The sequence below is a fragment of the Streptomyces sp. S4.7 genome (assembly GCF_010384365.1).
Taxonomy (GTDB): domain Bacteria; phylum Actinomycetota; class Actinomycetes; order Streptomycetales; family Streptomycetaceae; genus Streptomyces.
The window spans coordinates 2176763-2234269 of the sequence record NZ_CP048397.1; the positions used below are offsets into that span (position 1 = coordinate 2176763).

The 57507-nt window shown below is 71.2% G+C and carries 51 protein-coding genes and 2 tRNA genes (2 of these 53 only partly in view); 10 read left to right on the plus strand and 43 right to left on the minus strand.

The features are described 5' to 3' along the window. The 3 genes in view from era to SSPS47_RS09620 are tightly spaced (at most 60 nt apart) and all read right to left on the minus strand, a layout consistent with a single transcriptional unit that may run on beyond the window. Positions 1-119, minus strand: the 5' portion of a protein-coding gene (era, locus tag SSPS47_RS09610) for a GTPase Era (protein WP_187279989.1). The gene continues 844 nt to the left of window position 1, outside the view; the window shows 119 of its 963 coding nt (coding positions 1-119); the start codon lies at positions 117-119; the stop codon falls past the left edge of the window. A gap of 60 nt (positions 120-179) precedes the next feature. Then, complete coding sequence (locus tag SSPS47_RS09615) at positions 180-533, minus strand: cytidine deaminase (protein WP_164250251.1); 354 nt, start codon at positions 531-533, stop codon at positions 180-182. A 47-nt stretch (positions 534-580) separates the two neighbouring features. After that, positions 581-949: a VOC family protein gene (locus SSPS47_RS09620; RefSeq protein WP_147872978.1), complete on the minus strand. Its 369-nt coding sequence runs from the start codon at positions 947-949 to the stop codon at positions 581-583. Positions 950-1278: 329 nt separating this feature from the next. Here SSPS47_RS09620 and SSPS47_RS09625 point away from each other — a divergent pair, with 329 nt between their 5' ends. Then, positions 1279-2685, plus strand: coding sequence for a polysaccharide pyruvyl transferase family protein (locus tag SSPS47_RS09625; protein ID WP_164250253.1), 1407 nt, complete (start codon positions 1279-1281; stop codon positions 2683-2685). A 13-nt stretch (positions 2686-2698) separates the two neighbouring features. Here SSPS47_RS09625 and SSPS47_RS09630 read toward each other — a convergent pair whose 3' ends face one another. The 11 genes from SSPS47_RS09630 to hrcA all read right to left on the minus strand — a co-directional run bounded on the left by SSPS47_RS09630 (position 2699) and on the right by hrcA (position 13867). After that, on the minus strand, positions 2699-3052 hold the full coding sequence (locus SSPS47_RS09630; protein ID WP_164254476.1) for an MmcQ/YjbR family DNA-binding protein: 354 nt from the start codon (positions 3050-3052) through the stop codon (positions 2699-2701). A 23-nt stretch (positions 3053-3075) separates the two neighbouring features. Then, positions 3076-4362, minus strand: coding sequence for a hemolysin family protein (locus SSPS47_RS09635; RefSeq protein ID WP_164250255.1), 1287 nt, complete (start codon positions 4360-4362; stop codon positions 3076-3078). Continuing rightward, positions 4359-4856, minus strand: coding sequence for an rRNA maturation RNase YbeY (ybeY, locus tag SSPS47_RS09640; protein ID WP_147872981.1), 498 nt, complete (start codon positions 4854-4856; stop codon positions 4359-4361). The genes SSPS47_RS09635 and ybeY overlap by 4 nt, the downstream gene beginning before the upstream one ends. Positions 4857-4907: 51 nt before the next feature. Continuing rightward, positions 4908-7019, minus strand: a complete 2112-nt coding sequence (locus SSPS47_RS09645; protein ID WP_164250257.1) for a PhoH family protein — start codon at positions 7017-7019, stop codon at positions 4908-4910. A 161-nt stretch (positions 7020-7180) separates the two neighbouring features. Then, a complete protein-coding gene (locus SSPS47_RS09650) occupies positions 7181-8293 on the minus strand; it encodes a PfkB family carbohydrate kinase (RefSeq protein ID WP_239064827.1) in 1113 nt (370 codons plus the stop codon). 108 nt (positions 8294-8401) lie between these two features. Next, complete coding sequence (locus SSPS47_RS09655) at positions 8402-9310, minus strand: ribonuclease Z (RefSeq protein WP_164250259.1); 909 nt, start codon at positions 9308-9310, stop codon at positions 8402-8404. A 12-nt stretch (positions 9311-9322) separates the two neighbouring features. After that, a complete protein-coding gene (locus tag SSPS47_RS09660; protein WP_147872985.1) occupies positions 9323-9682 on the minus strand; it encodes a histidine triad nucleotide-binding protein in 360 nt (119 codons plus the stop codon). Positions 9683-9782: 100 nt separating this feature from the next. Continuing rightward, on the minus strand, positions 9783-10523 hold the full coding sequence (locus SSPS47_RS09665; RefSeq protein ID WP_164250260.1) for a 16S rRNA (uracil(1498)-N(3))-methyltransferase: 741 nt from the start codon (positions 10521-10523) through the stop codon (positions 9783-9785). After that, entirely contained in the window at positions 10520-11593 is a 1074-nt protein-coding gene (locus tag SSPS47_RS09670; RefSeq protein WP_164250262.1) for a nitronate monooxygenase, read from the minus strand. The genes SSPS47_RS09665 and SSPS47_RS09670 overlap by 4 nt, the downstream gene beginning before the upstream one ends. Positions 11594-11716: 123 nt before the next feature. Then, complete coding sequence (dnaJ, locus tag SSPS47_RS09675; protein WP_147872988.1) at positions 11717-12850, minus strand: molecular chaperone DnaJ; 1134 nt, start codon at positions 12848-12850, stop codon at positions 11717-11719. Further along, entirely contained in the window at positions 12851-13867 is a 1017-nt protein-coding gene (gene hrcA / locus SSPS47_RS09680) for a heat-inducible transcriptional repressor HrcA (protein ID WP_023541911.1), read from the minus strand. A 165-nt stretch (positions 13868-14032) separates the two neighbouring features. Between hrcA and SSPS47_RS09685 the strand changes: the two genes are divergently transcribed. Together SSPS47_RS09685 and SSPS47_RS09690 are read left to right on the plus strand one after the other, a co-directional pair. Further along, entirely contained in the window at positions 14033-14752 is a 720-nt protein-coding gene (locus SSPS47_RS09685; protein ID WP_164250264.1) for an MBL fold metallo-hydrolase, read from the plus strand. 56 nt (positions 14753-14808) lie between these two features. Next, complete coding sequence (locus SSPS47_RS09690; RefSeq protein ID WP_147872990.1) at positions 14809-15633, plus strand: DUF3097 domain-containing protein; 825 nt, start codon at positions 14809-14811, stop codon at positions 15631-15633. A 342-nt stretch (positions 15634-15975) separates the two neighbouring features. On the opposite strand, the gene hemW is transcribed toward SSPS47_RS09690, so the two are convergent. Continuing rightward, positions 15976-17208, minus strand: coding sequence for a radical SAM family heme chaperone HemW (hemW, locus tag SSPS47_RS09695; RefSeq protein WP_164250266.1), 1233 nt, complete (start codon positions 17206-17208; stop codon positions 15976-15978). Positions 17209-17248: 40 nt separating this feature from the next. Continuing rightward, positions 17249-19336 carry a SpoIIE family protein phosphatase gene (locus tag SSPS47_RS09700; protein ID WP_239065236.1) on the minus strand — a complete coding sequence of 696 codons (2088 nt, stop codon included), beginning with the start codon at positions 19334-19336 and terminating at the stop codon, positions 17249-17251. Positions 19337-19651: 315 nt separating this feature from the next. On the opposite strand from SSPS47_RS09700, the gene SSPS47_RS09705 reads away from it, so the two are divergent. After that, positions 19652-20323: a response regulator gene (locus SSPS47_RS09705; RefSeq protein ID WP_164250270.1), complete on the plus strand. Its 672-nt coding sequence runs from the start codon at positions 19652-19654 to the stop codon at positions 20321-20323. A 51-nt stretch (positions 20324-20374) separates the two neighbouring features. Here SSPS47_RS09705 and SSPS47_RS09710 read toward each other — a convergent pair whose 3' ends face one another. Together SSPS47_RS09710 and lepA are read right to left on the minus strand one after the other, a co-directional pair. Beyond that, positions 20375-22264 (minus strand): long-chain fatty acid--CoA ligase, encoded by a 1890-nt coding sequence (locus SSPS47_RS09710; RefSeq protein WP_164250271.1) that lies wholly within the window; start codon positions 22262-22264, stop codon positions 20375-20377. A gap of 279 nt (positions 22265-22543) precedes the next feature. Then, positions 22544-24409 (minus strand): translation elongation factor 4, encoded by a 1866-nt coding sequence (gene lepA / locus SSPS47_RS09715; protein ID WP_164250273.1) that lies wholly within the window; start codon positions 24407-24409, stop codon positions 22544-22546. A gap of 201 nt (positions 24410-24610) precedes the next feature. Between lepA and rpsT the strand changes: the two genes are divergently transcribed. Then, complete coding sequence (rpsT, locus tag SSPS47_RS09720; protein WP_147872996.1) at positions 24611-24877, plus strand: 30S ribosomal protein S20; 267 nt, start codon at positions 24611-24613, stop codon at positions 24875-24877. Between the two features lie 343 nt (positions 24878-25220). On the opposite strand, the gene SSPS47_RS09725 is transcribed toward rpsT, so the two are convergent. Both SSPS47_RS09725 and holA read right to left on the minus strand, forming a co-directional pair. Further along, entirely contained in the window at positions 25221-26429 is a 1209-nt protein-coding gene (locus SSPS47_RS09725; RefSeq protein ID WP_203558051.1) for an IS701 family transposase, read from the minus strand. A 129-nt stretch (positions 26430-26558) separates the two neighbouring features. Beyond that, entirely contained in the window at positions 26559-27554 is a 996-nt protein-coding gene (gene holA, locus SSPS47_RS09730) for a DNA polymerase III subunit delta (RefSeq protein WP_164250277.1), read from the minus strand. A gap of 57 nt (positions 27555-27611) precedes the next feature. Between holA and SSPS47_RS09735 the strand changes: the two genes are divergently transcribed. Continuing rightward, positions 27612-27866, plus strand: coding sequence for a hypothetical protein (locus tag SSPS47_RS09735; protein ID WP_147872998.1), 255 nt, complete (start codon positions 27612-27614; stop codon positions 27864-27866). A gap of 7 nt (positions 27867-27873) precedes the next feature. Here SSPS47_RS09735 and SSPS47_RS09740 read toward each other — a convergent pair whose 3' ends face one another. The 6 genes from SSPS47_RS09740 to leuS form a co-directional block, all read right to left on the minus strand. Further along, a complete protein-coding gene (locus tag SSPS47_RS09740; protein ID WP_164250279.1) occupies positions 27874-28719 on the minus strand; it encodes an arylamine N-acetyltransferase in 846 nt (281 codons plus the stop codon). 96 nt (positions 28720-28815) lie between these two features. Continuing rightward, entirely contained in the window at positions 28816-31332 is a 2517-nt protein-coding gene (locus SSPS47_RS09745) for a ComEC/Rec2 family competence protein (RefSeq protein WP_164250281.1), read from the minus strand. Beyond that, positions 31329-31991: a ComEA family DNA-binding protein gene (locus SSPS47_RS36170; protein ID WP_343234871.1), complete on the minus strand. Its 663-nt coding sequence runs from the start codon at positions 31989-31991 to the stop codon at positions 31329-31331. Before SSPS47_RS36170 ends, SSPS47_RS09745 begins: the two co-directional genes overlap by 4 nt. 581 nt (positions 31992-32572) lie before the next feature. Further along, on the minus strand, positions 32573-33418 hold the full coding sequence (locus SSPS47_RS09755; protein WP_164250285.1) for a DegV family protein: 846 nt from the start codon (positions 33416-33418) through the stop codon (positions 32573-32575). 234 nt (positions 33419-33652) lie between these two features. Next, on the minus strand, positions 33653-34468 hold the full coding sequence (locus SSPS47_RS09760) for a hypothetical protein (RefSeq protein WP_164254478.1): 816 nt from the start codon (positions 34466-34468) through the stop codon (positions 33653-33655). Between the two features lie 184 nt (positions 34469-34652). Next, positions 34653-37553, minus strand: coding sequence for a leucine--tRNA ligase (leuS, locus tag SSPS47_RS09765; protein ID WP_164250287.1), 2901 nt, complete (start codon positions 37551-37553; stop codon positions 34653-34655). 530 nt (positions 37554-38083) lie between these two features. Here leuS and SSPS47_RS09770 point away from each other — a divergent pair. Both SSPS47_RS09770 and SSPS47_RS09775 read left to right on the plus strand, forming a co-directional pair. Beyond that, a complete protein-coding gene (locus SSPS47_RS09770) occupies positions 38084-39691 on the plus strand; it encodes a ferric reductase-like transmembrane domain-containing protein (protein ID WP_164250289.1) in 1608 nt (535 codons plus the stop codon). Continuing rightward, complete coding sequence (locus SSPS47_RS09775) at positions 39688-41283, plus strand: NADH-quinone oxidoreductase subunit NuoF family protein (protein WP_164250291.1); 1596 nt, start codon at positions 39688-39690, stop codon at positions 41281-41283. Before SSPS47_RS09770 ends, SSPS47_RS09775 begins: the two co-directional genes overlap by 4 nt. A 46-nt stretch (positions 41284-41329) precedes the next feature. Here SSPS47_RS09775 and SSPS47_RS09780 read toward each other — a convergent pair whose 3' ends face one another. Both SSPS47_RS09780 and SSPS47_RS09785 read right to left on the minus strand, forming a co-directional pair. Beyond that, positions 41330-42229, minus strand: a complete 900-nt coding sequence (locus SSPS47_RS09780; protein WP_164250293.1) for a putative RNA methyltransferase — start codon at positions 42227-42229, stop codon at positions 41330-41332. 74 nt (positions 42230-42303) lie between these two features. Beyond that, positions 42304-42376: transfer RNA gene (locus SSPS47_RS09785), tRNA-Ala, on the minus strand. 137 nt (positions 42377-42513) lie between these two features. Between SSPS47_RS09785 and SSPS47_RS09790 the strand changes: the two genes are divergently transcribed. After that, complete coding sequence (locus SSPS47_RS09790; protein ID WP_239065237.1) at positions 42514-43725, plus strand: glycosyltransferase 87 family protein; 1212 nt, start codon at positions 42514-42516, stop codon at positions 43723-43725. Here the strand turns inward: SSPS47_RS09790 and SSPS47_RS09795 are convergent. The 8 genes from SSPS47_RS09795 to SSPS47_RS09825 all read right to left on the minus strand — a co-directional run bounded on the left by SSPS47_RS09795 (position 43704) and on the right by SSPS47_RS09825 (position 48255). Further along, positions 43704-43937 carry a hypothetical protein gene (locus SSPS47_RS09795; RefSeq protein WP_031231688.1) on the minus strand — a complete coding sequence of 78 codons (234 nt, stop codon included), beginning with the start codon at positions 43935-43937 and terminating at the stop codon, positions 43704-43706. The genes SSPS47_RS09790 and SSPS47_RS09795 overlap by 22 nt on opposite strands. Positions 43938-43940: 3 nt before the next feature. Further along, the gene (locus SSPS47_RS34785; protein ID WP_187279991.1) at positions 43941-44105 is read right to left on the minus strand and encodes a hypothetical protein; all 165 of its coding nucleotides are present in this window, start codon (positions 44103-44105) and stop codon (positions 43941-43943) included. A 189-nt stretch (positions 44106-44294) separates the two neighbouring features. Next, a tRNA-Ala gene (locus tag SSPS47_RS09800) sits at positions 44295-44367 on the minus strand. A 139-nt stretch (positions 44368-44506) separates the two neighbouring features. Next, entirely contained in the window at positions 44507-45160 is a 654-nt protein-coding gene (locus SSPS47_RS09805; protein WP_078077391.1) for a histidine phosphatase family protein, read from the minus strand. Next, the gene (gene rsfS / locus SSPS47_RS09810) at positions 45157-45588 is read right to left on the minus strand and encodes a ribosome silencing factor (protein WP_078077390.1); all 432 of its coding nucleotides are present in this window, start codon (positions 45586-45588) and stop codon (positions 45157-45159) included. Before rsfS ends, SSPS47_RS09805 begins: the two co-directional genes overlap by 4 nt. Before the next feature lie 75 nt (positions 45589-45663). Beyond that, positions 45664-47358 carry an LCP family protein gene (locus tag SSPS47_RS09815; protein WP_164250297.1) on the minus strand — a complete coding sequence of 565 codons (1695 nt, stop codon included), beginning with the start codon at positions 47356-47358 and terminating at the stop codon, positions 45664-45666. A gap of 19 nt (positions 47359-47377) precedes the next feature. Next, positions 47378-48007 carry a nicotinate-nucleotide adenylyltransferase gene (gene nadD / locus SSPS47_RS09820; RefSeq protein ID WP_164250299.1) on the minus strand — a complete coding sequence of 210 codons (630 nt, stop codon included), beginning with the start codon at positions 48005-48007 and terminating at the stop codon, positions 47378-47380. A 38-nt stretch (positions 48008-48045) separates the two neighbouring features. Further along, the gene (locus tag SSPS47_RS09825) at positions 48046-48255 is read right to left on the minus strand and encodes a hypothetical protein (protein WP_147873009.1); all 210 of its coding nucleotides are present in this window, start codon (positions 48253-48255) and stop codon (positions 48046-48048) included. 150 nt (positions 48256-48405) lie between these two features. Between SSPS47_RS09825 and SSPS47_RS09830 the strand changes: the two genes are divergently transcribed. Beyond that, positions 48406-49530 carry a M48 family metallopeptidase gene (locus tag SSPS47_RS09830; protein WP_164250301.1) on the plus strand — a complete coding sequence of 375 codons (1125 nt, stop codon included), beginning with the start codon at positions 48406-48408 and terminating at the stop codon, positions 49528-49530. Positions 49531-49560: 30 nt separating this feature from the next. Here the strand turns inward: SSPS47_RS09830 and SSPS47_RS09835 are convergent, their stop codons facing one another. From SSPS47_RS09835 to SSPS47_RS09865, 7 genes are all read right to left on the minus strand, one after another. Beyond that, positions 49561-50667 (minus strand): hypothetical protein, encoded by a 1107-nt coding sequence (locus tag SSPS47_RS09835; protein WP_164250303.1) that lies wholly within the window; start codon positions 50665-50667, stop codon positions 49561-49563. Between the two features lie 103 nt (positions 50668-50770). After that, the gene (locus SSPS47_RS09840) at positions 50771-51367 is read right to left on the minus strand and encodes a hypothetical protein (protein ID WP_164250305.1); all 597 of its coding nucleotides are present in this window, start codon (positions 51365-51367) and stop codon (positions 50771-50773) included. 71 nt (positions 51368-51438) lie between these two features. Further along, a complete protein-coding gene (locus SSPS47_RS09845) occupies positions 51439-52731 on the minus strand; it encodes a glutamate-5-semialdehyde dehydrogenase (RefSeq protein WP_147873013.1) in 1293 nt (430 codons plus the stop codon). A gap of 94 nt (positions 52732-52825) precedes the next feature. After that, positions 52826-53353, minus strand: a complete 528-nt coding sequence (locus SSPS47_RS09850; protein ID WP_147873014.1) for a hypothetical protein — start codon at positions 53351-53353, stop codon at positions 52826-52828. 145 nt (positions 53354-53498) lie between these two features. Continuing rightward, on the minus strand, positions 53499-54626 hold the full coding sequence (proB, locus tag SSPS47_RS09855; protein ID WP_239064828.1) for a glutamate 5-kinase: 1128 nt from the start codon (positions 54624-54626) through the stop codon (positions 53499-53501). Between the two features lie 144 nt (positions 54627-54770). Then, positions 54771-56915: a CDP-glycerol glycerophosphotransferase family protein gene (locus SSPS47_RS09860; RefSeq protein ID WP_239064829.1), complete on the minus strand. Its 2145-nt coding sequence runs from the start codon at positions 56913-56915 to the stop codon at positions 54771-54773. Between the two features lie 141 nt (positions 56916-57056). Continuing rightward, on the minus strand, positions 57057-57507 hold the end of the coding sequence (locus SSPS47_RS09865) for a bifunctional cytidylyltransferase/SDR family oxidoreductase (RefSeq protein ID WP_164250307.1). The gene runs 1052 nt beyond the window's last position; the window shows 451 of its 1503 coding nt (coding positions 1053-1503); its start codon lies off the right edge, out of view; the stop codon is at positions 57057-57059.

The following is a 57507-nucleotide window of genomic DNA, read 5'->3' on the forward strand; positions in this document are numbered from 1 at the left end:
GCGTTCGTGAGGGTGGACTTGCCCGCGTTGGGGCGACCGACGAAACAGGCGAAACCGGCCCGGTGGGGGGCTTCGGAAGTCTCGGGAGACGTAGGGGTACGAGCGCTCATGGCGCCCATTCTCCCCGATCGCCCCGCCCCCGCCGACCAGTCGGCCCGGAGACGGACCCTCCGGATGTCTCAGCCGGCGCTCACGCGTCGCCGCACGGTCCCGTCGGGAGCGGCCACCAGCACGGGCGTCGCGGGCCCGCCGAGATCGCGTACGGCGGCCCGGTCCTCCTCGCTCGGCGCCTCCGCGTCGGTGACGACGGCGGCGGCCTCCAGCGAGGTGGCGCCACTCGCGACGGCCATGGCGACGGCGGTCCGCAGCGCGCTGAGCGCAAGGGAGTCGAGAGCGACGGTCCCGGCGACATAGGTCCGCCCGGTGTCGTCCCGCACGGCCGCCCCCTCGGGCACCCCGTTGCGGGCACGGGCGCTGCGGGCCAGCGTGATGATCTTGCGGTCCTCGGGGTCGAGGTCGGTGCTCTGCGTCATGGCCCGAGCATAGAGAGCGGCCTCACCGGCGACACGGCCCGCCCTCGTCAGCCGAGAAGACAGAAGGGATGCCCCGCCGGATCGGCGAAGACCCGCCACCCGGCGGGGTCGACGGCGAGCAACGTCGCGCCGAGGCCGAGCACTTGCTCCTGGGCCCGGTCGATGTCCGCCACGTCGAGATCCAGATGGAACTGCTGCGGATACGCGGCGTCCGGCCACCGCGGCGCCCGGTACCCGGGCACCCGCTGAAAGGCGAACACGAGACCGTCCCCGGTATGGAGGGTGGCGAAGCCGTCGTCGACGGCCCAGCGGGGATCGGGCCGATCGACGTCGCCGCCGAGGAGCTCCTGGTAGAAATGTGCGAGTTCCCCCGCATCGGGGCAGTCCAGCACCACGCACTGCAGTTTGCCGATCACTGACGGGGTGTCCTTCCGACGACTGGGGGCCGCCGCGTGACGGGCGTCCCGGCGGACCGGCTCCACCGTCTGCCGAGCGCCGCCTCCACACGGAGCGCACAGCCCGCCTGACGCAGCGTTGAACCCCGCGATTCCGGCATCACGCACGAGCCGTAGATCACATGAACGTCATCCCAACAAAGCATGAAATACCCATGTCTTCTGGCTTTTGATCTCGGGTATCGTCCCGTTCCATGCGGCCCGGTCACTGACCAGGACCGGTGCCGGTGGGGGGAGAGCGCTTGCCGGGCTCCCGACCAGGTGTGTCTGAGCAAACGAGGAAGAAGGTTATGAAGCGCATACTCATACGCTCTGGTAAGAGCCCGTTCTACGTCGCCAGTCAGCAGGAGTTCATCCAGAAGGACCTGATCGGAACGAACTCCGGGAACCTGCTCTTCAGCGACGCCGCGCACAAGATCCTCCTCACCGAGCGCACCGAGATCACCTCCAACGGGCTCAGCACCGTCCCGACGGCCGAGCGGGCGCGGCAGATCAATGAGCAGTACGACGTCTTCGTCGTGCCTCTCGCCAATGCCTTCCGCCCCTCCTTCAAGGGCGCGTTGGACAAGCTCTCCACCCTCATCGAGCAGCTCACCATCCCCGTCGTGGTCGTGGGTGTGGGCGCGCAGGCGACTCATGACTACGACACCGCCAAGCTGGGGCCCATCGAGACCTCGGTCAAGCGGTTCGTCAGGGCCGTCCTGGACAGATCCGCCTCCATGGGCGTACGCGGTGAGCTGACCGCCGCCTACCTGGAGCGGCTCGGCTTCAAGAAGCACATCGAGGTCATCGGCTGTCCGTCGATGTTCCTCCACGGCGACACCTTCCCGACGCCCCGGGACCCGGGCACGATAGACGCCCGCTCCCGGATCGTGATCAACATGTCGCCGGGCGCGACGACCGTCGGCGACCTGGAAGGCCTGGCCCGCCACGCGCTGAGCCGCTTCCCGCACCTCAGGTACTACGCGCAGAACCTCGCCGACGCCGAGATCCTCTTCTGGGGCGACACTTCCGCCGTCACCGGCCCCAAGACACGCTTCCCCCGCCGGCTGACCCACCCGCTGTTCGAGGAGAACCGGGTCAGGGTCCCGCTGGACCCCAAGACATGGATGGACGAGCTGGCGACGTACGACTTCGTCTACGGCACCCGCATCCACGGCAACATCGCGCCCCTGCTCGCAGGCACCCCCAGCGTCGTGCTGGTCCACGACTCGCGGACCCTGGAGCTGTGCCGCTACTTCGGCATACCGCACCGGATGCTCAGCGTCACGCCCGCCGACATCCACCCGCAGGAGCTGTACGACCAGGCCGACTTCAGCGAGATGCTGAACGGGCACAAGGAGCGCTTCGACCGCTTCGTCGGCTTCCTCGACCGGAACGGTCTGGAGAACACCTTCACGCACGGCGACGGCGGCGCCGCCTTCGACCTGCGGCTCGGCGCCCTCGACCTCCCGCCGTCCCTCGGTGTGTGGGACGGCACGGACGACGGCTCGCTGCACTACCGGTTCAGCCGGCTGCACGAGCGTCACACCGTCACCGACCGCCGAATCGAGACGCTCACCAAGAAGAACAACGAACTCCAGAAGAAGCTCAACTCCATGGAGCGGCGTCTGGCCGATCTGGAGAACGGCTCGCCGCTGCGGATCGGTCCGGCGGTCCGGCGTCAGGTGCGCCGCAGGCTGCGGCCCAACAGCTGAGGCCGGGCCCCTGTCACGGCCGGTCCAGCCGGAGGCGCTCCGCCTTCGGCAGACCGGCCACCACCAGGTCGTAACTGTCCTCGACCAGCTCACGCACCGTCCCACCGGGCAGCCCGGCGACGGTGACCGTGTTCCAGTGCCGCTTGTTGAGGTGCCAGCCGGGGACGATCTGCGGATGAGCGGCACGCAGGCGGATCGCCTCGTCCGGGTCGCACTTGAGCGAGACCTTCAGCGGCTCGGCGTCCAGGGCGGTGAGCGCGAACACCTTCCCCACGACCTTGAAGACCGAGGTCTCCGGGTTGAAGGGGAACTCCTCCGTCACGGCGTTGAACTCCAGGCAGAACGCGCGCAGTTCGTCCCGCGACAGCGAGCCCTCCCGTGCCGCGCGGCTCATCGCGCCGCCGTCCGCTCGGCCGGCTCCGCGAGGACCGTCACGATCTTGTTCCGCCGGCCCGCCGGGGACTCCGCCGTCAGCCGCAGCGTGCGTCCGTCCGGCAGCTCCACCAGTGCGCTGGCCCCGGCGATCGGCACCCGGCCCAGCGCCTTCGCGAGCAGACCGCCGACCGTCTCCACATCCTCGTCGTCGAACTCGTCGAGCCCGTACAGCTCCCCGAGATCGCCGATGTCGAGCCGGGCGGTGACCCGGTAGGAGTCGGTGCCCGTCTCCTCGACGGGCGGCAGCTCACGGTCGTACTCGTCCGTGATCTCGCCGACGATCTCCTCCAGGATGTCCTCGATCGTCACGATGCCGGCCGTGCCGCCGTACTCGTCGATGACGACGGCGACGTGATTGCGCTCCTGCTGCATCTCCCGCAGCAGATCGCCCGCGTTCTTCGTGTCCGGTACGAACGCCGCCGGGCGCATCGCCGTGGAGACCAGATCGGCCTCGGAGTCACGGTTGATGTGCGTCTTCCTGACGAGGTCCTTGAGGTAGACGATGCCGACGATGTCGTCCTCGTTCTCCCCCGTGACCGGGATCCTGGAGAAGCCGGAGCGCAGCGCCAGCGTCAGGGCCTGCCTGATCGTCTTGTAACGCTCGATGCAGACCAGGTCCGTACGCGGCACCATGACCTCCCGCACCAGGGTGTCCCCGAGCTCGAAGACCGAGTGCACCATCCGGCGCTCGTCGTCCTCGATCAGCGACTCCTGCTCGGCGAGGTCGACCATCGCCCGCAGCTCGGCCTCGCTCGCGAACGGTCCCTTGCGGAAACCCTTGCCCGGCGTGAGGGCGTTGCCCAGGAGGATCAGCAGCTGCGGGACCGGCCCCATGATCCGGGCCAGCGGCAGCAGTACGTACGCCGCGGCGGTCGCCGTGTTCAGCGGGTGCTGGCGGCCGATGGTGCGCGGGGAGACGCCCACGGCGACATAGCTCACGAGGACCATCACGCCGATCGCGACGACCAGCGAGACCCAGGTGTCCTCGAACTCCTCCAGGCAGACGTACGTGACCAGCACGCCGGCCGCCATCTCGCAGGCGACCCGCACCAGCAGCGCCACGTTGAGATACCGCGTCGGGTCGGCGGCGATCTGCGCCAGCTTGTCGGCGCCGCGCCGCCCGGAGCGCTCCGCCTCGGCCGCGCGGAACGTGGAGACGCGGGCGAGCCCCGCCTCGGCGCAGGCCGCCAGCCAGGCGACGACGACCAGCGCGACGGCCCCGATGATCAGTTGCGTGATCACGAGACGGTCGGTGCGGGAGAGGGACCGGTGAGGCCCTGTTCGGCCCGCCAGCCGTCCACGATGGCCGCCTGGAGGCCGAACATCTCGGCCTTCTCGTCCGGCTCCTCGTGGTCGTACCCGAGGAGGTGCAGGACACCGTGGACGGTGAGGAGCTGAAGCTCCTCGTCCATGGAGTGCCGCGTCGGCGCTTCCTCGCCCTGGGTCTTCGCGACCTCCGGGCAGAGCACGACGTCACCGAGGAGCCCCTGGGGGGGCTCCTCGTCGTCCTTCACCGGTGGACGCAGCTCGTCCATCGGGAAGGACATGACGTCGGTCGGACCGGGGAGGTCCATCCACTGCATGTGCAGCTGCTCCATGGCGGCGGAGTCCACCACGATCACCGAGAGCTCGGAGAGGGGGTGGATACGCATCCGGGTGAGCGCGTAGCGGGCGGCCCCGAGGATCGCCTGCTCGTCGACCTCGGTGCCTGACTCGTTGTTGACGTCGATCGACATGGTGCGGTGTGACTCTCCCGGATAGGTGCCGCTGGGCCGCGGGGTGCCGGCTCAGCTGTGCTGTTCGTTGCCGTTGCGGCTGTCGTACTGCTCGTAGGCGTCGACGATACGGCCGACGAGCTTGTGCCGGACGACATCGTCCGATGTGAGCCGGGAGAAGTGCACGTCCTCGACGTCGTGCAGGATGTCCTGGACCTGGCGCAGGCCGCTCTTCGTGCCGCCGGGGAGGTCGACCTGGGTGACATCGCCGGTGATGACGATCTTCGAGTCGAAGCCGAGCCTCGTCAGGAACATCTTCATCTGCTGCGAGCTGGTGTTCTGCGCCTCGTCGAGGATGATGAAGGCGTCGTTCAGCGTGTTGTGCGTCAGCAGATAGTCCTCAGTGACGTACAGCGAGTCCTCGGCTGCCACCTGGATGCACACCGCCTCCTCCCGGCCCGCGGGATCGATCCGGTCGATGAATCGCATCGGCCGGCCCCCGCCGCCGCTCGCCAGATACTTCTCACGCTTGCGTGCGAGACGGAAGGGCTCGACGCCCTCCGGGAGGCGGATGTCGATCACGTGAGCGTCCCTGCGGTGCTCCACGTCCCGGCCGTTGACCCTGCCCGGCCGCCTGTCCGCTGCCGCCCTGCGACGTGAGTAGGCGACGCCGCCCAAGGACTGGACCAGGCTGATGACATCGTCGCGCAGCAGGATCGACGTCGTCGTGTACTGGATACGGCAGCTCCGGTCGGACTGCGCCACGGGGCCGCCGTCGGAATCCAGCAGTCCCTGAAGCAGGGCCAGCCGCACATCCGCGGAGTTGTACAGGTAGGCGTCGGGGACGAACTTGGAGCACGACCTGGTACCGAGGAGATCCAGTTCCCGAAGAACCTTCGTGACGGGACTCTCCAGAGTCATCACGTCACCCGGGGCCTTCACCCTGTTCAGGGTGTAGTCGACGCGGTCCTTCCACGTCACCGAGACACCGGGCAGCGCGGCCTCCAGCAGAGGGATCAGCTCGGCGTCGGCGGTGGCGAATGACGGCGTGGTGGAACCGGTCAGACACCCGTCACCGAGCAACAGCCCGAGAGCGTAGGCATCCATGGGTACCTCCCGCTCCGGGAAGCACACCGGCTGGGTGAGCATCGGCAGTTCGTACCTGCGCGCGTGCGCCGCACGGAGGTTGCCGATCATCTCCTTCGTCTCCAGGACCCGCCAGGGCTTGTCACGCCGTCGGTCCGACGCGGTCCTGACCGTCCAGAGATGGTCACCGCAGCAGAGGGTCGACGACCCGTCCTGTGCCGTGACCCGGTAGATGTCCTTCTCGCCCTGCGGATACACGCCGAGGACCGGTGTCGGCTCGCCGTTGGACCCGATGACCAGGTCGCCCACCGCCAGCTCACCGATGGGCCGGAAGCCGGACGGCGTCAGCACCTTGGTGAACACAGGCTGGGCCCTGCCGCGCATGTAAGCCAGGGGTGCGACCTCGATCGTGCCCGCCGCCATCAGGCGCGGGATCGAGTCGGGGTCGAGCATGTCGTGCAGCGCGTCGTAGAGCGGGCGCAGATACGGGTCGATCTTCTCGTACAGCGTGCCGGGCAGGAAGCCGAGCCGCTCCCCCGCCTCCACCGCGGGCCTGGTCAGGATGATCCTGGTGACCTGCTTGGACTGGAGGGCCTGCACGGCCTTGGCCATGGCGAGATAGGTCTTGCCGGTGCCCGCCGGGCCGATGCCGAAGACGATCGTGTGCTTGTCGATCGCGTCCACGTAACGCTTCTGGTTGAGCGTCTTGGGGCGGATCGTGCGGCCACGGCTGGAGACGATGTTCTGCGTGAGAACTTCGGCGGGGGTCTCGGGTCCGTCCGCGCCGCCGTTCTCGCTCGCCCTGAGCATGGCGATCGAGCGTTCCACTGCGTCCTCCGTCATCGGCTGACCGGTGCGGAGCACCAGCATCATCTCGTCGAACAGGCTCTGGATCAGCGCGACCTCGGCCGCGTCGCCCACGGCACTGATCTGATTGCCCCGGACATGGATGTCGGCGGCCGGGAACGCCTTCTCGATCACGCGCAACAGCGAGTCACCGGAACCCAGGATCGTCACCATCGGGTGCCTGGCCGGGATGGTGAAGTGGGCTCGCGCCTGACCGGGCGCGGGGGTAGGGACTGTGGGTGTCTGAGTCATGGGCCGGCACTGTGGCCTGCACATACCTCCCGTTGCGGGGTTCTCGCCGCTCGACAACCTCTGGGTACCAGCGTACGACTCCGCACTGACAAGCCCGTAGGGCTTTTCCGCGCGCCTTTCCGGCGGGCGGTCCGAAGAGCCGCCGCGAGGGCCCCGCCGCGTCAGCCCGAGCGGCCGAACCCGATCGTCGGCACGGCCCGGCGCAGCGGCCACGGCCTGCTCGGCGCGGGCAGGAGACCGGCCAGGAAGGCGTACCGCCGCAGGGCCGCCGGGTCCTGGTCCGACGACTCCTGGACATAGCTCCACCAGGCGGCGACCTCCGCCCAGCCGGGCGAGGACAGTGATCCGCCGAACTCCTGGACGGAAAGGGCCGCCGTGAGCCCGGAGAAGGCGAGCCGGTCGGCGAGCGGCCAGCCGGCGAGGGTGCCGGTGACGAACCCGGCGACGAACACGTCGCCCGCGCCCGTCGGGTCGAGCGCCTCCACGTCGATGGCCGGCACCTCGGCGGTGGCGCCGGTGGCGCTGTCGACCGCGTACGCGCCCTCCGCGCCCAGGGTCACGACCACCAGCGGCACCAGCTCGGCGAGCGCCCGCGCGGCGGCCTTGGGGCAGTCCGCCCGGGTGTAGCGCATCGCCTCCTGCGCGTTGGGCAGGAACGCCTCGCAGTGCGCGAGGTCGGGGAGCCCGGCGAGGTCCCAGCGGCCGGTGTCGTCCCACCCCACGTCGGCGAAGACGCGCGCGCCGTGCCCGGCGGCGCGGGCGATCCACCCCTCGCTGCGGCCCGGTGTGAGCGCGGCGACGGCGCCACGCGCGCGTGGCGGGCACTCGGGCAGGGTGCCCTCGGGCGGCGGCGCCTCGTGGCCGTGCGAGACCATCGTGCGCTCGCCCTCGTACGCCATGGAGACCGTGACCGGTGAGTGCCAGCCGGGGACGGTGCGTGAACGGGAGAGGTCGATGCCCTCGCCCTGCTCCAGCGCGTCCCAGCAGTACTCCCCGTAGTGGTCGTCGCCGAAGGCGGCCGACAGCGAGGTGCGCAGTCCCAGCCGGGCCAGCGCGCTGGCCATGTTGGCGATGCCGCCGGGGCTCGAACCCATGCCCCTGGCCCAGGACTCGGTGCCGCGCACGGGGGCGCTGTCGAGGCCGGTGAAGATGATGTCGAGGAAGACCGTGCCGGTGAGGTAGACGTCGCAGTCCGGGTCGTCGGGGGCGCGCAGGGCGCCCAGCGGGTCGACATCGGCGGTGTGTGCCTGCGGGGTTCCTTCACGTGGGGTCACGGTCGCGCTCCCGGATCGGCGTACGGATCCGGACAGTGTGCCCGATGGCACCGACAGTCGGCGTGACGGCGGGGCCGTGGGGGCCGCCGCCGGCCGACCGGGCGCGGGTCAGCCGGAGCGCTTGGGGAGCGGCACCCGTACGAGGTCCGCAGCGACGGTCAGCTCGCCGTCGTATCCGGCCGCCCTGGCCTGCCGCTCGAACTCCGCCGGGTCGCTGTAGCGCTGCGAGAAGTGCGTCAGTACGAGGTGCCGTACGCCGGCCTCCCGTGCCACCGCCCCCGCCTGGCCCGCCGTCAGATGACCGTGGTCTGCGGCCAGTTGGTGGTCCTCGTCGAGGAAGGTGGACTCGATGACCAGCATGTCGCAGCCGTCGGCCAGGGCGTGCACACCGTCGCAGAGCCGGGTGTCCATGACGAACGCGAAGCTCTGGCCCCTGCGCTCCTCGCTGACGTCGGCGAGCGTCACCCCGCGCAGTTCGCCGTCCCGCCGCAGGCGTCCCACGTCGGGACCTGCGATGCCGTGCGCGGCGAGGCGTTCGGGCAGCATCCTGCGGCCGTCGGGCTCGGTGATCCGGTAGCCGTAGGACTCGACGGGATGCGAGAGCTTGTGCGCCCGCAGGGTGTACGAGTCGGTCCGCGCGAGTACGCCGTCGGCCTCGACGGGTGCCTCGGTGATGTCGACGCTCTCGCGGTACGCCGTCGCGTAACGCAGCCTCCTGAAGAAGACGTGCCCGCTCGCCGGGTAGTGCGCGGTGACCTCGTGCGGGACGCCGTCCAGGTTGATGCGCTGGATCACTCCGGCGAGGCCGAGCGAGTGGTCGCCGTGGAAGTGCGTGACGCAGATCCGGTTGATGTCGTACGCGGCGACCGAGGCGCGCGCCATCTGGCGCTGGGTGCCGTCGCCCGGGTCGAAGAGGATGCCCTCGCCGTCCCAGCGCAGCAGATAGCCGTTGTGGTTGCGGTGCCGGGTGGGGACCTGGCTGGCGGTGCCGAGGACGACGAGCTCTCGTACGGACACGGTGTCGGCCGCCTACCCGGGGGGCCAGTTGAGGCCGCGTCCGCCCAGTACGTGTGCGTGGGCGTGGAAGACGGTCTGGCCGGCGCCGCTGCCGGTGTTGAAGACGATCCGGTAGCCGCTGCCGACGGTCTTGTCCTCGGCGGCGACCTCGGCGGACTCGCGCAGGATGTCGGCGGCGATCTGCGGCTCGGCGGCTGCGAGCGACGCCGCGTCCGGGTAGTGGACCTTGGGGATCACCAGCACATGGGTGGGGGCCTGCGGGTTAATGTCCCTGAAGGCCATGGTGGTGTCCGTCTCACGCACGACGGTGGCGGGCACCTCCCCGGCGACGATCTTGCAGAACAGGCAGTCGGCCTGTCGTTCTCCCGCCATGGTCCGGGTCTCCTCGCGTCGGTCGGCCGGTCGTGCCTGGTCGCTTCCGTACGGAGGCATGCTATCCGCCCGTCGGCGCCGGGAGGTGTCCGCCCGGCGATCAGGACCAGCGGCCGGTGCGGCCCAGGAGCAGCGCGCAGGCGGCCGTGCCGGCGGTGGAGGTGCGCAGTACGGTGCGGCCGAGCCGGTACGGGGCGGCCCCGGCGTTCGCGAACAGCGCCAACTCGTCCGGGGAGACGCCGCCCTCGGGTCCGACGACCAGCACGATGCTTCCGGCGTCCGGGAGTTCGGCGGTGGCCAGCGGTTCGCTGCCGTCCTCGTGCAGGACGGCGGCGAAGTCGGCGGCCCCGAGGAGGACCGCGACCTCTTTGGAGGACACCGCCTCCGCGACCTCGGGGAAGCGGAGCCTGCGGGACTGCTTGCCCGCCTCGCGGGCGGTGGCGCGCCACTTGGCCAGGGCCTTCGCGCCCCGCTCGCCCCTCCACTGGGTGATGCAGCGGGCGGCCTGCCAGGGCACGATCGCGTCGACGCCGGTCTCGGTCATCGTCTCGACGGACACCTCGCCCCGGTCGCCCTTGGGCAGGGCCTGCACGACGGTGATGCGCGGCGCGTGCCGGTCCTCGGTCCGTACGCCGGTGACGGCCACCTCCAGCCGGTCCTTGCCGTGGACGGCCGCGACCGTCCCGTGTGCGCCGGTCCCGGCGCCGTCGGTCAGGACGACCTCCTCACCGACGCGCAGCCTCCTTACGGAGACCGCGTGGCGGCCCTCGGGGCCGTCCAGCGTGACGGTGCCGGGCCGCAGGGTCTCGGCGGTGTCGACGACGAAGACAGGTGCGGTCATGAGGTGTTTCCCGGGGTCAACGAGGCGCGGGCGGCTTCGAGTTCGTCGGCGAGGACCTCGACGAGCCGCCCGGCGGGCAGATCGCGGGCCATCCGGTGGCCCTGGCCGGCCCACAGGGCCATGCCCTGGGGGTCGCCGACCTTGGCGGCGGCCTTGCGCAGCCCGGCGGTGAGGTGGTGCACCGCGGGGTACGCGGGCGGGGCGTAGGGGCCGTGTTCGCGCATGAAGCGGTTGACGAGACCCCGCGCGGGCCGGCCGGAGAAGGCGCGGGTGAGCTCGGTCCGGGTGAACAGCGGATCGGTCATGGCGCGCTTGTGGAGGGCGTGGGCACCGGACTCCGGGCAGACGAGGAAGGCGGTGCCGAACTGGGCGGCGTCGGCGCCCGCGGCGAGTACGGCGGCGATCTGGCCGCCGCGCATGAGCCCGCCGGCCGCGATGACCGGCAGCGTCACGGAGTCGCGTACCTGTGTGACGAGCGACAGCAGCCCGAGGCCCGCGCCGTCGGTCGCGGGGTCGTCGCGGTGCGTGCCCTGGTGGCCGCCTGCCTCGATGCCCTGGACGCAGACGACGTCGGCGCCGGACCACTCGGCGGTCTGGGCCTCCTCGGGCGTGGTCACCGTGACGACGGTGAGGGTGCCGACGCGGGTGAAGGCGTCGAGCGTGGTGGGCGTGGGGCAGCCGAAGGTGAACGACACCACAGGGACGGGGTCGTCGAGGAGTATCGCGAGCTTGGCCTCGTACCCGTCGTCACGGCCCGCCTCGGGGTCGCCGAGGGGCGTCTCGTACCAGGTCGCCTCACCGGCGAGCTGATCGCGGTAGACCTCCACGGCGGCGTGGTCGTCGTGGTGCGGCTGCGGCATGAACAGATTGATCCCGAAGGCGCTGCCGCTGAGTCCCCGGAGCTGTTTGACCTCCTGGTACATACCGTCGGCGGTCTTGTACCCGGCGGCGAGGAATCCGAGCCCTCCGGCGTCACCGACGGCCGCGACCAACCGCGGGCAGGACGCGCCGCCGGCCATGGGGGCCTGCACGATCGGATACCGGCAGATGTCGGTCAACACGGAGGACATGCACGCATCGTGCCATGCCGCCGGTGGGGTGCCGAATGCGGACCGCGATCGCCGGACGGACCGCATGCGCGGTCCGTCCGGCGATCGGGGGCGCAACGCCCGCCGATTCGGCCGGACCGGGCCCTAACGGCCGTTGAACGCGTCCTTCAGCCTTGAGAAAAGCCCCTGTTGACCCGGTTGAAACTGGCCGGTGGGCCGTTCCTCGCCCCTGAGCTTCGCCAGCTCGCGCAGCAACCGCTCCTGCTCCGGGTCGAGTTTCGACGGGGTCATGACCTCGACATGGACGATCAGGTCGCCCCGGCCGCCCCCGCGCAGATGCGTGATGCCGCGGCCGTGGAGCGGGATCGACTGGCCCGACTGGGTGCCCGGCCGGACGTCGATGTCCTCGACGCCGTCCAGTGTCTCCAGCGGACACTGGGTGCCCAGCGCCGCCGCCGTCATCGGGATGGTCACCGTGCAGTGCAGATCGTCGCCGCGACGCTGGAACACCGCGTGCGGCGATTCGTGGATCTCGACGTACAGATCGCCCGCCGGCCCGCCGCCGGGGCCGACCTCGCCCTCACCGGAGAGCTGGATGCGGGTGCCGTTGTCGACACCCGCCGGGATCTTGACCGTGAGCGTGCGGCGCGAGCGGATGCGGCCGTCGCCGGCGCACTCGGGGCAGGGGGTCGGCACGACCGTACCGAAGCCCTGGCACTGCGGACACGGCCGCGATGTCATGACCTGGCCCAGGAAGGACCGCGTGACCTGCGAGACCTCGCCGCGACCGCGGCACATGTCGCAGGTCTGCGCGGAGGTGCCGGGTGCGGCGCCCTCGCCCGAGCAGGTCGTACAGACGACCGCCGTGTCGACCTGGATGTCCTTGGTGGTGCCGAAGGCCGCCTCGTTGAGGTCGATCTCCAGCCGGATCATCGCGTCCTGGCCGCGCCGCGTCCGCGACCTCGGGCCACGCTGCTGCGACGTCCCGAAGAACGCGTCCATGATGTCGGAGAAGTTGCCGAAGCCACCGGCCCCGAATCCGCCCGCGCCGCCGCCCGCCTGCGAGAGCGGGTCGCCGCCGAGGTCGTAGACCTGCTTCTTCTGCGGGTCCGACAACACCTCGTAGGCGGCGTTGATCTCCTTGAAGCGCTCCTGCGTCTTGGGATCGGGATTGACATCCGGGTGCAGCTCGCGGGCGAGCCTGCGGAATGCCTTCTTGATCTCGTCCTGGGACGCGTCGCGGCGTACGCCGAGTACGGCGTAGTAGTCCGTGGCCACTTACGACTCCGCCAGGATCTGTCCGACGTAACGTGCCACTGCGCGTACCGCTCCCATCGTTCCGGGGTAGTCCATGCGGGTCGGTCCGACCACGCCGAGTTTGGCGACTGCCTCGTCGCCCGAACCGTAGCCGACCGCGACGACGGACGTGGAGTTGAGGCCCTCGTGGGCGTTCTCGTGCCCGATTCGTACGGTCATGCCCGAGTCCTCGGCCTCGCCGAGCAGCCTGAGGAGCACGACCTGCTCCTCAAGTGCCTCCAGCACCGGCCGGATCGTCAGGGGGAAGTCGTGCCCGAAGCGCGTCAGATTGGCGGTGCCGCCGATCATCAGCCGCTCCTCGGTCTCCTCGACCAGCGTCTCCAGCAGCGTCGCCAGGACCGTGGTCACCGTGCCCCGGTCCTCCAGGTCGAAGGACTCGGGCAGCTCCTGCACCAGCAGCGGCACGTCCGAGAACCGGCGGCCGACGACCCGGGCGTTGAGCCTGGCCCGCAGGTCCGCCAGCGACGTGTCCCCGAACGGCACCGGGCAGTCGATCATGCGCTGCTCGACCCGGCCGGTGTCGGTGATCAGGACCAGCATCAGCCGCGCGGGGGCCAGCGAGAGCAGCTCCACGTGCCGCACCGTCGAGCGCGTCAGCGAGGGGTACTGCACGACCGCGACCTGCCGGGTCAGCTGCGCGAGCAGCCGCACCGTACGGCCCACCACGTCGTCCAGATCGACGGCGCTGTCGAGAAAGTTCTGGATGGCCCTGCGCTCCGGCGCCGACAGGGGCTTGACGCCCGCCAGCCGGTCGACGAAGAGCCGGTAGCCCTTGTCCGTCGGAATACGCCCCGCACTCGTGTGGGGCTGGGCGATGAAGCCCTCGTCCTCCAGGACGGCCATGTCGTTACGGACAGTGGCCGGGGAGACACCGAGCTTGTGCCGCTCGGTCAGCGCCTTGGAGCCGACGGGCTCCTCAGTGCCGACATAGTCCTGGACGATGGCGCGCAGCACCTCAAGCCTGCGTTCGCTCAGCATCGCGCACACCTCCAGCTCTGGTTCCTCGGATCCGGCTTGGCACTCGGTGCGTTGGAGTGCCAGCATTCCCCGGGCCAGTGTACGGCCGTGAGGTACGCCCCTAGCAAGGCCGACCGGTCACGCTACCGCGCGCGGCACCGCCGTCCCCACCGATAGCGTCGTCGTATGAACGTCCGTTGGGAAGAGCACGGCTGGGAAGGCATCGCACCGGGAGTCGGCAGACGCAGGCTCCCTGGCTGGGATGCGACGGTCGGGCTGGTCGTGGGTGAGGACGCCGTACTCCTGTACGACACGGGCTCGACGCTCCGTGAGGGCGCCGAGATCCGCGCCCAGGCGCAGGCGCTGTGCGGTCGGCGCGTGACGCACATCGCGCTCAGCCATCCCCACTTCGACCATGTCCTGGGGACCGCGGCCTTCTCCGGTGCGCGGGTGTACGGCGCGGTCGGCCTGGCGGAGCTGCTCCCGCGCGACCGCGAGAGCCTGCGCGCCTCCGCCGTACGGCACGGGGTGGACGTCGCCGACGCCGCGGAGGCCGTGGACGTACTGGTCGCGCCGCAGCACGCGGTGTCCGGCGAGTCGACGCTCGATCTCGGCGGGCGGCAGGTACTTCTCGCCAATATCGGACCGGGGCACTCCGGCCACGATCTCGCGCTGCTCGTCCCCGGCGAACGCGAGGTCGTCTTCTGCGGTGACCTGGTCGAGGAGTCGGGCGAACCACAGGCCGGCGACGACGCGGTCCCGGCACGCTGGCCGGCCGCGCTGGACCGGCTGCTGGCGCTGGGCGGCGACGACGCGCTGTACGTTCCCGGCCACGGTGCCGCCGTCGACGCGGCGTTCGTGCGGGCGCAGCGCGACGAACTGGCGGCGCGTTTCGGCACGGCGTGACCGGTCGGCCGCGAGTTCCCGCACGGGGTGGCGCGGGGCCCCGATATCGTCGGCGGATGCGCAGTTACAGCCCCGATCTGACCCCGCCCTGGAAGCGTTCGAATCCGGTGCCCGAGGTGCCCGCCGAACCGGATCTGGTGGTCGAGGAGGTGTCGACGGGCTTCTGCGGCGCGGTGATCCGCTGCGAGAAGACCGCCGAGGGGCCGACGGTCACCCTGGAGGACCGCTTCGGCAAACACCGGGTGTTCCCGCTGGTGGAGCGCGGATTCATGCTCGAAGGCCGGGTCGTCACGCTGGTCCGCCCCACCGCCGGCGGCCCCGCCCGCCCCACCCGCACGGCCTCCGGCTCGGTCGCCGTCCCGGGGGCGCGCGCCCGGGTGGCCCGTGCGGGACGCATCTACGTCGAGGGGCGGCACGACGCGGAGCTGGTCGAGCGGGTCTGGGGCGACGACCTGCGGATCGAGGGCGTGGTGGTGGAGTACCTGGAGGGCATCGACGATCTCCCGGCGATCGTCGCGGAGTTCGGCCCGGCGGCGGACGCGCGCCTCGGTGTGCTGGTCGACCACCTGGTGCCCGGCTCGAAGGAGTCCCGCCTCGCGGAGCAGGTCACGGGGGACGACGTCCTGATCGTGGGCCACCCGTACATCGACGTCTGGCAGGCGGTGAAGCCGTCGTCGGTCGGCATCCCGGCGTGGCCGACGATCCCTCGGGGCCAGGACTGGAAGACGGGGGTGTGCCGCGAGCTGGGCTGGCCGGAAAACACCGGTGCGGCGTGGCAGCGGATCCTGGCCTCGGTGCGGTCGTACAGGGACCTGGAGCCGGCGTTGCTGGGGCGGGTGGAGGAACTGATCGACTTCGTCACGGAGCCGGGTGTGGGCTGACCGGGTCCGCGCGGTGCGGGCCGTTCTGGCCTCAATCGCCGGCCGGGCTCGGTTGGTGCGGGCCGGTGGCCGGGTGCCGCTCCGGGGTCATGCCCGGACGGCGTGATTTACGGCGCGCGCAAGGCTCGTTGGTCTCAGGGGAACCGGCATTCTCACGCGCCGTAAATCACGCCGTCCGGACATACCCCTCCGGAGACCCCGCCCCCCGACCGGGACCGACAACCGCAACCAAGACCCCGGACACCGCGCCCCGGAAGGGCCCCGCCCCCCGACCGCCACCGACAACCGCAACCATCAAGCCCGGCCGGCGACTGAGGACGAACCCGGCCCGCAGGGGCAACCTCAGTCCACCAGCCCCCGCACCACCGCATCCGCCAGCAACCGCCCCCGCAGCGTCAGCACCGCCCGCCCCTCCCCGTACGGGCCCGCCTCCAGCAGACCCTCGGACCGTGCCCGCCCCGCCGCCGCCAGACCGGCCGGCCGCAGCAGTGACAGCTCCACGCCGTCCGACAGCCGCAGTTCCAGCAGGATCCGCTCGACGCGCCGGTCCTCCGCCGTGAGGACCTCCCGGCCCGCCCCCGGAGACCGCCCCTCCGCCAGCGCCGCCGCGTACGCGCCGGGGTGCTTCACGTTCCACCACCGGACCCCGCCGACGTGGCTGTGGGCGCCCGGTCCCGCGCCCCACCAGTCCGCGCCGCGCCAGTACAGCTCGTTGTGCAGACAGCGCCCGGCGTCGGTGGTGGCCCAGTTGGACACCTCGTACCAGGAGAACCCGGCGGCCCCCAGTGTCTCGTCCGCGATCAGATAGCGGTCGGCGTGCTCGTCGTCGTCGGTCATGGGAACCTCGCCGCGCCGGATGCGCCGGGCCAGCCCCGTGCCCTCCTCGACGATCAGCGCGTACGCCGAGATGTGGTCGGGCCCGGCGCCCACCGCCGCCGCGAGCGAGGCGCGCCAGTCGTCGTCGCTCTCGCCGGGTGTGCCGTAGATCAGGTCGAGGTTCACATGGTCGAACCCGGCCGCGCGGGCCTCCGCCACGCACGCCTCGGGCCGCCCGGGGGTGTGCGTGCGGTCGAGCACCTTCAGGACGTGCTGCCGGGCGCTCTGCATGCCGAAGGAGACGCGGTTGAAGCCGCCTTCGCGCAGCTCCGCGAGGTACGCCGGGTCGACGGACTCCGGGTTCGCCTCGGTGGTGACCTCGGCGTCGTCGGCGAGCCCGAACTCCTCGCGTACGGCGCCCAGCATCCGCACGAGGTCGGACGCGGCCAGCAGCGTGGGCGTACCGCCGCCGACGAAGACCGTACGGACGGGCCTGGGGTCGTCGCCGAGGACCTTCCGGGCGAGCCGGACCTCGTCGGTCAGGGTGTCGGCGTAGTTGTCGCGCGAGGCCAGCACGCCGCCCGAGCCGCGCAGCTCGGTCGCCGTGTAGGTGTTGAAGTCGCAGTAGCCGCAGCGGGTGGCGCAGTACGGCACGTGGAGATAGAACCCGAGCGGCCGGTCGGCCGCGCCCTGAAGGGCGTGCGGGGGCAGCGCGCCGGAATCGGGCATGGGGTCACCGTCGGGCAGGGCGGAAGGCATGCCCCCAGTGTCCCGCACCTCGCGGGTGCGCCGGCGCGCCCTACACCGCGCGCAGCACCAGCATCGCCAGGTCGTCCGAGGGCGGGCTCGGGTCGAAGTCGTGCACGGCGCGTCTGATCCGCTCGGCGACACCCTGCGCGCTCAGTCCCGCGCAGCCCGCCAGGATCGCGGCGAGGCCGTCGTCGTCGTCCAGGAGCAGCCGCCCGGAGCGGCGCTCGGTGACGCCGTCGGTGACGCACAGGAGCGTGTCCCCCGACGCCAGGTCGAAGCTGAGGCTCTCGTAGGCGACGTGCTCGTCGACCCCGAGGAGCAGTTGCGGCTCGGCGGCGACCCGTACCGTCCCGTCGGGGCGCAGCAGCAGCGGCAGCGGGTGGCCGGCGCTCGCGAGTGTGCAGCGGGCGCCGCCGCCGGTGCCGGGGAGCGGCTCCAGCTGGCCGTAGAGCAGGGAGAGGAAGCGGGACTGGCCGCCGTCGGCGAGCCCGCCGCCCCGGCCGTCGTCGAGGCTCTTGATGTCGCGGATGTCACCGAGCGGGCCCAGGTCGCTGAGGCCGGGGAGACCGCTCTCGCCGCCGGAGAGGTCCTGGCCGCCGGCGACGGCGACCATCAGCGCGGCGGCCTCGGCGGCCTCCATCGCGTCGTCCAGCAGGAGCCGGTTGAGCCGGTCGAGGACTTCGCCGACGCCGTACCCCTCGCGGGCGAGGAGCCGCAGCCAGGGTCGGGCCAGTCCGGTGACGACGGCGGCCTCCGGGCCGCTGCCCTGGACGTCGCCGAGCATGAAGCACCAGCGACCGCCGGGCGGCGCGGGGAAGACGTCGTAGAAGTCGCCGCCGACCACTCCGTCGTCGGCGGGCTCGTACACGAGGTGGCTCTCGACGCCCGGGATCCGGGCGACCTGGCTGGGCAGCAGACCGCGCTGCAGGATCCGGCTGATGGTGGCCTGCCGGGTGTAGCGGCGGGCGGCGCCGATCGCGAGGCCGACCCGGCGGGCGAAGTCCTCGATGAGCGCGATCACTTCGTCGGGCATCCGGGCGAGCCGCCGCCGTCCGAGGACCAGGGTGCCGAGGTGGCGGTCGCCCGCGACGAGCCGGCAGGAGACCGCGGCGCCGTCGTGCGCGCCGGTCTGGCCCGAGCCGGGCCAGGGGACGGGTACAGGAACGTTCCGCCCAGGGCCCGAGCCCGTCGTGTCCTGGGTGTCGAGCAGCCGGGGCGGCTCCTTCTCCAGGAGGGCGCGCAGTATCTCGATGCGGGACTCGTCGGCGTGCCAGACGCGGGCCAGTCGCGGTGCTGCGCCCGCCCTGCCGTGGCCCTCGCCCTCGCCGTCGAGCCAGATCGCGCACCAGTCGGCGAGGCGGGGCACCAGCAGCTGACCGGCGAGGGCTGCGACCAGGTCCTCGTCGAGCTGTCCGGCCAGCAGGTCGGAGGCCTCGGCGAGGAAGGAGAGGGCGCCCCGGCTGATCCAGTCCGGGTCCTCGCGCGCCGTTCCGCGGGGTGCGGGGGCGAGGATCTCGGCGGCGCGCAGACCGCGCCGGAGGGCGGGTTCGCCGACGGCTCCGTTGACTCCCGCGGCTCCGTCGGCGCCACTGCCCGCCGGTTCCTCGGCGGTCGGCCCGTCGAGCGGGAGGCGGGCCCAGACGGTCTTGAGGCCGGTGCGGTAGGTGATGCCCCAGCGCTCCGTGAGGGCGGCGATGAGCTGGAGGCCCCGGCCGTAGTCGGGGGAGCCGCCGCCCGCCGGGCCGTGCGCGTCGCTGCGCACCGAGCGGGCGGGGTGGTGGTCGGACACCTCGATGACGAGCGCGGCGGGCTCCCGCTCGGCCGTACTCTCCTCGCCGGACCCGGCGCCCGGCCCGGACGCGTCCTCGGGTCTCTCGTCGTACAGCTCCCGCGGTGCTTCGAGGCGGCAGAGCAGTTCCACGTTGGTGCCCGCGTGCACGACCGCGTTGGTGACCAGTTCGTCGACGATCAGCACCGCGTCGTCGGCCAGCCCGTCGGTGCTGTGCCCGCCCGGCGGGCACGCCTCGTCGCCCTGGCACAGGGCGCAGGTGGCGAGCAGCCCGAGGCTGGTCCACTCGGCGAGCGCCGCGCGCACGAAACGGCGCGCGGCGGACGGGGCGAGCGGGTTCCCCGGCAGGCTGGTGCGTGCCGTGCGTCGCTCGTCGTTCCGGAACGCCCGGTTCCGAGCCGGATTCGATGCTTCCGGATCGTCCGCGTTCCAACAGTCCCCTATAGGCCCCACGTGCGGCTCCTGGTCGTTTCTTGCATTGCGCCGCTTACCACCCGGACAGAGTGACAGACTGAGCGTGCCCATAAGCGTCGAGTCATCGAAAACGGGCGAAGAAGTGAACGAAGAACGGAGCCCGGACGCACTTCCCGGCCGCCGCACCCCCAGCTCACACCCACCCGGATTCCCCGCACCCGGCCATCACGCACTCGGACGCCACCCACGATGAGCAACCCGATACCCACCGGACCGCCCGCCGACACACCGGTCACCGACCGCGCGGGCATCCTCCTCGTCGACGACATGGAGGAGAACCTCCTCGCCCTGGAAGCGGTGCTGGCATCGCTCAACGTGCCGCTGGTACGGGCCCGTTCGGGCGAGGAGGCGATACGGGCCCTGCGCCGCGAGCGGTTCGCCCTGGTCCTGCTGGACGTTCGGATGCCGGGCATGGACGGCTTCGACACCGCCGCCGGCATCAAGCGCCTCGATCAGGCCAAGGACGTCCCGATCATCTTCCTGACCGGGAGCGACCTCGACAGCGGCTTCACGTTCCGCGGCTACGCGAGGGGGGCCGCCGACTTCATCCCGAAGCCGTTCGATCCCTGGGTGCTGCGCGCCAAGGCGACCGTCTTCCTCGAACTGCACCGCAAGAACCGCCAGTTGGAGGCCCTGCTCGCGCGCGATCACGTACAGCTCGCGGAGATGGCCCACCGGCTCTCCGCGATCGGGTCCCTGCTCGGTGAACCCGGCGGCGACATCGCTGCGGACGGTGACGGCGACGGTGGTGACGCGAACACCCTGCGCGGGCCCGGCGAGTTGGCGGCGCTGCGCGGTCATGTGGCGGGACTGGACAACATACTGCGGGAATTACGACGCGGACGGAGCCCTCAGCCGTAGTCCCCGGCCGCCAACCCCGCCCGCGTACTCATGTACGACGCGTAGACGCCTCTACGCCTCCCGCGCTCCGGCGTACATCTCGTCCAGCAGGTACTTGTACTCGCGCTCCACGACGGGCCGCTTGAGCTTCAGGCTCGGCGTCAGCTCGCCGTGCTCGATGTCCAGGTCGCGCGGCAGCAGCCGGAACTTCCTGATCGTCTGCCAGCGCTGGAGCCCCTCGTTGAGCTGCGTCACATAGCCGTCGACGAGCTCCTGGGTCCGCGGTGAGGCGACGACGTCGGCGTACGACGCGCCCTCCATACCGTTCTCGGCCGCCCAGCCGAGCAGGGCGGCTTCGTCCAGCGAGATGAGCGCGGTGCAGAAGTTGCGGTCGGCGCCGTGCACCAGGATGTTCGAGACGTACGGACACACCGCCTTGAACTGGCCCTCGACCTCGGCCGGCGCGATGTACTTGCCGCCGGAGGTCTTGATCAGGTCCTTCTTGCGGTCGGTGATCCGCAGATAGCCGTCGACCGACAGCTCGCCGATGTCGCCGGTGTGGAACCAGCCGTCGGATTCGAGGACTTCGGCGGTCTTCTCGGGCAGCCCGTGGTAGCCGTCCATGATGCCGGGGCCGCGCAGCATGATCTCGCCGTCGTCGGCGATGCGGACCTCGGTGCCGGGCAGCGGCTTGCCGACGGTGCCGGTGCGGTACGCCTCGCCCGGGTTGACGAAGCTCGCCGCGCTCGACTCCGTCAGGCCGTAGCCCTCCAGGATGTGGATCCCGGCGCCGGCGAAGAAGAAGCCGATGTCGGGCGCGAGCGCGGCGGATCCGGAGATCGCGGCGCGCAGCTGTCCGCCGAACGCCTCGCGGAGCTTGGCGAAGACGAGCTTGTCGGCGACGGTGTGCTTGGCGCCGAGCGCGAAGGGCACCGAAGCGGTGCCGGTGTGGCGGAAGTTGTCCTGGCTGACCTTGGCGTACTCGCGCGAGACACCGGCGGCCCACTGGAAGATCTTGTACTTCGCGGCGCCGCCCGCACGCGCCTTGGCCGCGACGCCGTTGTAGACCTTCTCGAAGATGCGGGGCACCGCCGCCATGTAGCTGGGCCGCACCACCGGCAGATTCTCGATGATCTTGTCGACACGCCCGTCGACGGCGGTGACATGGCCGACCTCGATCTGGCCGGAGGTGAGCACCTTGCCGAAGACGTGCGCGAGCGGCAGCCAGAGGTACTGCACGTCGTCCTTGGTGATGAGCCCGGTGGCCGCGATCGCTTTCGCCATGTACGACCAGTTGTCGTGCGGCAGCCGCACACCCTTGGGACAGCCCGTGGTGCCGGAGGTGTAGATGAGGGTGGCGAGCTGTTCCGCCGTGATCGCGCCGACCCGCTCCTTGACGACCCCGGGGTGCTCCTCCAGATACTTCGTCCCGCGCTCCTCCAGCTCGGCGAGCGAGAGCACCCAGCCGTCCGGGTCGCCCTCGGCGGGCTTCGCGTCGGCCGTCTCGATCACCACGACGTGCGCGAGCTCGGGGAGCTCGGCCCGCCGCTCACGCGCCTTGGCGAGCTGGGCGGCGTCCTCGGCGATGAGGACGCGGCTCCCGGAGTCGGCGAGGATGTACGCGCACTCCTCGGCGTTCGTCGAGGGGTAGACCGTCGTGGTCGCGGCGCCCGCGCACATCACGCCGAGGTCGGCGAGGATCCACTCGACGCGGGTGGCGGCGGCGAGTGCGACGCGCTCCTCGGCCCGCACGCCGAGCGCGATCAGACCGGCCGCCATCGCGTACACGCGCACCGCGGCCTGGCCCCAGCTCAGGGACTCCCAGTCGTCGGGGCCCTCGCCCGAGGCGGGAGGAACGGGGTAGCGGTAGGCCTCGGCGTCCGGCGTCGCCGCCACGCGCTCAATGAAGAGGGCCGCCACCGACGGCGGCCGGTTCTCGATCAAGGTCTTTGTGTCGCTCACGACGTCCTCCGGGCCCCGCAAAGCTTGCGCGACTGGTTTGTTGTTTAACTGGTGAGTAACCATCGAGCAGTGATCAGACTAGAGTGCACCCGCCCGGTGCGTAAGAGGACGCGTGCAGCCGCTTCATAACGAACCGGACCCTTGGATGCCGGTCGGGCCCGGCGCCTGAGCGCACGGGCCCGACCGGCCTACTCGCGAGTCGCTTCTCGGTCACCGCTTACCGGTCACCGCCGAGTGTCACCGTGTCACCGCTGACGGGTCACGCCTTCGGTCCTTCGGTCACTTCTTCTTGCTCGACGACTCGTCGCTGGAGAGCACCGCGATGAACGCCTCCTGCGGGACCTCCACGCTGCCGACCATCTTCATCCGCTTCTTGCCCTCCTTCTGCTTCTCCAGCAGCTTGCGCTTCCGGGAGATGTCACCGCCGTAGCACTTGGCGAGGACGTCCTTACGGATGGCGCGGATCGTCTCGCGGGCGATGACCCGGGAGCCGATGGCCGCCTGGATGGGCACCTCGAAGGCCTGGCGCGGGATGAGCTCCCGGAGCTTGGCGACGAGCCGTACGCCGTACGCGTACGCCTGGTCCCGGTGCGTGATGGCGGAGAACGCGTCGACCTTGTCGCCGTGCAGCAGGATGTCGACCTTGACGAGCTGGGCGCTCTGCTCGCCGGTGGGCTCGTAGTCCAGCGACGCGTAACCGCGGGTCTTGGACTTCAGCTGGTCGAAGAAGTCGAAGACGATCTCGGCGAGCGGCAGCGTGTAGCGGATCTCGACCCGGTCGGCGGAGAGGTAGTCCATGCCGAGGAGCGTGCCGCGGCGGGTCTGGCACAGCTCCATGATCGAGCCGATGAACTCGCTGGGCGCCAGGATCGTGGCCCGCACGACGGGCTCGTGCACCGAGTCGATCTTCCCCTCGGGGAACTCGCTCGGGTTGGTGACGATGTGCTCCTTGCCGTCCTCCATCTCCACCCGGTAGACCACGTTCGGCGCGGTCGCGATCAGGTCGAGGTTGAACTCACGCTCCAGCCGCTCCCGGATCACGTCGAGGTGCAGCAGCCCGAGGAAGCCGACGCGGAAGCCGAAGCCGAGGGCCGCGGAGGTCTCCGGCTCGTAGACCAGCGCCGCGTCGTTGAGCTGGAGCTTGTCGAGGGCGTCGCGCAGCTCGGGGTAGTCCGAGCCGTCCAGCGGATAGAGACCGGAGAACACCATCGGCTTGGGGTCCTTGTAGCCGCCCAGCGGCTCGGTCGCGCCCTTGCTGAACGAGGTGATCGTGTCACCGACCTTGGACTGCCGGACGTCCTTCACCCCGGTGATGAGGTAGCCGACCTCGCCGACGCCGAGCCCGTCCGCCGGGGTCATCTCGGGCGAGGAGACGCCGATCTCCAGCAGTTCGTGGGTGGCGCCGGTCGACATCATCCGGATGCGCTCGCGCCTGTTGAGCTGGCCGTCGATGACACGGACGTACGTGACGACGCCCCGGTAGGAGTCGTACACCGAGTCGAAGATCATCGCGCGCGCCGGGGCGTCCGCGACTCCGACCGGCGGGGGCACGTCCTTGACGACCCGGTCGAGCAGCACGTCCACGCCGACACCGGTCTTCGCGGAGACCTTCAGGACGTCCTCGGGCTGGCAGCCGATCAGGTTCGCCAGCTCCTCGGAGAACTTCTCGGGCTGCGCGGCCGGCAGGTCGATCTTGTTGAGCACCGGGACGATGGTGAGGTCGTTCTCCATCGCCAGATAGAGGTTGGCGAGGGTCTGCGCCTCGATGCCCTGGGCGGCGTCCACCAGCAGGATCGTGCCCTCACAGGCGGCGAGCGAGCGGGAGACCTCGTAGGTGAAGTCCACGTGGCCCGGAGTGTCGATCATGTTCAGGACATGGGTCGTTCCCTGGTCCGGACCCTCGTTGGGAGCCCACGGCAGCCGGACCGCCTGGGACTTGATCGTGATGCCGCGCTCGCGCTCGATGTCCATCCGGTCGAGATACTGAGCACGCATCTGCCGCTGGTCGACCACTCCGGTCAGCTGGAGCATCCGGTCGGCGAGCGTCGACTTGCCGTGGTCGATGTGCGCGATGATGCAGAAATTACGGAGCAGCGCCGGGTCCGTACGGCTCGGCTCGGGCACGTTGGTAGGGGTCGCGGGCACGCAGGGTCCTGATTCTTGAGACGCGCGGCGTCTCGTCTCGGGTCGACATCGGATCGATACGTAGGCTCCATCGTCCCACGGGTACGGGGCTGCGCCCGGTTTGGGCCGGTCGGACGGTGACTGGTAGCGTGGGCGGCTGTGTCTGCTGCTGTCTCGGCACGGGCGCTCATTCAAAGATCATCGAACCTGAAAAGGCATTTCGTGGCGAACATCAAGTCCCAGATCAAGCGGAACAAGACCAACGAGAAGGCGCGCCTGCGCAACAAGGCCGTCAAGTCGTCGCTCAAGACCGCGATCCGCAAGGCCCGCGAGGCCGTCGTCGCCGGTGACGTCGAGGCGGCCAACGTGGCCGTCCGCGAGGCGTCGCGCAAGCTCGACAAGGCTGCCTCGAAGGGTGTCATCCACAAGAACGCCGCCGCCAACAAGAAGTCGGCGCTGGCGTCCAAGGTTGCCACCCTGCAGGGCTGAGCGACTGTCTGCTCACTCTTGATTCCAACCGCCGGAACGGACTCAGCGGGCCCTCTCTACCGCTCCTGACCGGTGTCTTTCGGATCCGCACACGACTGCGTTCGCCACGCGGGTACGGATCCAGCCAGGTTTGACGACGAAGGCCCCGGTACGGCGTACCGGGGCCTTCGGCATGCGGGTCGGTCCCCCGCGGCCGCCGTGCCCGGCCGAAGATCCGCCGGACAGGACCTAGTAGTGCTTGGTCATGTTGGTGCGGGATCGGGCATGTCGCGGTGACAGGTGGGGCAGGCGCCGGTCCAGATCACGAGGAGTAATTGCAGCTCGCGGACGACTCGGTAGAGGCTCAGGCCGACGCCGTCTCTTTTGGGGATCTGTTCAGTCGCTGGAGGGTGCAGAAGGCGTGGGCGACCGAGACGAGGGTGACGTGGTGGTGCCAGCCTGGCCAGGTGCGGCCTTCGAAGTGGGCCAGGCCCAGAGCCTGTTTCATCTCGCGGTAGTCGTTCTCGATGCGCCAGCGGAGCTTCGCGGTGCGCACGAGGACGGGCAACGGGGTGGTTGCGGGCAGGTTGGAGAGCCAGAACTGCACGGGCTCGTCCTGGTCGGCGGGCCACTCCGCCAGCAGCCAGCGGACCGGAAGCACGCTGCCTGGTGCGGCCTTGCGGATCTCGCGCCCGGCGGGCCGGATCCGCAGGGCCACGAAGCGGGAGTACATGCGTTTGTGCCCGCTGCGGCCGCTGCCCGGCCGTGATCCCTCCCTCCACTGCACCGGCCGCGCGGAAGATTTGCCGGCCGCGATGACCAGGCTCTTCACCTGCTGGGCCGGCTCGGGGTAGGCCGGAACCGGATGGGGGCCGCGGCCGGAGCAGGCCGGGATGCATGGCTGTGCGTCCTCAGGTTGTGCGGTGGTTGTGGTCGAGATGCCCACCACGTAGTCGAGTCCGCGTGTCTCCAGGCCGAGCCGGAAGGCGGCGGTGTCACCGTAGCCGCCGTCGGCGATGACCTGGGGCACCTCGATGCCCCAGGACCGCGTCTCGTCGATCATGTCGAGGGCCAGCTGCCACTTCTCGACATGCCCCACCTGGGCAGGGATGGCGCACTTACCGCGGCGGGCCACTTTGACCGGATCGGCCTTCGGCGAGGCGGGATCCCAGCTCCCGGGCAGGAACAGGCGCCAGTTCACCGCCGCCGAGGCTCCGTTGGAAGCCAGGTGGAGCGAGACTCCGGCCTGGCAGTTGGTGACCTTGCCCGCGGTACCGGTGTACTGCCTGCTGACGCATGCCGAGGCGTCCCCGTCCTTGAGGAACCCGGTGTCGTCGATGACCAGCGCGGTGGGTTTGATGACCGGCTGCATGCGCCAGGCCAGCCGGGCCCGCACATGCGCCGCATCCCACGGGCTGGAAGTGACGAAGTGGGCCAGCGCCTGCCGGTTACCGTCCTCGCCCAGGCGGGCGGCCATCGGCTCCACCGACTTACGCCCGCCGTCCAGCAGCAGGCCCCGCAGATAGACCCCGCCCCACCGCCGCTGATCCGCCCGCGCGAACGGCTCGAACATCTCCGCCGCGAAGTCCTCCAGATCACACCGGACCGCAGCCAACTCCTCACTCAGCACACCCGGTCAACGACACGACCGATCAAGAAGACACGCCATCACGGATCGCACATGACCAAGCCCTACTAGGACCTAACGGCCGGCGCGGGCCGCGCGGGCCGCGCGGGCGATGGTGACGACCGCCTTCTCCAGCGCGTACTCGGGGTCGGCGCCGCCGCCCTTGACTCCTTCGTCGGCCTCCGCGACCGCGCGCAGCGCCGTCGCCACCGCGTCCGGGGTCCAGCCCCGCATCTGCTGGCGCACCTTGTCGATCTTCCACGGCGGCATGCCCAGCTCACGGGCGAGGTCCGCGGGCCGGCCGCCGCGCGCCGACGACAGCTTGCCGATGGCGCGCACGCCCTGCGCGAGGGCGCTGGTGATCAGTACGGGTGCGACGCCGGTCGACAGCGACCAGCGCAGGGCTTCGAGCGCGTCGGCCGCGCGGCCCTCCACGGCCCGGTCGGCGACGGTGAAGCTGGATGCCTCGGCACGGCCCGTGTAGTAGCGGGCGACGACGGCGTCGTCGATCGCGCCCTCGACGTCGGCGACGAGCTGGGACACCGCGCTCGCCAGCTCCCGCAGATCGCTGCCGATCGAGTCGACCAGCGCCTGGCACGCCTCGGGCGTGGCCGAGCGCCCCAGCGCGCGGAACTCCGACCGTACGAAGCCCAGCCGCTCGGCGGGCTTGGTCGTCTTCGCGCACGGCACCTCACGCGCGCCGGCCTTGCGGGCCGCGTCCAGCAGTGCCTTGCCCTTGGGCCCGCCCGCGTGCAGCAGGACGAGGGTGATCTCCTCGGCCGGTGCGTCGAGGTACGCCCTGACGTCCTTGACCGTGTCCGCCGAGAGATCGTGCGCGTTCCGTACGACGACGACCTTGCGCTCCGCGAACAGCGACGGGCTCGTCAGCTCGGCGAGGGTCCCCGGCTGGAGCTGGTCGGAGGGGAGGTCGCGCACGTCGGTGTCCGGGTCGGCGGCGCGGGCCGCCGCCACGACCTGCTGGACGGCGCGGTCCAGCAGCAGGTCCTCCTGGCCCACGGCGAGCGTGAGAGGGGCGAGCGGATCGTCTTGGGAAGTCTTCCTGGTGGCCATCGCGGTCCAGCATCCCACGGCCCACCGACAGCGCCCCGCGTACGGGAGAATGACCGGGTGAGCGATGTTCGACATGTACTGGTGCTGCCCGACCGCGACGCCGCCGAGGAGGTCGCGGGCGAACTCGCCGACCGCTTCGGCGTGCTGGAGGAGCCCCAGCTCGTACGCGACGCCCTGGCCGGCGAGGACGACGCCGAGGACGCGCAGTGGCTGGTCGTGATCGAGGACGCACGATCCCGCCTGGACCCCACCGCACTGGACGCCTTCGCGGCCGAGTACGAGGGGTGGCTCGAAACCCCGGCCGAGGGCTGAGGGGCCCTCAACCGCAGATACCGGACGTCCAGCTGCGGCCCTCTCTCCTTCCTTCGGTCCTGACGCGCGGCACCTGGTCCAGGTTCAGCCCGAAGTGCTCCCGGTAGGCGGCCAGGATCTCGGCGTCCCCCTCCAGTGGCCGCTCGGCGCGCTCGCCGGCCGCGGTGGTGATGAGGATGCTGCCGCTGAGCGTGATCCGGCCGTCGGCGGTGTTCCGGGAACAGACCAGCGACCGGGTGAAATGGGAGTCCGGCGACGTCCGGTGGTACCAGGCCCCGGCGGTGAAGTCGGCCAGCGCGCGCGGCCGTCGGTCGACCCGGAACTGGGGCTTGCCGTCCCGTACGACGTCGACGTCCCCGTCCGGGCCCGCCACGATCCGGAACGTACCGGCCGGGTCCTCCTGGTCACCGCGCTCGTCGTAGGCCAGGGGATGGGCGCTGTGATTCCCGAAGCCGACGTCGGCGAACCAGCGGTCCGTGTCGCGTCCCGACCCGGCCGGCGCGGGCGTCTCGACGAGGAGCGTCATGTGGTCGTAGGGGATCCCCAGCCTCCCGTCCGCCGTGAACACCCGGGCCTGAAGGAGCGTCACCCGGAAACCGAGCCCACGCAGCAACACCGCGAAGGCGCCGTTGAGTTCGTAGCAGAATCCTCCCCTCCTCCTGTCCACGACCTTGGCCGCCAGCGCCCCCTCCTCAAGGACGATCTCCTCGCCCAGATGCACGGACAGGTTCTCGAACGGCACGGTCCGCAAGTGCCGCACCTGAAGGTCCCGCAGTGCCGCGGCGTCCGGTACGGCGGGCCGGTCGGCGCCGATCCGGCGCAGATAGTCAGAGATGGTCCCAGACGTGTCCATGACCTCAGTCTGTCCCTGCGGCCCCTTTCCCACCATGCGTCGTTCGTCCTGGTCCGAAGGACCGGGACCGCGCGACGACCCGCATCCTTCGTCGGGTCATCCCGGCCCGCGCGCCACGGCCCGCAGCCCCTCACCCGCACCCGCCACCGCGACGGCGCCGTCGGTGTCGGTCCGCATCACCACCGCTCCCCCGGCCCGCAGCGCACCCACCGTGCGCGGCGACGGATGGCCGTACGGGTTGTCCTTGCCGCAGGAGATCAGGGCCAGCCGGGGCCGCACCGTACGCAGCAGTCCGTGATCCTGGAAGGCCGAACCGTGGTGGGCGACCTTCAGCACATCCACCGGTGGCAGCGTCGGATGGTCCCTCGACAGGCCCTGCTGCGCGGGCGGTTCGAGATCACCGAGCAGCAGCAGCGTCGTACCGCCCGCCGTCCGGACGAACAGGGTGACGCTGGCGTCGTTCGGCCCGCCCGCTCGCAGCCCCGGCCCCGCCCTCGGCCACAGCACCCGCCAGTCGAGCGGCCCGACACGGCGCCGCTCCCCCGGTGCCGCCCGCACCAGCGGAACGTCCGCGGCCTCCGCCGTCCGCCGTACGAACGCGCTCTGCTCCCACGGCTCCTGAAGGGTCGTCGTCTGGATGGCACCGACCCTCCTGCCACGCAGCACCCCGGGCAGCCCGGTGACATGGTCGGCATGGAAGTGACTGATCACGAGCAGCGGTACGCGGGTGATCCCGAGGTCCCGCAGACAGCGGTCCGCCAGCTTCGGATCGGGACCGGCGTCCACGACCACTCCCGCGCCCTCACCGGCCGCGAGCACCATCGTGTCGCCCTGGCCGACGTCGCACATCGCCAGTGCCCAGCCCGGCGGCGGCCAGCCGGTGACCATCCGGGTGAAGGGAGCCGGCCGCAGGACCGCCAGCAGCAGAAGCACCACGCAGCCGGCGGCGACCCATGGGCCGCGTATCCGCCGTACCGCGAGTACGACGAGGACGGTGACGAGCGCCAGCAGCGCCCCGCCCCGCCAGCCGCCCGGCCATTCGATCGCGGCTCCCGGCAGCGAGGCGCCGGTGCGGGCGACGGAGGCGATCCATTCGACGGGCCAGCCCGCGCACCGGGCCAGCAGCTCGGCCACCGGCATCGCCACCGGCGCCGTGGCGAGCGCCGCGAACCCGAGCACCGTCGCGGGCGCCACGGCCAGTTCGGCGAACAGGTTGCAGGGGATCGCGACGAGGCTGACCCGCGCGGCGAACACCGCCACCACCGGTGCGCAGACGGCCTGCGCCGACGCGGCCGCCGCCAGTACCTCGGCGAGCCTGGGCGGCACCCCGCGCCGCTGCATCGCCGCACTCCAGCGCGGCCCGATGGTGAGCAGCGCGCCCGTGGCGAACACGGACAGGACGAAGCCGAAGCTGCGCGCCAGGGACGGGTCCCAGAGGACGAGGAGCAGTACGGCGGTGGCCAGCGCCGGGATCAGCGATCTGCGCCGGCCGGTGCCGATGGCGAGCAGGGTGATCAGTCCGCAGGCCGCTGCCCGCAGCACGCTCGGCTCCGGCCGGCAGACCACCACGAAGGCGAGCGTGAGCGCCCCGCCGCACACGGCGGTCGACCGCAGCGAGATCCCCAGACGTGGTGCGAGTCCGCGCCGCTCGGCTCTCAGAGCGAGCCCCGGAGGGCCGATGAGCAGGGCGAGGACGATCGTGAGATTGCTTCCGGAGACGGCGAGCAGATGGGAGAGGTCGGTCGCGGTGAACGCGTCGTGCAGCTCGGGCGGGATACGGGACACGTCCCCGACGACCAGTCCGGGCAGCAGGGCACGGGCGTCCGCCGAAAGCCCGTCCGTCGCCTCCCGCAGCCCCGCGCGCAGATCGCCGGCCGTGCGCTGCGGACCGGTCGGCCCGCGTACGACCCGCGGTGGCCCGCCCCCCTCCACCCGTAGCACCGCCGCGTACCGCTCGTCCCCCTCCGTCGGCGGCGCGAGCAGCCCGGCCAGCCGGAGCCCGGTGGAGGGCAGCAGTCGCTGCCACGCCTCGGCTCGTGACTCGCCCCCGGCCTGGGCGAAGACGAGCACAGGCGTACGGAGAGTGGTGACGGCTCCGTCCGCGGACCTCAGGCGCGTGAGGTCCGCGTCCAGGACGAGACCGGCCGCCGAGAGCGTGTCGCCCCGGACCCTCGGTCTGGTGAGGCGCGGGTCGGAGGTGACCGTCAGGTCGACGGTGACGCGTGCGTACCGCTCGGCCAGTCCCGGCACCGGGCCCCGGTGCCGGTCGGCGCCGTGCAGCCAGGCGGACCCCGCCCCGGCCGCCGCGCAGAGCAGCGCGGCGGCGACCGCGACACCGTTCACCCGCCGCCGCACGCCGCTCGGCCCGGTACGCGCCCGGCTCCCCCGCCGTATCGGCACGAGAGCCGCCCGCACCAGGAGCACGCCCGCGAGGGCCGACCCGGCCAGCACCGCGCCGGCGGTCCAGCCCCCCGGCGCGCCGGTCGCCAGGGCCGCGGCGGCCCAGGCCGCCAGCGCGGGCGGAACGAGTCGCAGATCGGCCGGGCCCTCCTGTTGGGGGTCCGCGGCACCCAACGGGTGCCCCGCAGCGACGTGTACGGCCGCGCGGGTCACGGCCGTACACGGGGCTCGATGTCGGCGAACCGGCGCTCGCCGATCCCGTTCACCTCGCGCAGCTCGTCAACGGACCGGTAACCGCCGTGCTCGGTGCGGTAGTCGATGATGTGCTGCGCGAGCACCGGGCCGACGCCGGGCAGTGTGTCGAGCTGTTCCATGGTGGCCGTGCTCAGGCTCACCGGCGCCCCGGCGGGACCCGGGCCGCCGACGCCCGGCCCGGCCGCTCCCCCGCCCGGCGCGACCTGTCCGGGCGGCGCCGGGAGGCCCACGACCACCTGTTCGCCGTCCACCAGCACGCGCGCCCGGTTGAGCCCGGTCAGGTCGGCGCCGGGCTTGACTCCCCCGGCGGCCCGGAGCGCGTCGGTGACCCTCGACCCGGCGGGCAGCCGGTGGACGCCGGGGCTGCGCACCTTGCCGCTGACATCGATGACCACACGCTTGGCCGGCGACGCGGCGGCCGGTGGCGGTGGCCCCGGTGACGGTTGCGGCTCCCGCGCGGAGCCGGTCGCGGCCACCTCCTCGCGGACCGTCTCCGGCGCGCTGACCGGCTGGGGCCTGCCGGACCAGAAGTGCTGGGCCGCCAGGACCGCGGCGACGACCAGCACCACCGTCAGGGCGGCCAGGGTCTTCGGCTCCAGCCCGCATCTCAGCTGCACCCACACCGGTAACCGGTCCCGTAGAGCGAGCCACGCCCGCTCACGCCGCCCGCCCGGCGGCGCCACGACGCCACCACCCGCCGCCCCGGCCGGAGTTGGTGGCGGAGCCGAGACCGAAGCCGGAGCTGGGGCCGGACCTGGAGTTGGAGCCGGAGCTGGCGCCGCAACCGGCGGACTCGCTCCCACCATGGCGGCCGTCCGCGCCGCGCCCGCGTCGGCGAGCCCCCCGGCCGCGGGAGCCCCACCGCCCGACGCGACGGCGAACAGGGCGTCGGCGCGGCGGCGCGACGCGGCGGGCGCCGGCGCCGTCCCCACGCGCCGGTGGCGCGGGCGCGGCGCGGAGGAGGAACGGCGGGCCCGGCCGTCGGACATCGAGGGTCGGCCGGGGCCACTGGTCACGGTGTGTGATCGAAGAGTCATGCGCCAGACGGTAGGCACTCCCGCCGGATCTCGCCGAGGAGGTCGAATTACCGTGGACAACTCACCAGTTGTGGATAACTCGGCCACCCGAACGAGTGCTTCCGCACCCTCACCGCGGCCCCGACCACACCCACGCCCACGCCCACACCGACAACCCCGCCTCAGCGCGGTGAGACCACAGCCCCCAACAGCCCCGGCCCGGTGTGCGCCCCGATCACCGCGCCCACCTCGCTCACATGCAGCTCCGCGAGACCCGGCACCCGCTCCCGCAGCCGGTCGGCGAGGGCGGCGGCCCGTTCGGGCGCCGCGAGATGGTGCACCGCGATGTCGACCTGACCGGTGCCGGCCCGGTCCGCGACGATCTCCTCAAGGCGCGCGATCGCCTTCGACGCGGTGCGTACCTTCTCCAGCAACTCGATCCGGCCGCCGTCCAGTTGGAGCAGCGGCTTCACGGCGAGCGCCGAGCCGAACAGTGCCTGCGCGGCGCCGATACGGCCACCGCGCCGCAGGTAGTCGAGCGTGTCGACGTAGAAGTACGCGTACGTTCCGGCGGCCCGCTTCTCGGCCGCCGCCACCGCCTCGTCGAGCGAGCCGTCCGACTCCGCCGCCTCCGCCGCCGCCAGGGCGCAGAAGCCGAGGGCCATCGCCACCATGCCGGTGTCCACGACCCGTACCGGCACAGGCGCCTCGCGTGCGGCGAGGACGGCCGCGTCGTACGTGCCGGAGAACTCCGCCGACAGGTGCAGCGAGACGATGCCCGTCGCACCGGCCTCGGCGGCGGCCCGGTAGGCGGCGGCGAACACCTCGGGGCTCGGCCGCGAGGTGGTCACGGAGCGCCGTTTCTGCAGCGCGAGGGCGAGCGATCTGGCCGAGATCTCGGTGCCCTCTTCGAGTGCCCGGTCACCCAGCACCACGGTCAGCGGCACCGCGGTGATGCCATGGCGTTCCATCGCCTGCGGCGGCAGGTAGGCCGTTGAATCGGTGACGATCGCGACATGGCGGGACATGAGCGGGAGGTTACCCGCCGCGACCACCGGTCGGGAGCCCGGCCCCGCCTCGCCGAGCGAATTCGAAGAGGTCACCATCGGCTTCCGCCCTCTTCCTTGCTTCGACGTGCCCGATGCTTCGACGTGTCCGATCCCGGCGGGTCCATTCCGCTGACGGCCCGCCACCCGCCATGCGTGTGCCCCGCCCGGGCACCCGCAACCACCGCCCGCCGGCGGAGAACCGACACGGAGCGGTCAGTTCGTCGTCTCCGGCCGCGCCGACTTCTCCTGCCACGGGTAGGTCGTCTGCCGGGGGTCCGGCGGATCGATCGCCTGCGGCCTCTCGGCGGCCGGCGTCGGCGCGGGCCATGTCTGGTCGGCGAGCGTGGGCTCCACGCCCTCCGGTCGCGCCGTGCGCCCGCCGGGCTGCCCGGTCTGCTCCGGGGCGGACGCCTCCGGCTCCGGCCACTCCATCGGCTGCGGTCCCACCTGCCCCGCCTGCGTGTTCCGCCCCGCGTCCGGCTCCACCGCGGACCAGTGCCGCAGCGCGCCCGACTCGACGTCGATCTGCTCGCTCAGGAGCGTCAGCTCGTCCTCGGAGAACTTCCGCGCCCGGTCCCTGGCCGCCCAGCGCAGCGAATCGGCCGACTTGGTGATCCGTTCCGTACGGTCCCGCAGCTCGGGAAGGCGCCGCGAGAGCGTCGCCCGGTCCGGGTCCCGCTCCAGCCGCCTCAGCTCGTCGTCCAGCTCGCGCCCGTACACACTCAGCCGCTGGAAGAGGTGCAGCGACTCCGACAGCGAGGCGTCCTCCGCCTCGTTCGCCCGGAGCGCCTCCTGGGTGGCGCGCATGGACGTGCGCAGCGAGAGCCGGAGCTGGGCCAGCTCGGCCGTGACCCCGGTCTGTCCGAGGCTCTTGGCTCTCAGGGTGGTGTCCTCGACGGTCCGGCGGGCCTGCGTGATCGTACGGTCCACGCCTCGCTTCGCCGCGCGGACCGCCTTGACGCTCACGTACACGCCCAGGGCCACGAATGCGACAAAGAGCAGCGCCACGATCAAAAGCACGGCCTCCATCATGGATGCCTCTCCGGTGTCGACGTCGGTACCTCAACGGTAAACGGAACGGGCAGCCTGAGGGTTCCGCCCGAACCCCCAAACTGCCCGTAAGGGAAAGCCCTGTGCCCGCACCCGGCCGGCCCGAACCCCGCATAGCCCCTCGAAGCCCGGGTCACCGCGGGCACCACTTACCCCCGCGCGATCACGCGGGCACGATGTTGACCAGCTTCGGCGCCCGCACGATCACCTTGCGGATCCCCGCGCCGCCCAGCGCCGCGACCACCGCGGCGTCGCCCAGCGCCAGCGCCTCCAGGTCCGCGTCCGAGATTGACGGGGAGACCTCCAGCCGCGCCTTGACCTTGCCCTTGATCTGTACGACGCAGGTGACGGACTCGTCCACCACGTACGCCGGATCGGCGGCCGGGAACGCCTCGTGCACGACCGAGCCGGTGTGCCCGAGCTTGCGCCACAGCTCCTCGGCGACGTGCGGCGCCAGCGGCGCCACCAGCAGGACCAGGCGCTCCGCGACCGAGCGGGCGATCGGCGCGCCCCTCTTGGTCAGATGGTTGTTCAGCTCGGTGATCTTGGCGATGGCGGTGTTGAAGCGCAGCGCGGCCATGTCCTGGCCGACGCCGTCGATCGCCTTGTGCAGGGCGCGCAGCGTCGTCACGTCGATGTCGGCGTCCGGGACGTCGAGGACCGTGACCTCTCCGGTCGCCTCGTCCACGACATTGCGCCACAGCCGCTGCAGCAGCCGGTACTGGCCCACCACCGCGCGGGTGTCCCAGGGCCGTGAGACGTCCAGCGGGCCCATGGCCATCTCGTACAGCCGCAGGGTGTCGGCGCCGTACTCCGCGAAGATCTCGTCCGGAGTGACCGCGTTCTTCAGGGACTTGCCCATCTTGCCCAGCAGCTTGCTGACCTTCTCGCCGCGGTACCAGTGGCCGTCCTCGCGCTCCTCGACCTCGGCCGCCTCGACGGCGATGCCGCGGCTGTCGCGGTAGACGAACGCCTGGATCATGCCCTGGTTGTACAGCTTGTGGAACGGCTCCACCGACGAGACGTGGCCCAGGTCGAACAGCACCTTGGACCAGAAGCGCGCGTACAGCAGGTGCAGCACGGCGTGCTCGGCGCCGCCCACGTACAGGTCGACACCGCCGTGCGGCATGCCCTCGCGGGGGCCCATCCAGTACTGCTCGACGGTGGGGTCGACCAGCTCCCGTGTGTTGTGCGGGTCCAGGTAGCGCAGCTCGTACCAGCACGAACCGGCCCAGTTCGGCATGGTGTTGGTCTCACGGCGGTAGCGCCGTACGCCCCTGCCGTCGCCCAGGTCCAGTTCGACGAAGACCCAGTCCTCGTTGCGCGACAGCGGTGTCTCGGGGCGGGTGTCCGCGTCGTCCGGGTCGAACGTGCGCGGCGAGTAGTCGTCGACCTCGGGCAGCGCCAGCGGCAGCATCGACTCGGGCAGCGCGTGCGCGATGCCGTCCTCGTCGTAGACGACGGGGAACGGCTCGCCCCAGTAGCGCTGCCGGCTGAACAGCCAGTCGCGCAGCCGGAAGTTGACGGTTCCCTCGCCGATACCCTCGGTGACCAGCCATTCGGTGATCTTCGCCTTGGCATCGACGACGCCCAGACCGTCCAGGGTGACGGCGGGGGCCGACGAGTTGACGATCTTCGCGTCGTACGCGACGAAGGCGTCGTCCCACTCCGCGGGGTCGGTGCCCCGGCCGTCCTCCGGTTCCACGACGCAGCGCATCGACAGTTCGAAAGCGCGTGCAAACGCGAAGTCGCGACTGTCGTGGGCAGGCACGGCCATGATCGCGCCGGTGCCGTATCCCATCAGGACGTAGTCCGCGATGAAGACCGGGATCCGCTCGCCGTTGGCCGGATTGGTGGCATAGCCACCGGTGAAGACGCCGGTCTTGTCCTTGGCCTCGGCCTGCCGCTCGACGTCGGACTTGGACGCGGCCTGCTTGCGGTACGCGTCGACGGCGTCGGCGGGCGTCGCGTGACCGCCCGTCCACACGTCGTGCGTGCCCTCGGGCCAGGCGGCCGGGACGATCTTCTCGACCAGCTCGTGCTCCGGCGCCAGGACCATGTACGTGGCGCCGAACAGGGTGTCCTGACGGGTCGTGAAGACGGTGATGGCACCCGCGTCACCGACCGGGAAGTCGACGCGCGCGCCTTCGCTGCGCCCGATCCAGTTGCGCTGCTGCTGCTTGATGGCGTCGGGCCAGTCCAGCGCGTCCAGGTCGTCCAGCAGCCGGTCGGCGTAGGCCGTGATGCGCATGTTCCACTGGCGCAGCTTGGACTTGAAGACGGGGAAGTTGCCGCGCTCGGAGCGTCCGTCGGCGGTGACCTCCTCGTTGGCCAGGACGGTGCCGAGGCCCGGACACCAGTTGACGGGGGCGTCGGAGGCGTACGCCAGGCGGTACCCGCCCAGGATGTCGGCGCGCTCGTTCTCGGTCAGCTCGCTCCAGCTCCGGCCGTCCGGCGTCGGGCGCTCGCCGCTCTCGAACCGGGCCACCAGCTCGGTGATCGGACGGGCCCTGTCGGCCTCGGGGTCGTACCAGGAGTTGAAGATCTGTACGAAGATCCACTGCGTCCAGCGGTAGAACTCGGGGTCGATCGTGGCGATCGAGCGCCGCTTGTCGTGCCCCAGGCCCAGTCGGCGCAGCTGCCGCGTCATGTTCTCCATGGCGGCCTCGGTCGACTCCCGGGGGTGGGTGCCGGTGCTGATCGCGTACTGCTCGGCGGGCAGGCCGAAGGCGTCGAAGCCCAGCGTGTGCAGCACGTTGTACCCGCTCATGCGCTGGTGGCGGGCGTAGACGTCGGTGGCGATGTAGCCGAGCGGGTGCCCGACGTGCAGTCCGGTCCCGGAGGGATACGGGAACATGTCCATGACGTACTTCTTGGGACGCCCGACGACGGCCGGGTCACCGGCCAGGTCACCCGTCGGGTTCGGCGCCTCGTAGGTGCCGTCCGTGTCCCAGAAGTCCTGCCAGCGTGCCTCGATGTCGGCGGCCATGGCAGCCGTGTAGCGGTGCGGCGCGGTCGGTGCGGTCGTCTCCGCGCCGGCGGCGGCCGGATTCGTCTCGCTCATGTCCTCTGAAGCTCCATCGATCGTCTCTGCCGCGGGAATGAAAAAACCCCTCACACAGGAGGGGGCAGCCACGCTGATTCCGACCGGATCTGTCATCCGTCGGTACTGATCAGCGCGGCTCGCTAAGCAGAAGGCGTACGGCACGCATGCGAGCAGGGTACCGCAGCGGACAGAGGGCTCGCATGCCGCATTCACGGCGGTACGCGGAGGGCGGCTCGGCGGAGGGAACGGCGATTCGCGACAGCGACGGGGCGTTCGACGGCCATACAGGATCGTTCGAGTCGGAAACAGGCCATTGGCCTCTATGTGATTCATCGAACCTTCGTCGCCCGAGTTACCCCGCGTATCGACCCTATCCGGGGCATCCCCAAGGGCAGTTGACGCATCATCCGCCCGGTAAACCTGCAAACGGCGCACTGCCCGGTATGGAGCGACTTAGCATGCGGCAACGGGACCGCTTTGCCGAGCCATTCGGAGTTGCCCCTATGAACTTTCACAAGATCCGTTCATCGCTTCCACCGAGCCACGGCATGAGCCGCTCGGTCCAGGGAGGGCTGTCGGTCGCCGCACTGGTACTCATCCCTCTCCTCGCCGTCGCGGGGAGTGACGGGTTCCGCGCGATGCTCGACTTCACCACCGGCGTCCTGTCGCTGGTGTCGCTGACGGCCGCCGTCGCCTGGGGACTGATGGCCACGGACCGGCTGCTGCTCTCCCCGCGTCACCGGCTGCTCGCCCAGGGCATCCACCGGTTCACGGCGATGGCCTCCCTCGGTTTCCTGCTGCTGCACGCCACGGTGAAGGTCTCGCTCGGGCATGTGGCGCTGATCGGCGCCGTGCTGCCCTTCAGCCTCGGGATCACCGGCACGAGCGGCCTCATCGGCCTCGGCTCGCTCGCCGGGTTCCTGATGGTCGTCGCCGCCTCGACGGGCGCGCTGCGCAGTGCCTTCGCCGTGCCCGGCAAGGTCGCCGGCCGCTGGCGCGCGCTGCACATGCTGGCGTACCCGGCCTGGTGCTTCGCCCTGATGCACGGGCTGTACGCCGGGCGCGCCGCCGCGACCTGGGTGATGACCCTGTACTGCCTGGCGCTCGTCGGCGTCATCGGCGCCGTCTCCGTACGGCTGCTGCCCCGCCCGGTCCAGCGCCGTATCGCCGACAGGATCCTCACCCTGACCGGCGGTGTACGCGAGATCTCCGAGCCGCAGCAGCCGGAGCGCCGCGACCTGACCCGCGAACCGCTGCCCGGTACGGCGGGTCTGCCACGGGTGGAGTTCGAGCAGCGGTTCCCGCGCCAGCGGTCCGCCTCCGATCCGGCTTCTCCCCCGGCGTCGGCGCTGCCGCTCGGTCCGCCGCTGGGCGCGGCGCGGGTACCGCCGCGCATCGCCCCGCCGTCGCCGCCTCTTTACGAGGCGGGGCGCCCGCCGAGCGCGGACCCGTTCGCGGACACCTTCGTCCCGGACTCCTTCACGCCGCCGTCGGCCGCGCCGTACGCCGCCGCCCCGCCGACGCCGGCGGCTCCGTACCCGGACCCGCTCGCGGACACGTTCGTCGATCCGGGACGCGGTCCCGGTGCGGGCCCCGGGGCCGGTACCGGCCCCGGTACGAGCCTGTCGGCCGGCTACCGGGCCGTCTCCCTCGGCACCGAACCCCCGGCCCGCACACCGGCCCCCGCGCCCCCGCCCTTCGGCGGCGCGCCCGACCCGCTGACGTCGCCCGGGATCCCGTACGCCGAACGCATACCCATGACCGAGGAGATACCGGTCATCAGCGAGCCGTCGGCCGCCGGGGCCGGTCTGTGGCCCACGCCGTCGCCCCCGGCCCCCGTCCAGGCCCGCTCCCACGAGCCGGGCGCCGACGCCGCGCGGCCGCCCGTGACCGACCCGTACCAGCAGCCGTCGCCGTACCAGCAGCAGTACCAGCGCCAGGAGACATACCACTGGGCTGAGACAAACCAGCGCTCCGACACGTACCTACAGTCGGCCCCCTACCCACAGCCCGACGCCGCCCCGGGGCCCGGCCTCCACCAACAAGCCGACCCCTACCGGCAGTCGGACGACACGTTCCAGCAACCTCCCGCCAACGGCGGGGGAACCCCGAGTGCCGGTGAACCCTGGTACCCACCCGCAGGAGACCGACCGTGAACGCCCCTCTCCCCGATGTCCCCGAAGTCCGTGTCGTCGGCCTTCCCCAGCTGACGCAGGGATTCGACCTCGTCGAGCGACTCGACCTCTCCATGCACCTGAAGGTGCACGGGCCGCTGGAGCCGCTGACCGGGGAACTGCTCGCACAACTCGCGGAGAACATCACTCTGCGCGGACGCGGGGGCGCCGGTTTCCCGTTCGGGAAGAAGCTGCGCGCCGTCGCCAAGGCGTCGATCCGGCGCGGTGTGCGCCCCGTCGTCGTCATCAACGGCAGTGAGGGCGAGCCGGCCTGCCGCAAGGACACGGTGCTGCTCAACCGCGCACCCCATCTCATCCTCGACGGCGCCCTGTTGGCGGCCGAGGCGCTGGGAGCGCGCACCCTGGTCGTCGCCGTCACCCGCAACTCCACCGAGATATCGATGCGGGCCGCGCTCGCCGAGCGCGGCCTGTCCAACCGGCGCGGGCAGCAACTGCGGGCGCGGGTGGTCCGTACGCCCGAGCGCATGGTCTCCGGCGAGGCGTCGTCCGTCATCCGCGCGGCGAACGGCGGGCCCGCCCTGCCGCCCGGCCGCCGCGAACGGGCCGCCGAGTCGGGCATCGGGGGCGCCCCGACGCTGCTGTCCAACGCCGAGACGTTCGCGCAGCTGGCCATCGGCGCCAGGATCGGCGCGCGCCGCTACGGGCACACGGGGCTCGACGCGGAGCCGGGCACCGTCATGCTGACCGTCTCGGGCGCCGTCGCGCGTCCGATGGTCGTGGAGGTGCCGACGGGGGTGCCGCTGCGCTACGTGCTCCAGCTCGCCGGGGCGCCGCCGCTCCCCCAGGGCGTGCTGACCGGCGGCTACCACGGCAACTGGATCGACTCCGTGGCCGCGCACGAGGCGGTCGTCTCGCGCGAGTCCCTGGCGGCGGTGGGGGGTTCGCTCGGCGCGGGCGCGATCCTGCCGATCGGCCCCGAGACCTGCCCGCTGGGCGAGGCGCTGCGGGTGGCCAACTGGCTCGCCGCCGAGACCTCCGGTCAGTGCGGTCCCTGCAGGCTCGGTCTGCCGGCCGCCGCGGGCGGCCTGAGCGACGTACTGAACGGGGGCGGCCCCGCGGCCCTGGAGGCCCTGCGCGAGGTCACCCAGGCGGTTCGGGGGCGGGGGGCGTGCAAGCACCCCGACGGGTCAGCGCGGTTCTTCATGTCCACCCTCTCCGCGTTCACCGACGACCTCGCCGCGCATGTGCTTGACGGCGGCTGCGGCCGGGACACCACGGGTGTGCTGCCGCTGCCGGGGCCCGGCTACCAGACCGCGGAGGAGTCCATCCCGAGCGGCGAGAAGCTGGCGGTGGACTGGACGCTCTGCCAGGGCCACGGGCTCTGCGCGGACATCGTGCCCGAGCTGATCCGCCTCGGCCCCGACGGCTACCCGGCTCTGGCCGACGCCTCCGTACCGATGCATCTGCGGGGCCGCGCCCAGCGCGCCGTACGGCGCTGCCCGGCGCTCGCGCTCCGGATCGAGCAGCCGGCGCCGCAGCGCCCGGCGCGGCAGGCAGGTCCGGCGGCCCTGCCGCCGGGCGGTGGCAGGAAGGCCCTCGGCATGGGGCGCTGACGCGTCCCTCGTGAGAAGACCGGTCCGGGCAGCACCGGCACAGGTGTCAGAGCGGCCGGTAGACCGAGACGAGGAAGGAGACGGTCACCGGGAGCGGCGTGTCGAGCGACGCGACGCTCCGGTGCACCTCTTCCGCGCCGAGGTGGTGGGCGCTCGGGCCCATCAGGATCAGATCGCGCACGTCCTGGTCGGTCATGGTGGCCCGGCGCTCGACGACGTCGGTGCGCTCCTGCCGGAAGTGACCGGACAGGGTGCGGTGCAACCGGTCCTCCTTGGCGGCGTCGACCGACAACATGCCCAGGCTCGCGGGGAGTTCCCCGAGATGTCGCGCGGTGGGGGTGACGACGACGAGGGCGCCTTCCGGCCGCAGGACGCGCCGGAACTCCGGGCCGTTGCGGGGCGCGAAGACGTTGATCACGGCATCGGCGGCGCCGCTCACGACGGGCAGCGGCTTCCAGATGTCGCCGGTCGCCGCACCGGCCCGCGGGTGGGCGCCCGCGGCCCGGCGCAGCGCGAACTTGGACGCGTCGAGGCCGAGTCCCACGGCCTCGGGCAGGGCGTCGAGGACGGCCGCCAGGTAGTACCCGGTGCCCGCCCCGGCGTCCATGACGGTGCCGTCCGCCGGGCACAGCCCGGCGACGGTGTCGGCCAGCGCGCGAGCGAGCGGCTCGTAGTGGCCCGCGTCCAGGAACAGCGTCCGGGCGGTGACCATGGCCGCGTTGTCGGCGTTGGCCGTGTTCGCGCTGCCGGTCAGCAGGCTGAGATAGCCCTGGCGGGCGACGTCGAAAGAGTGGCCCGCCGCGCAGCCCAGGGACTTGACGCCCCGGAGGGTACTGAAGGACTCCGGTACGCCGTGCGGGGGCGCGAGCGGCCCGTCGCACAGAGGACACCTCAGCACATCGAGCAGCCGGTGCCAAAGGCCGGGCGCGGTGGGAGAGTTGGACACGGCGTTCCTCCGCGGCGGGCTGTCAACGAGAAGAACCCGCCCGGACGTGATGTCCGGACGGGAACTTCGAGATGTGGAGCTAAGGAGAATTGAACTCCTGACCTCCTGCATGCCATGCAGGCGCTCTACCAACTGAGCTATAGCCCCTTGCGATGTGCCGCTCTTCGGGTATCCCCTCGGCGGCGGTGCCAACATTACACGGTCCTTCGGGCCGACCGCCAAATCGTTTCCGATATGCACCGATAGGACTGCTACTGTCACCCTTCGTGACCGTATCCACTCCCGTGCTCACGCGAGTGACCGCCGTCCGGCGGTCCGTCCTCACAGGCGCCGGTGTCTGTCTGTTGTCCTTCGCGGGATTCTGGATCGCGCAGCGCCTCGCCGCGGTCTCGATGATCGACCTGATGGTCTACCGGGCCGAGGGCCGTACGGTGCTCGACGGGCTCGACCTCTACGCGATGCGCGCGACCCGGGCGGGTCTCCCGACGACGTATCCGCCGTTCGCGGCACTGCTGTTCACACCGTTGACGCTGCTGCCCGTCCCCGAGATGCGCACCCTCGCCACGGCGGGCAATCTCCTGCTTCTCGTGGCGTTCGTCCACCTCTCACTGAAGCTGGCGTTCCGGGACGCGGTGCAGCCCGGCGCCGCCCTGTGGGTGGCCGCGGTCGCCGTCTGGTGCGAGCCGGTGTGGACGACCCTGCGCTACGGGCAGATCAATCTGCTGATCGGCGTGGCCGTCCTGTGGGACCTCACCCGTCGCCACGGCCACCGCTGGGCCGGCGCCGGCATCGGTCTCGCGGCGGCGATCAAACTGACGCCGGCGCTCTTCGCCGTCATGCTGCTGATCACCGGTCTGCTGCGGTTCCGCGAGGCGGGCTGGAACCCCTGGCTGCGGCAGGCCGCCGTGGCGGTGGGCGCGTTCCTCGCCGCGACCGTCGCGTCGGCGGTCGTCCTGCCGTCCGACTCCCACCGCTTCTGGACCGAGATCGTCTTCCGGGCGGACCGGGTGGGGCGGGCGGAGGGCGCCGCGAACCAGTCGCTGCGCGGTGTGTTCGCGCGCGTTCTGCACACCGTCGATCCCTCGCACTGGTGGCTCCCCGTGGCCACGGTGGTCGCCGTGGCGGGGCTGGCCGTCGCGGTGACCGCCGCCCGTCGCGGGCGGACGGCGGAGGCCACGGTCGCCTGCGCGGCCACGGCACTGCTGATCAGCCCGATCTCCTGGTCGCACCACTGGGTGTGGTGCGTGCCGACGGTGCTGCTCCTGCTGGCGCACGGCAGGACCGAGTGGGCGGTGGCGGTGGGGGTGGGCTTCTGGTCGTACGCGCTGTGGCGGGTACCGCACGGCGCCGTAGAACGGCTTGAACTCGCCCAGAACCGGTCGCAGATGGTGCTCACGGCGATCTATCCGACGATGGCGCTGGGGATGCTGGTGTATCTGGCGGTCGTCGGCCGGAAGGAGCCGGCACGCGGCGATTACGCGGTGGCGAAGGAGTAGAAGCGCTTGAGCGTGCAGTGCTCGTCCAGGAGCCGGCCGTAGATGGGCTCGCCCTCCAACTCCCGGTAGGTCTCGATGGGATCGCCTTTTATGATGAGCGCGCGGGCGCACTCCTCACACCAGTACTGGAACGAGGCGTTGAGCGGGTCCATGTCCCGGACGATGGGCGTGCCGCTGCCGCACCAGTCGCATTTTCTCCTGTGCGCACCCATCACTCAGCTCCAGCTGTGGCCGCAGGCCGTGCACACGTAGGAAACTCCGCCGTTGTCGCCGAGTACTTGGGCCACATGGAACGAACCGCACGACGGACAGTTCAGGCCGGTGGCCGACTCCGCCGCCGCGAGCAGATCACCGACCTGGTCGATGCTGCTGGCGGGCATCGCGCTCTCTCCTCCCCGTCCGTGCCGTCGTCCCCTCCGGCCGTCCGATTCTGTCATGGCATGGCAAGGAGGGCAGCATGATCAGGCCGGGCCGTCACCTTCCGGCGTACGGCCACGTTGCGGGGGCTGCGTCCCCAACGAGAAATCCCGCCCTCTTGAGGAGGACGGGATCCGTGATACAGAGATGTGTGGAGCTAAGGAGAATTGAACTCCTGACCTCCTGCATGCCATGCAGGCGCTCTACCAACTGAGCTATAGCCCCTCATGTTCCCGGCGCTCCGCGCTGTGAACAAGAAGAACCTTAGCCTGCGATCAGCCGGAAAGTGAAATCCCCTCCGGCGAGGTCCGGCGGCCCTCGGCCGCCGTCGTCAGCCGTCGTTCGGCTGCCGCCCGGGCCTCGCTCAGTCGTCGTCTCCGAGCACCGGCTCGGGGAGCGTCCCCGCGTTGTGCTCCTGAAGACGCCAGCCCCGCGCGCCCTCGCCCAGGACGGACCAGCAGCAGTTGGAGAGCCCGCCGAGACCTTCCCAGTGGTGCGCCTCAAGACCGAGCAGCCGGCCGATCGTCGTGCGGATCGTGCCGCCGTGGCTGACCACGACGAGCGTGCCGCCGTCGGGGAGCTTGTCCGCGTGGTGGAGCACGACGGGCGCGGCCCGGTCGGCGACCTCGGTCTCCAGCTCGCCGCCCCCGCGCCGGACGGGCTCACCGCGCTTCCACGCCAGATACTGCTCGCCGAACCGCTCCACGATCTCCTCGTGGGTCAGGCCCTGCCAGGCGCCCGCGTAGGTCTCGCGGAGCGCCGAGTCATAGCTGACGGGGACCCCGGTCAGCGAGGCGAGCTCGTTGGCCGTGGCGACGACCCGCTGGAGGTCGGAGGCGACGATCGCGTCCGGCCGTAGCGACGCCAGCAGCCGGGCGGAGCGACGGGCCTGAGCCACGCCGTCCGCCGTCAGCTCGATGTCCGTCGTGCCCTGGAAGCGGCGCTCCAGGTTCCAGGACGTCTGGCCGTGCCTCCACAGAATGACGCGGCGGCCTCTGCCGCCTCTGCTGCCGTTCAGCTCAGCTCACCGTCCATGGAGCCGTTCACCTCGGCGTGCTCGGCGCCCTTGCCACGGGTCTTGACGGCGTCCTCCGGCAGCGGCAGCTCCGGGCAGTCCTTCCAGAGGCGTTCGAGCGCGTAGAAGACCCGCTCCTCGCTGTGCTGGACATGGACCACGATGTCGACGTAGTCCAAGAGGATCCAGCGGGCGTCACGGTCGCCCTCACGACGCACCGGCTTGGCGCCGAGTTCCTTGTTGAGACGCTCCTCGATCTCGTCCACGATCGACTTGACCTGGCGGTCGTTGGGAGCGGAGGCGAGCAGGAACGCGTCGGTGATCGACAGCACGTCACTGACGTCGTACGCGATGATGTCGTGCGCGAGCCGGTCTGCTGCCGCCTGAGCGGCGGTGTTGATGAGCTCGATGGCGCGGTCCGTGGCGGTCACAGGCGATGCTTTCGTCGGCGGTCTGGAGACCCCCAGGGTCTCACGGACCGCCGACAAGCCGACGCAGCCTTTTGATCAGCCGCTTTCGTAGTCCCCGCCGAGAGTGACCGAGACATCGGCGTTGGGCGCGGCCTCGCCCTTCTTGACCGCGCTCACCGGCAGTCCGAGGGTCTTGGCGACCTCCTCCGCCTGCGCCTTGTTCTTCGCGTCACTGTAGGTGACCTGCGACGACGCGGCCGGGTCGGCCGTTCCGGCGTCGACGAAGGTGTAGCCGCCGTTGATGATCGAGACGCGCGCGGTGTCCCTGTCCGCCTTGTCGCCCGTGGCGTTCTTCACACCGACCCGCAGTGCGGCGCCCTGCTCGGGGGCGCTGACTGTGCCGCCGAGGATGTCCTTGACGACGGTCTCGGTCGCCTTGTCACCGAGGCTGCCGTCCTCGGCGACGGGCAGGACGGTCGTCCTGTAGTCGCCGACCTTGGCGTGCGCCGCGAGGTTCGCCAGGGCCGCGCCGAGGTCCTGCTCGGTCATCGGCGGTTCGAGGATCTGCGCCAGGGTCTCGACGGTGATGGTCGCGCCCTTCGGGTCCTCGGAGATCTTCCGCAGGACGCCCTGGATGACCGCGCCGAAGCGCTCCAGCTGCTTCACCTCGGACTCCCCGTCACCGAGGTACGTGGCGTACGCGACGGCCGCCTGGCCGTTCAGCGACTGTTCCTCGCCCTTGGTGACCAGCGGGTCCTCGCCCTTCTTGGCGGCCGGGACCTCGGTGTTCGTGGTGATGTCGATGTTGCCGACCAGCTCGACCAGGTTCTCCAGATACGGGGTGTCGAGCCGCCAGGTGCCGGAGATCTTGGTGCCGAGCAGGGTGTCGACGGACTCACGGGTGGACTGGGAGCCGCTGTCGGCGATGGACTTGGCGAGGGTGCCGGTGGTGCCGGTCTCCCCGTCGGCCACGGCGAGGGAGTTGGGCAGCAGGACGGTGGTGCCCTGCTTGGTCGTCGCGTTGTTGACGAGCAGCGCCGTGGAGGTGTCCTTGTTCTTGGTGTTGTGGAGATTCACCATGATCACGTCGCGCTTCTGCGGCCCGGTGGCGGTGTTCCGCTTCTCCTCGTCCCCCGAGAAGCCGGGGAGCTTGCCCGCGTACCAGAGGTAGCCGACGCCGCCGACGACCACCAGCGCCATGACGACGACCAGGGCGACGACACGACTGCGGCCGCGGCGGCGGGCCTCCTCGCGGCGCTCGGAGCGGCTCTCGGTGAACTTGAGCCAGTCGATGACGTCTTCGGAGTCGGCGTCGGGCTCTTCTATGAAGGAGAACTGCTCGGTCTTGTACTCGCCGTCGGGCGCGGACCGTCGCTGCCCGGGTACGGCCGGAGCGGGGGCGGGCGGCGCCGCGGGAGCGGCTGCGGGCTCCTCGACCGGCGCGGACTGCTGTTGTTGCTGCTGCTGCTGCTGCTGCTGCGGAATGTTCCACTGCGTGGTGTCGACGGCCGCCTGCTGCTGGCCGGTGTCGTAGCCGTAACCCTGTTGTTGCTGTTGCTGTTGCGGCTGGGCGTACGGGTCGTACGGAGCCTGCTGCTGACCGTACGGGTCGTAGCCGTAACCCTGTTGCTGCGTGTAGGGGTCGTACTGCTGCGCCTGGGGCTGCTGTTGTTGCTGTGGCTCCTGCTGTTGCTGTTGCTGGTACACCGGCTGCCCGTACTCGTCGTAGCCCACGATCTGCGGCTGCTGGTAATACGGGTCGTACGGGTCGTACGGCTGCTGGTCGTTCACCGGTGCCCCTCTCCGCGGCTCATTCGCCGCGGTACAACTGGCGCTTGTCGATGTAGCGCACCACACCGTCCGGCACCAGATACCAGACCGGATCGCCCTGCGCGACCCTTCCCCGGCAGTCGGTCGACGAGATCGCGAGCGCGGGCACCTCCACCAACGAGACGCCGCCCTTGGGCAGTCCGTCGTCCGTCAGATCGTGTCCGGGCCGGGTGACACCGATGAAGTGGGCCAGCGCGAACAGTTCCTCGGCGTCCCGCCAGCTGAGGATCTGGGACAGCGCGTCCGCCCCGGTGATGAAGAAGAGATCCGCGTCGCCGTGCAGGGAGTGCAGATCCCGCAGCGTATCGGTGGTGTAGGTCTTGCCGCCACGGTCGATGTCGATACGGCTGACCGAGAACTGCGGGTTGGAAGCCGTCGCGATGACCGTCATCAGATAGCGGTCCTCCGCCGGAGAGACCGCCGACTGGCTCTTCTGCCACGGCTGCCCCGTCGGTACGAACACCACCTCGTCGAGGTCGAACAGCGCGGCCACCTCGCTCGCCGCCACCAGGTGTCCGTGGTGGATCGGGTCGAACGTCCCGCCCATCACACCGAGGCGGCGCCTGGCGCCGCCTTTCGCGCCGGCGGCCGACGCTTCCCGCTCTCCCATGCCTGCGGAGCCTACCGGCACGGCGTTACGGCTCCGTCTCAGCGATCGCGGTTGAAGCGGGTGGTGATCCACAGTGCCAGCAGCAGCGCGAACAGGGCGCCACCGCCCGTGAGGTAGGCGTTGAGGCTCTCGTGGTTGCCGCCGTGCTCGCCGCCCTCGGCGGCGACGGTGACCAGGTTGGCTGCGGTGCTGTAGAGGCTCATCTTCGGCAGGACCCATTCGATCGGGGGCGGAGACTTCGCGCACATCGTATGCGGGCCCTTCGGGCACCCTCACGCCGACTCGGACGTTGATGTCGACGACGGCGCACCGCGGCCCACGCACAACCGTATCCGCACCACATACGGTGGGGCCTGTCAGGGGGACGAGCCGACGACTCGTACGAACAGGGGATTTCCATGACCGAAGACAGCCACGAGGCAGCCAGTCACGAGAATGTGCCGAGCCGGCAGCGCAAGCGCTTCCCCGGTATCTCCTCCCGGGCGTACGAACATCCCGCGGACCGCTCGGCCCTGGTCGCGCTGCGCAAGCTGAGCGGTTTCGACACGGTCTTCAAGGCGATGAGCGCCCTGCTGCCGGAGCGCAGCCTGCGCCTTCTCTTCCTCTCCGACTCGGTGCGGGTCAGCGACGTGCAGTTCGCGCATCTGCACACGATGCTGCTGGACGCCTGTTACATCCTGGACCTGGAGAAGGTCCCCACGATGTACGTCGCGCAGAACCCGATGCCCAACGCGATGTGCATCGGTCTCGACGAGCCGATCATCGTGGTCAACACCGGTCTCGTCGAGTTGCTGGACGAGGAGGAGATGCGGGCGGTCGTCGGCCACGAGGTGGGCCACGCGCTGTCCGGACACTCCGTCTACCGCACGATCCTGCTCTTCCTCACGAATCTCGCGCTCAAGGTCGCCTGGATCCCGCTCGGCAATGTCGCGATCATGGCGATCGTGTCGGCGCTGCGCGAGTGGTTCCGCAAGTCGGAGCTGTCGGCGGACCGGGCGGGGCTGCTGGTCGGCCAGGACCCGCAGGCGTCGATGCGCGGTCTGATGAAGATCGCGGGCGGCAACCATCTGCACGAGATGAACGTCGACGCGTTCCTGGAGCAGGCGGCGGAGTACGAGGCGGGGGGCGACCTGCGCGACTCCGTGCTCAAGATCCTCAACGTCCTGCCGCGTACGCACCCCTTCACGACGGTGCGCGCCGCCGAGCTGAAGAAGTGGGGCGAGAGCCGCGACTTCCAGCGGATCATGGACGGGCACTACCCACGTCGTTCGGAGGACAAGGACACCTCGGTCAGCGACTCGATCCGGGACTCCGCCTCGCACTACGCGGACACGGTCCGCACGAGCAAGGACCCGCTGATGAAGCTGGTGGGCGACATCGCGGGCGGTGCGGGCGATCTGGGCGGCAAGCTCCGGGACAGGTTCACGGGCAACGGCGGCGGAAACAGCGGCGGGGGCAACGGCTCCGGCTCCGGCTCCGGCTCCGAGGGCAACGGCGGCAGGCCGGCGGACGACGGGAAGTAGCCGCCGTGCGCCCGCGGCGCCGACGAGCACCTACCCGCCGGGCTGCGCGCCGCTGTCCAGCACGCCGCACAGTCCGGCGGAGGGTGGCCCCGTCGCGTACGGATCGGTTCCCGCCGGGCCCGCGGGCTTCGCCCTGGCCCCCGCCAGCAGCGGCGTCAGCGTGCTCGCCGCCTCCACGGAGCACGCCTGTGGTCCCGCCTGGACCTGGCTGGTCAGCAATTCGGCCCGGTGTCCGGGCAGATCGTCGCGGTCGAAGCGGAAATGCAGTGTCCGGCGGACGGTGAAAAGCGAGGCGTCCTTCTTCCCCGTCTCCCCCAGCGACCGCCCGACCGGGCGCAGCGCGTAGACGAAGGTGTGGTCCGACATCACGTCGATCGTGCCGGGCGTCGACTCCGCGAACCGGAGCGTGCCCCGGACATGTACGGCCGAGTCGGCGAGCGCCACCTTCGCCGGGTCGAAGCTCACCAGCCAGCCCGCGGGCGCGTGTCTGCCGTCGTCGGCGGGGTCGGCGAAGCTCGCGTCGAACTGGGCGCGCTGTTGCGGGTCCAGCAGTGCCCGCACCGAGCGCCGCTCGGCACCGGTCAGGACGTCCGGATCGACGGACGAGGCGACGAGGTAGTCCTTCGCGGTGGTCAGCGCGGTCATCACCTCGTTCTCGGTGAAGTGCGGTGTCCGCCGGGCCAGCGGCAGTGGGATCCCCGAGGCGCCGGTGGGGAATTTCACGGCGGGGCTCTGCCGCAGCAGCCTCTCGGGGTCGTCGCCCGGCACCACGCCTGCCGGGGCCAGCGGAATGACCGTCATACGCAGCGGTTCCGCCGATCGGGTGACCGCCGGCCGGTACGGGGGGCGGACACCGACGTAGACGGCGGTGCCGAAGGCCACGGCGATCACCAGCACCAGCAGCAGTACCTGGAGCGATCCCCTCCGGGGGGTCGGCGAGCCCGCGCCGGGCTTCTCGGCGGGGTCACGACGGCGTACGGCGTGGGAGTGGTCGCCCATCCGTTCCTTGGCGGAGAACTCCTGGAGCCGGGCAGCGCGGACGAACGATTCGTCGAAGACGACGGACCGGTACTCGTCATCGCCACCGCCGGGTGTTCCCTCAGGCGTGCCCTCGGGTGGGTCTCCGCGCGCTGCCATACCTTCAGGTTAGGTCGGCCGGGCCGAACATAAACGCGGGCGGCGTCCTCAGGAGCGACCCCCGCCACGGAGCGTCACAGCGCTCGACGGCGGGGCGCGGGACTCATGGAGTGCTGCGCGGCACGGCCGAGACCTCGGGGACCGAGTACTGCGTCGAGGACGCGGATCCGCCTCCGCCGCGCGAGCTGTCCAGGCCGGTCGTGGCGGGCGGTGGCACCCGGTCCTGGCGGTTGCCCGAGGCGCCCCGGTAGACGGCGGTGAACGCGAGGGCGACCATCCCGATGCCCATCACCACCGCGAGGATCCAGGCGACGGGCCGGTGCCAGCGTGCGCTGCCCCGGTAGGGGCGCAGGGCGCCGCCGTGGCGTCCGTACGGGCCGAAGTCGCCGTCCGGGTCGTCCGGGTCGTACGCGACGCCGTAGGGCCGTTGGCCGCCGTACCCGCCCGCCGGGCCGAAGCCGTCCTCGTAGCGGTCGTCGTCGAACGGGCCGCCGTAGGAGCGCGCGCGGGCCGCCTCGGCGTCGGCGCGCGCCTGCGCGGCGGCCAGCAGCCGCTCGACGGCGGTCGGTTCATGAATGGGTGCGGACCGGATGAAGTCCTCGTCGAACACCACGGAGGCGAAGTCCTCGTCCGCGCCTCCGCGGTCGTCGTCGGGCTCCCAGCCGTCCGGGAACGGCTTGCCCCCCACGTCGTCCGGCACGTTCTCAGAGTAGACCGGGTGGGCCGTTTTCGGCAGGGACAGCGGAGATTCCACCGGATTCCGCCGTTCGGCTACCGTGTGTGACCGTCACCCGTCACGATGTACTTGGTCGAGGTCAGCTCCGGCAGGCCCATCGGTCCCCGCGCGTGCAGTTTCTGCGTGGAGATACCGATCTCGGCTCCGAAGCCGAACTGGCCGCCGTCCGTGAACCGTGTCGACACGTTGACCGCGACCGTCGTGGAGTCGACCAACTGGGTGAATCGGCGGGCCGCCGCCTGCGAGGTGGTGACGATTGCCTCGGTGTGGCCGGAGGACCAGAGCCGGATGTGGGCGACGGCCGCGTCGAGCGAGTCGACGACGGCGGCGGCGATGTCGTACGACAGGTACTCCGTCTCCCAGTCCTCGGCGGTGGCCGCCACGACGGTGGCCTTCGTACCGCCGGCCTCCTCCGCGAACTCCAGCACCCGCTCGTCGGCGTGCACGGTGACCCCGGACTCGGCGAGCGCGTCCAGCGCGCGCGGCAGGAACGCGGCGGCGATGTCCTGGTGGACGAGGAGCGTCTCGGCGGCGTTGCAGACACTGGGGCGCTGCGCCTTGGAGTTGATGAGGATCTCGACGGCCATGTCGAGGTCGGTCTCGGCGTCCACGTAGACGTGGCAGTTCCCGGTGCCGGTCTCGATGACGGGGACCGTGGACTCCTCCACGACGGTGCGGATCAGCGAGGCGCCGCCGCGCGGGATGAGCACGTCGACCAGACCGCGGGCGCGCATCAGTTCACGTACGGAGTCGCGGTTCTCGCCGGGCACGAGCTGGACGGCGTCGGCCGGCAGCCCGGCCCCGCCGACGGCGTCGCGCAGCACGCGCACGAGCGCGGTGTTGGAGGAGTACGCGGAGGACGAGCCGCGCAGCAGGACGGCGTTGCCGGACTTCAGGCAGAGCGCCGCCGCGTCCACGGTGACATTGGGGCGGGCCTCGTAGATGATCCCGACCACGCCGAGCGGGACGCGCACCTGGCGCAGGTCGATCCCGTTGGGGAGCGTCGATCCGCGCACGACCTCGCCGACCGGATCGGGCAGCGCGGCCACGTCCCGTACGTCGGCGGCGATCGCCCGCACCCGCTCGGGCGTCAGCGTCAGCCGGTCGATGATCGCCTCGCTGGTGCCCGCTTCCCTGGCACGTCCGACGTCCTCGCCGTTCGCCTTGATGATCTCCTGCGTACGGACTTCCAGGGCGTCGGCGATCGCCAGCAGCGCGTCGTCCTTGACCGAGCGCGGCAGTGGGGCGAGGTCCGCGGCTGCGGAGCGGGCGCGGTAGGCGGTCCTGGTGACCGGTGTCAGGTTGTCGTACGGCGAGAGGGAGGTCATGCCCGCAGGGTAATGCGCGCGCCGCGGGCACTTCCCCCGTATCCCGTACTGCGAGACGGCCGCGACCTCTCCGGTGCGGGCCGCGGCCTCTCGGTCAGAACGGGTGGACGCCCACCGGAGCGGCGGGCGGCGGGCCGTAGCCCTCCGCGATGCGCAGGTGGTAGGTCTCCCGGTCGATGACTTCGAGACCGACGATCTCCCAGGGAGGCAGCCTGGCGCTCGACCGGTGTTCGCCCCACAGCCGCAGCGCGACGGCGGCCGCGTCGTGCAGATCCCTGGCCTCTTCCCAGTAGCGGATCTCCGCGTGGTCGTTCGCGTATCTGCTGGTCAGCAGGAACGGATGGTCGTGGGCGAGCTGTTCGAGGCCCCGTCTGACCTCGGTGAGCGGCGCCTGGGAACCCGACACGCTGAGCGTGATGTGCCAGAGCTTCGACACCGCGCGGTCCTCCCCGCGCGCCTGTGTCCTGCGGGACGGGCCCGGATCCTGTACGTCGTCGAAGTCGTCGAAGTCCGGCCCCGCTTCGACGCTGGTCAGCGTCCGCTCTTCCCCCGCGGCCCTCCGGGCGTGCAAGGTGCCTCCTCCTGACCCGAGGGACCCCGCCCCCGGGCGCGTTCGTCTCACCGGCGGCCTCCTGTTGCTGCGTCGTCCTAGTGCTACCCCGCCTCGTACCCCTGAGACAAAGTTGACCAGCCCGGGACGGGGCATGGGGTGCTTTCGGTAAAGGTCCCTGCCAAAAAACTGGACTTTCAGCCGTTTCAGTCGAGGGTCACTGATGCAGGATGACCAGATCGTCCCTGTGTACGACCTCCCGCTCGTAGGCGGGTCCCAGATCCCGTGCCAGATCCCGGGTGGAGCGGCCGAGGAGCTGGGGAATCTCCTTGGCGTCGAAGTTGACCAGTCCACGGGCCACGGCCCGGCCCGTGGTGTCGCGCAGTTCGACCGGGTCACCCGCGCTGAACTCGCCCTCGACCGAGGCGATCCCGGCCGGCAGCAGTGAGGTGCGGCGCTCCACGACGGCCCGTACGGCGCCTTCGTCGAGGGTCAGCGCGCCCTGTGGCGTGGACGCGTGGGCGAGCCAGAGCAGCCGGTCGGCCGACCGGCGCCCGGTCCGGCCGAAGTACGTACCCGTGTCGCGGCCGGCGAGGGCGTCGCCCGCGCGGCCGGCGGAGGTCAGTACGACGGGAATGCCCGCGGCGGCGGCGATCCTGGCCGCCTCGACCTTGGTGACCATGCCGCCGGTGCCGAGTCCGGCCTTGCCCGCGCTGCCCATGGAGACGCCGACCAGGTCGTCGGGGCCGTCGACGCGGGCGATCCGTGCGGCGCCCGGTCTGGCGGGGTCGCCGTCGTACAGACCGTCGACGTCCGAGAGCAGGACGAGCAGGTCGGCGCGGACGAGATGGGCGACGAGCGCGGCCAGCCGGTCGTTGTCGCCGAAGCGGATCTCCTCGGTGGCGACGGTGTCGTTCTCGTTGACGACCGGGACGGTGCCCATGGTGAGCAACTGGTCCAGGGTGCGGTAGGCGTTGCGGTAGTGGGAGCGGCGGCTGGTGTCGTCGGTGGTGAGCAGGACCTGGCCGACGCGCAGCCCGTAGCGCGAGAAGGAAGAGGCGTAGCGGGCCACGAGCAGCCCCTGTCCGACGCTGGCCGCCGCCTGCTGGCGGGCGAGGTCACGGGGGCGGCGGGCCAGGCCGAGCGGGGCGAGACCGGCGGCGATGGCGCCGCTGGAGACGAGCACGATCTCCTTCTCGCCGCCGCCGCGGGCCTTGGCGAGTACGTCGACGAGGGCGTCGACGCGGTCGGCGTCGAGCCCGCCCGAGGCGGTGGTGAGCGAGGAGGAGCCGACCTTGACGACGATCCTGCGGGCTTGCGTTACGTACTGCCTTGCCACTGTCACGGGCCGAATCTATGCCAGCGGGCCTCGTCGGCGCGCGGTCGTTTCACGCGCTGGACAGCACGCCGGACAGCGCCGGACGGGCTCGCACAGGCTCGTCCGGCGTCCGAGGGCACACGGCCCGTCCGGCGATCGAGGACGACCGCGTCAGCGCGCGAGCGGGGCCTGCGCGCCGTTCGGCTCCGTGGCGTCGGCCGCGACCGTCGCCGCGTCGGGGTCGGCGGCGGGCTCGCGCTCCGGCTCCGTGCCGGGCTGCTCCTGAGCGCTCAGCCGCTGCCGCACACCGACGTTACGGGCCACGGCCTTGGCGCCCAGGGCGGCCACGGCGGCGTTGAACTGCTGGATCGACGTCGGCTCGTCGGGCCCGAGCAGATACGTCTTCAGCTCACGCCTGGCCGAGGCCAGCCGGTCGGCCGCCGGATCGGCGACCGCCTTCAGCAGTTCGTCCAGCTCGGCCGCGCTGTTGGACAGGACGACGGCGGCCCGTACGGCGGTGTTCTGCCGCTTGAACTCCTCCACGCCGAGCTGCGCGGAGTCGGTCACCGCGTACGGCTTGCCGCTCGCGATGAAGTCCGACACCACACTGGAGATGTCCGAAACCATGCCGTCGGACTGGTTGAAGCAGTCGTACAGCTTGGGCTCGGCGCCCGTGACGACCTTGTGCTCCCACCAGCCGAACGTGCGCCAGTACGCGTCGTTCCACTGGGCCCGCAGCGCCTTCGCGCGGTCCAGGCGCTCCGGGTCGGCGAGTGAGACGCGCGACTCCTCCGACTCGTCGCCGCCGGAGCGGCCGGGAGCGGTGAGCGCGGCCAGTTGACCCTCGATACGGGTCAACTCGGCGCGGGCGGCGGCCTGTCCGGCCTGCGCGTCGGCGGCCTCCTTCGTCCAGCGGGGTTCGGCGGCGCGTGCCACGTTCGCGGCGTTCACCATCGCGGTGATCCGGTCGTGGACGGCCTTGGCCTTCTTGTCGCGGATGCCGGTGAAGGGGTGCGGCTTGTAGATGACCCGGACGGGCTTCTCGGCCTTCAGCAGCCGCTTGACGATGTTCTCGCCGGCCAGCAGGAGGGAGGTGTTGCCGGGGTTGTCGTCCCAGCCCTCCCAGGTGGGGGCGTACAGGATCGTCGGTACGGGGTGTCCGGGCGTGCCCGAGCCGGTCCTGATCGGCGCGAGCTGCGGGCGGCCCACCTCGACGATGTCGTCGTCACGGACGCCGACGTCGGCCAGCGCGTACCGGTCGCGGCCGGCCCGTCCCGCGGTCCAGACCTCGTCGTACACCTTGCTGAACGGGTTGACGCTGGCGATCTTGTCGCTGTCGCCGTGACCGATGAAGACGTGCTTCATGGTCGGCACGCGCAGCAGGTGGATGTTCTTGCCGACGTTGGCCGCGTAGAGCGCGACCTGGACCGACGACAGGTCGAGGTTCATCAGGTGCGTGCCGCCGGGGACACAGAGCACCGGCAGCCAGGTCGGGGCGAGTTGGGTCATGATGGCCCGCTCGCGCAGCACGACCAGCGGCCGGCCCTCGGACTGCTCCAGGGTCTCCAGCCACATGTTGACCTGGTAGGCGGACTCCTTGGAGCCGGAGAAGTACAGGACCACCGAAGGCTGGTACTCCCGCAGCCAGTTGTCGACTGCGCCGAGGACCGCGGGCGGCGTGGGCACGCGGCGGCTGCGGCGCAGGTACGGCACGAGGAGCAGGATGTAGACGAGGCCGAGGACGAGGGTGATGCCGAGTCCCACGTAGCCGTAGATGTCGGCGCCGGTCTCCGCGGCGACGAGCAGTCCGGCGATGGCGAACACGTCGAGGTGGAGCATCTTCTCGGCGGAGCGGTTCACCAGGTAGTTCGGCGGGGCGTCCGGGATGCGCAGGGAGTGCAGGTCCACGTTGCGCGCGACGACCGGCATGCCGCGCCGCAGCCGGATCAGGGTCGCCAGCGCGCCCTGGGGTGCCTGGAGGCCGTAGAAGAGCAGGAAACCGGCGACCGCCGCGTAGAACAGGGGCTGTTCGGCCAGGTCCATCCGGGCCAGGAGCAGCACGAGCAGCAACTGGCGCACCAGGAAGCGGATCGACAGCCCGGCCCGGACCTTGTTGAGCCGGTTGACGAGATAGCTGTTCCGCTGGTGCAGGAATCGGTCCGCGCCGTAGGTCACGGCGCAGGCCGCCGCGAAGAACCAGAGGTTCGGGATCAGCGCTGCGAGCATGACGCAGGGGTATCCCAGCCCCAGGAGGGCGGCCGCGGCCAGCTCGGCTCGGCTGCCCACGCGGGCCAGGCGGATGGCGGTCGAAATCACGAAGAACCTGCTCCAGGAGAGGGTGCCGGTTATTTCACAGTTGGCGGGAATTGTGAAGCCGGGGCTTCACGCACACGGGCCTCTGCAATTCACCGAATAGGTGAACGCAGAGGCCCGTGAATGCAAACTTGTGGAGAATTATTACACATCTTCCTGACGGTCAAGGACCGAGGCCAGCGCCTGCTCGAATCCCGAGCCGGCAGCGGAGGCCTCCCGGGTCGGGTCCTGCTGCCGTACGTCGATCACATGGCCGGTGAGTTCGGACAGCAGAACGTCGAGCGACGTACGGGCCACCGCCTCGGAGGACAGCAGCGAGCCCGCGGGCTCGCTGCCGAAAGCCTTGGTCCGCATCGGGGTCGCGGTGCGTTCCGGATTGACGCAATTCACCCGGATGCCGTCTCCGGCCCATTCGTCCGAGAGGGCCTGGGTGAGATTCACCATGGCCGCCTTGGTCGACGAATAGAGGCTGTATTCGGCGCGACCGCGGGTGTAGCTGCTCGATGTGTAGAGGAGCAACTGGCCCTTGGTCTCGGCCAGATACTTGTACGAGGCGCGGGCGATCTGGACGGGCGCCAGGTAATTGACGTTCAGA

Bases quoted from the DNA above. Each gene is read 5' to 3' on its own strand.
- SSPS47_RS09615 (WP_164250251.1), bottom strand. From the start codon at position 533: ATGACGCAGAGCACCGACCTCGACCCCGAGGACCGCAAGATCATCACG.
- SSPS47_RS09625 (WP_164250253.1), top strand. From the start codon at position 1,279: ATGAAGCGCATACTCATACGCTCTGGTAAGAGCCCGTTCTACGTCGCC.
- ybeY (WP_147872981.1), bottom strand. From the start codon at position 4,856: ATGTCGATCGACGTCAACAACGAGTCAGGCACCGAGGTCGACGAGCAG.
- SSPS47_RS09645 (WP_164250257.1), bottom strand. From the start codon at position 7,019: ATGACTCAGACACCCACAGTCCCTACCCCCGCGCCCGGTCAGGCGCGA.
- SSPS47_RS09660 (WP_147872985.1), bottom strand. From the start codon at position 9,682: ATGGCGGGAGAACGACAGGCCGACTGCCTGTTCTGCAAGATCGTCGCC.
- SSPS47_RS09665 (WP_164250260.1), bottom strand. From the start codon at position 10,523: ATGACCGCACCTGTCTTCGTCGTCGACACCGCCGAGACCCTGCGGCCC.
- SSPS47_RS09670 (WP_164250262.1), bottom strand. From the start codon at position 11,593: ATGTCCTCCGTGTTGACCGACATCTGCCGGTATCCGATCGTGCAGGCC.
- hrcA (WP_023541911.1), bottom strand. From the start codon at position 13,867: ATGCTGAGCGAACGCAGGCTTGAGGTGCTGCGCGCCATCGTCCAGGAC.
- SSPS47_RS09685 (WP_164250264.1), top strand. From the start codon at position 14,033: ATGAACGTCCGTTGGGAAGAGCACGGCTGGGAAGGCATCGCACCGGGA.
- SSPS47_RS09690 (WP_147872990.1), top strand. From the start codon at position 14,809: ATGCGCAGTTACAGCCCCGATCTGACCCCGCCCTGGAAGCGTTCGAAT.
- hemW (WP_164250266.1), bottom strand. From the start codon at position 17,208: ATGCCTTCCGCCCTGCCCGACGGTGACCCCATGCCCGATTCCGGCGCG.
- SSPS47_RS09705 (WP_164250270.1), top strand. From the start codon at position 19,652: ATGAGCAACCCGATACCCACCGGACCGCCCGCCGACACACCGGTCACC.
- SSPS47_RS09725 (WP_203558051.1), bottom strand. From the start codon at position 26,429: ATGTTCGAGCCGTTCGCGCGGGCGGATCAGCGGCGGTGGGGCGGGGTC.
- holA (WP_164250277.1), bottom strand. From the start codon at position 27,554: ATGGCCACCAGGAAGACTTCCCAAGACGATCCGCTCGCCCCTCTCACG.
- SSPS47_RS09740 (WP_164250279.1), bottom strand. From the start codon at position 28,719: ATGGACACGTCTGGGACCATCTCTGACTATCTGCGCCGGATCGGCGCC.
- SSPS47_RS09755 (WP_164250285.1), bottom strand. From the start codon at position 33,418: ATGTCCCGCCATGTCGCGATCGTCACCGATTCAACGGCCTACCTGCCG.
- SSPS47_RS09760 (WP_164254478.1), bottom strand. From the start codon at position 34,468: ATGGAGGCCGTGCTTTTGATCGTGGCGCTGCTCTTTGTCGCATTCGTG.
- leuS (WP_164250287.1), bottom strand. From the start codon at position 37,553: ATGAGCGAGACGAATCCGGCCGCCGCCGGCGCGGAGACGACCGCACCG.
- SSPS47_RS09770 (WP_164250289.1), top strand. From the start codon at position 38,084: ATGAGCCGCTCGGTCCAGGGAGGGCTGTCGGTCGCCGCACTGGTACTC.
- SSPS47_RS09795 (WP_031231688.1), bottom strand. From the start codon at position 43,937: ATGGGTGCGCACAGGAGAAAATGCGACTGGTGCGGCAGCGGCACGCCC.
- SSPS47_RS34785 (WP_187279991.1), bottom strand. From the start codon at position 44,105: ATGCCCGCCAGCAGCATCGACCAGGTCGGTGATCTGCTCGCGGCGGCG.
- nadD (WP_164250299.1), bottom strand. From the start codon at position 48,007: ATGGGAGAGCGGGAAGCGTCGGCCGCCGGCGCGAAAGGCGGCGCCAGG.
- SSPS47_RS09825 (WP_147873009.1), bottom strand. From the start codon at position 48,255: ATGTGCGCGAAGTCTCCGCCCCCGATCGAATGGGTCCTGCCGAAGATG.
- SSPS47_RS09830 (WP_164250301.1), top strand. From the start codon at position 48,406: ATGACCGAAGACAGCCACGAGGCAGCCAGTCACGAGAATGTGCCGAGC.
- SSPS47_RS09835 (WP_164250303.1), bottom strand. From the start codon at position 50,667: ATGGCAGCGCGCGGAGACCCACCCGAGGGCACGCCTGAGGGAACACCC.
- SSPS47_RS09845 (WP_147873013.1), bottom strand. From the start codon at position 52,731: ATGACCTCCCTCTCGCCGTACGACAACCTGACACCGGTCACCAGGACC.